The sequence below is a fragment of the Acinetobacter pseudolwoffii genome (assembly GCF_002803605.1).
Lineage (GTDB): Bacteria > Pseudomonadota > Gammaproteobacteria > Pseudomonadales > Moraxellaceae > Acinetobacter > Acinetobacter pseudolwoffii.
The window spans coordinates 173,015-230,236 of record NZ_PHRG01000003.1; the positions used below are offsets into that span (position 1 = coordinate 173,015).

Genomic DNA, 57,222 nt, shown 5'->3' on the forward strand with positions numbered 1-57,222 from the left:
AATCTGGCAGGGTCAGAGCATTATTCTGGTATTCGGTATGCGCCCGTAGACGACCTGCCACCAGTAACCAGTTTAGCCACGCTCCGATAATCAGGCCGATGGCAATCCAGGCTTCTGACAGGCCAGACAGGTAAATTGCGCCCGGAAGACCCATCAGCAGCCAGCCACTCATATCTGATGCACCTGCGGAAAGAGCTGTGACGACACTGCCCAGACTACGTCCACCTAAAATATATTCATCAAAATTGGAGGTTGCACGGTAAGCATATAAACCGATGGCAATCATGGCGATAATATAAAACATGAAGGTAATCAGGGTCGGATTTAAATAAGTCATAGGCAGGGCATCCTGTAAATATGGAAACCATCGTTCCAGATGATTTTTTGTACGGAGATCACAAGGCAGTGATTCAAGCACGGTTTAAAAATTACACTCTGTAACATTTACACAGCTTTTATGTATGTTTATTGTAAATACCAATTTAACTAGATGGAACTTAAGGAAAGTTAAGCCACTTAACACAGAGAGATAAAGTATTGGATTGAGGCAAAAGAAGCTAATTTAGAATAAGCAATTAAAATATTTAAATTTTAGCTTTTTATTTACATGATCTTACAAAACTCACAGCTTTACTGTATTGGTAATAAATATTAGCAAATTTAGGTTAAAGTCCTCCTATTCGCTCTGTATTTGTTTGCTCATATTGAGACCACACCAAATACGGTGCATCGCCAAGGTATTTTTTAGTGGACAATATGCTGCAAATCGAACCGACCCGCATTGAACGTGACTTATTGGGGGAAAAACAGATCCCATTACACAGCTATTATGGGATTCACACTTTACGTGCCATCGAAAATTTCCAGATTTCAGGATTGGCGATAGGGCAACAATCACATTTTATTCGTGCATTGGCTCAGGTCAAAAAAGCTTCGGCACAGACCAACCTGCATTTTCAAAAAATATCCGAGCAGACGAGTACTGCTATTCAAAGAGCCTGTAATGAATTGATTCAGCATCCTGAAAACTGGCAAGCGGCCTTTCCACTTGATCCTTATCAGGGCGGTGCTGGTACGTCAATTAATATGAATGCCAATGAAGTCATTGCCAATATCGCCTTAGAGATCTTGGGGCATCATAAAGGTGAGTATCACATCCTGCATCCGAATGATCATGTGAATACTTCGCAATCGACCAATGATGTCTATCCAACCGCTTTACGTTTGGCAACTTATAGCAGCCTGAATGAATTATTGGCAGTGCTGAAAGCACTGATTGACTGTTTATATACGAAGGCAGCCGAATTTCAGTATGTGATCAAGATGGGGCGTACCCAGTTGCAAGATGCCGTCCCGATGACCATGGAGCAGGAATTCCGGGCTTTTGCGACTTTATTAAAGGAAGATTTAAAACTGATTGAGCAGATGCGCCAGTTATTGCTGGAAGTGAATTTAGGTGCAACGGCGATCGGGACTGGGGTAAACACACCGCCAGGTTATGCGACGCGAGTCGTCGAAACTTTGGCGCACCTGACGGGGCTGCCTTTAAAAGGTGCAGAAGATTATGTGGAGGCCACCAGTGATTGTGGTGTCTTTATTATCTTGTCGAGCAGTTTAAAACGCCTGGCAGTGAAACTGTCCAAAATCTGTAATGACTTGCGCTTGCTTAGCTCGGGACCACGTACAGGTCTGGCTGAAATTCGCTTACCGGAATTACAGGCAGGCTCATCGATTATGCCGGCAAAAATCAATCCGGTCATTCCGGAAGTGGTCAATCAGATTGCCTTCCGGGTCATCGGTAATGATTTGACCATTACTATGGCAGCGGAAGCTGGGCAGTTACAACTGAATGTGATGGAACCTGTGATTGCCCTGACCATGAATGAGTCGATTCAATTGTTGACTCAAGGCATGCAAACCCTGAATCAGAAATGTATTGCTGGCATTCAGGCCAATGAAGAAATCTGTTTAAGTTCGGTCATGCGCAGTGTCGGGATTGTGACCTTACTTGAGCCGATTCTGGGGCATGCCAAATGTGATGAAATTGGTAAACAATGTATGCGTGAAAATAAAACCGTGCCGCAAGTGGTATTGGAACTCGGTTTATTAAGCGCAACGCAATTAGAAGAAATCTTTGCATTTGAAAATCTGGTGTCTGAAATACCTGTAGCAGAGAGTCAGCTCGAACAGGTTTCTTGATAGCATAAATTGTCTTGAAACAGCTCAAATCAACTGATCGTTGTGATTTTGACAATTTGCCTCAAGTTCGATATGTGGATTTGAGGCATTTTCATCTAGACTAGGGTCTGAACTTTATTTGGCTGGGTAAATGGCGATGTTTGATAAAATCAGTGCATTATTTAAAACTAATAAACCGACTGCTGCACAGTTATATTTAGACGAGCAGAATATCCAGCATGTCGAAGGCACAGGTTATATCGTGGATGGCATTGATTTAAATCAGGAACTGGCCGCACGCTTAGAATATTTGTCCAATCGCCGTCTAAAACAGTTTGATGATTTAAAAGCTTTATACGACACCGCGATGCTGATCAATGAAAAGATTGATCTGGAAATTGCCCATCAGCGTTTTAATGTGACTTTGGGAAATACCGAAGAGAACCTGCTGCAATTTAAAATGATCCTCAAGAAGTTAAATGATTATTATCGTAACTTTCTGCGAGAGAAAAAATAAGTGTTAAAAGTGGCTTGAAATCGAAGCGTATGGATGTGGCAAGACTGCATAAAAATAACAAAATATCCTGAGATCATCGTGCTAGTATAAGCCTCAGGTTATTTAGACTTTAAAGCTATATCCATGTTCCAACAAGAAATTTCCCAACTCAATTTACCACAACTCAAAGCAGGCGAGAAACGCTGGTTAGGCAATCTGCAAGGTTCCTCGACGGCATTGTTGCTCAAAGAAATCGTGCAGCAGCAATCGCGTTTATTTATTGTGATTGCACGCAATAACCAGCATTTGGGTCAACTGGAAAGTGAACTGGAATTTTATGGGATTAAACCCACGATTTTTCCAGATTGGGAAATTTTGCCTTATGACCGCCTGTCTCCGCACCAGGATATTGTCTCGGAACGTCTGGCGATTTTATCCAATATGCCAAAAACTGGCGTGCTGTTACTTTCTGCCTCAACCTTGGCCCAGCGTGTCGCACCGACTTCATGGATTTTGGGTGAACATTTTGATATTCACGTCGGACAGAAATTCGATTTGGAACAACAGAAGAAAAAGCTGATTCAGGCCGGTTATTATCTGGTCGATACGGTTTATGATCCGGGTGAATTTGCGGTACGCGGCAGTATCATGGATATTTATGCCTCGGGACAGGAAGCACCGATTCGGATTGACCTGTTTGATGATGAAATTGAAAGCCTGAAATTTTTCGATTCCGAAACTCAGCGCACCACGCAAAGTTTGCAGCAGTTTACCGTATTGCCCGCACAGGAATTTCCGCTCAAGGAAGGTCGTGCGACGTTCCGTGACCGCTATGCCGAATTTTTCCCGACCGCCAATTCGAAGAAAAATCCGATTTATCTGGACGTGATGGATGGCATAGTCTCGCCGGGAATCGAGTTTTATTTACCCTTGTTTTTCAGTGCTGAAGCCATGCAAGGCCAAAGTTCACTGATTTCGTACCTACCAAGGAATGGCATTGTCATTACAGATAAAGCTCTGGACGAAAGTCTGAGCCAGTTTTGGCAAGATGTAGTACGCCGTTATGAAGACCGTCGCCACAATGTTGACCAGCCGATCCTGCCGCCTGAAAGCCTGTTTTTTCAGACCAATCAGGTGCTGGAGCAGCTGAATCAGTTTGCGCGGATTATTGCTGCACAAACGCCTTTTGATCAAAAAGCTGGCGTATTGAATCTTGATACCCAGTTGCCACCGCGTCTACCCGTAGACCCGAAACGTGAAAAACCGTTTCATGAAGTCAAAAAATATATTGATCAGGCCAATCATCCGGTACTGCTGGTGGCTGAGAGTGCGGGACGCCGTGAAAGTCTTAAAGATGCCTTAAGGCCAAGTCTGGGTGATATTCCGACGGTTGATAACTTTGAGAGCTTTATCACCTCCCTGTATGCGATTGCGATTACCAATGCGCCTTTAGAGCGCGGTCTGGTACTGAGCGATCGTATCAGCGTGATTTCTGAAAATCAGCTCTATGAACACCGGGTGGTACAGCGCCGTCGCAAACGTCAACAGGAAGTTTCAGAAGAGTTTCTGATCCGCAGTCTGACTGAACTGACCATGGGTGCACCTGTGGTGCATATCGATTATGGAGTCGGGCGTTATGCCGGTCTGGTCACCTTAAGTATTGATGATCAGGATCATGAATTCCTGCAGCTGGATTATGCTGATGCCGCCAAAGTCTATGTACCAGTCACCAATCTGCATTTAATCAGCCGATATAGTGGAGGTGATCCGGATCTGGCACCTTTGCATAAACTGGGTACAGATGCATGGAATAAAGCCAAACGTAAGGCGCTGGAACAGATTCACGATGTTGCTGCCGAGTTGCTGCATATTCAGGCCCGTCGTTCTTCCAAGCCCGGAATCAGTTTTGAAATCGATCAAAGTCTGTATATGCAGTTTGCCAGTGGTTTTGCCTATGAAGAAACCCTGGATCAGGCCAATGCCATTGAAGCGACGCTGCATGATATGCAACTGGCCAAACCGATGGATCGTCTGGTCTGTGGTGATGTTGGCTTTGGTAAAACGGAAGTGGCGATGCGTGCTGCATTTGTCGCGGTGCAGAATAACCGGCAGGTGGCGATTCTGGTGCCAACCACCTTGCTGGCACAACAGCATTATGATTCATTCAAAGACCGCTTTGCCGATTGGCCAGTTCGGATTGAAGTGCTGTCACGTTTCGGTTCTTCCAAAGCACATACCAAGACCATTGACGACCTGATTGAAGGCAAAGTGGATATCGTGATTGGTACGCATAAAATTTTACAGGAAAATGTCCAGTTTAAAAATCTTGGCCTGATGATTGTCGATGAAGAACATCGCTTCGGAGTACGTGACAAGGAGCGGATCAAGGCGATGCGTGCCGATGTCGATATGTTGACCCTGACAGCCACTCCAATTCCGCGTACGCTAAATATGGCCTTTAGTGGCATGCGTGATCTGTCGATTATCGCCACACCGCCGGCACGCCGTCTTGCGGTGAAAACCTTTGTGCAAGAACATACCGATGACACCATTAAAGAGGCAATCCTGCGTGAATTGCTGCGTGGTGGTCAGGTCTATTTCCTGCACAATGAAGTCGATACGATTGACCGTGCCGCAGCGCATATTCGTACATTGGTGCCGGAAGCCCGGGTGATTGTGGCACATGGCCAGATGCGTGAACGTGAACTGGAGCAGGTGATGCAACAGTTCTATCACAAGGAATACAATGTTCTGGTGTGTTCGACCATTATTGAAACCGGGATTGATGTCCCAAATGCCAATACCATTTTGATTGAACGTGCTGACAAACTGGGCCTGGCACAATTACATCAGCTCCGTGGCCGAGTCGGGCGCTCGCATCATCAGGCCTATGCCTATTTAATGGTGCCGTCTTTAAAAGCCTTAAAAGGCGATGCCGAAAAACGTCTGGATGCGATCCAGCGTGCTTCGACCTTGGGAGCCGGATTTATGCTGGCCACCGAAGATCTGGAAATTCGCGGGGCAGGTGAATTACTCGGTGAACAGCAGAGCGGTTCAATGCAGGCGATTGGTTATAGCCTGTATATGGAAATGCTGGAAAAAGCCACCAAAGCCATTCAAAAAGGCAAAACTCCAAATTTCGATGCACCCTTGTCACTGACTGCAGAAATTACCCTGCATATGCCAGCGCTCATTCCGGATGATTATCTCGGAGATGTGCATCAGCGTCTGTTGTTCTATAAGCGTATCAGTAATACTGATACTCAGGAGAAGCTGGACAATATCCGGATGGAATTGATCGACCGTTTTGGCATACCGCCACAACCGGTCAAACAGCTCTTTGCCGTGCATCAGATTCGTCTCAAAGCCGAGCAGCTTGGCATCACCAAAATTGATATTAGTGCTCAAGGTGGGCATGTGGAATTCGCGCCAGATACCCCGGTTCAGGCCATGACCATTATCCAGATGATGCAGAAACATCCAACCTATTTCCGGATGAATAGCGGGCAACGTCTTAAGGTCATGGTCATGCTGGAAGATTACCAAAAGCGGATTCAGTTTATTCAGGATTTGCTGGACAGTCTATTGAAAGAAGTGGGCTAATTTGATTTAGACTAAATCAGTTTGAAAGTTCATGATACATTTCATTTTCATTGAAATTTTCAGGAATGATAAACCAGCTTTTTTTAATGAAATGTTCGAACAAATTCTCGTGATGCGCCTTGCAACAAATCATGAGAATTTGTCTTTAAACCCATTGCTTTCAATATTCAGCTTCGGTTGGATATGTTAGTATTAGCCATCATTCTAATTTTGCATCATTTATAAAGATATGTTTAGTTTGCATCCACAACTTGCTCAAGATACTTTTTTTGTAGGCGACTTTCCTTTGTCAACATGTCGTTTGATGAATGATATGCAATTTCCCTGGCTGATCCTGATTCCACGTGTGCCGGGTGTCTCTGAATTATATGAATTGAGCCAAGCTGACCAAGAGCAGTTTTTACGTGAATCAAGCTGGTTATCAAGCCAGCTGGCACGTGTTTTCCGTGCGGATAAAATGAATGTCGCGGCATTGGGCAATATGGTTCCGCAATTGCATTTTCATCATGTGGTTCGTTATCAGAACGATGTAGCATGGCCGAAGCCTGTTTGGGGTACACCAGCTGTTCCTTATAGCAGTGAAGTATTAGCACATATGCGTCAAACACTCATGCTGGCGCTACGTGGTCAAGGCGATATGCCATTTGACTGGCGTATGGACTGATTAGCCCCAAGTATTCCGAGATCTATGAACGATTGCGGATTTCAGGGAGTGACTGAATGCAATTAGACGACTGGATTCAAAAAGAACCACAACAGTTTGAATATTTTCATCGCTTGATGGGCTATATCATGCTGTCTCTGGTTTTGGTCGTCTTTCATTACACTGAACCGGATACTCAGTATCAGCTCTTTGTTCCTGTGTTTTTATTCCTGATTTTATTGATTAGCTCGAAACTGTCGCGCTGGTTGATCTATCGCCATGATTATCGTATTCGGCGCAATGTTCTTTTTCTGATTGATGTTATTGTCATTGTAGTGGTTTTAGCCGCAGTACAGCTGGATTTGGTATTGTCCTTGCTGGGTTTGGTGGCAATACTCTATACCGCGATCAGTAATAAAATTTCATTGATGATGGCTTCTCTGGCCAGTCTGGTCGGGATCACCGTTTTTTATCTGGCCAATATTCTGGTCTTTGGTTTTGGGACTTATTTTGAACCGACAAGCAGTGAACTAACGGTTTTAGGCTTCATCTGCCTGACTACCTATTTTGGTGTCGGAAGTTTTTATCAGAGTGGTCGTGTGCAGTATATGACCCAGAAGAAAAATCATTATTTTGAACAGATGAACCGTTATATGGAATTTGCCAATCAGCTGAGTCGTTATGCGCCTGTGCAGTTGTGGCAATCCATCATGAAAGGTGAATCTGAAGCGAAAATTGAATATAAACGTAAAAAGTTAACAATTTTCTTCTCGGATATTCAAGGCTTTACAGAACTGTCTGAAACGCTTATTCCAGATGATTTAGCATTCTTGCTCAATGATTATTTGCGGCATATGACCGAAATCGCCAAAAATTATGAAGCGACTGTTGATAAATTCATGGGGGATGCCATCCTGATTTTCTTTGGTGATCCAAACTCTGAAGGCGTAGAGCAGGATGCCAAGAACTGTATGGAAATGGCGATTGCCATGCGTCAGCAAATGAAACTGCTGCGTGAGCGCTGGATTAAAATGGGTTATCCGCCACTGCATATCCGTATGGGTATTTCGACCGGTTATTGCCACGTCGGGAATTATGGTGCGACGCATCGGATGGCCTATACCATTGTAGGACGAGATGCCAACTTGGCAGCGCGCTTACAGAGTGCAGCTGAAGTGGATGAAATCCTGATTTCAGAAGATACTCATAATCTGATCAAAAATGATTATTTATGTGCGCCGAAGAAACCAATTTTCTTGAAAGGCATTAAAGCACCGGTAAGAACCTGGCAGCTAATGGAAAAATATGCATCGCAGAAAGTTGAGTATCAACGTTGGTTCGACTATGAATATAAAGGCTTTCATTTACTGCTCAATCTGGACGAAGTACAAAACTTTGAATATCCAGAATTGATTCATGTACTGGAAAAAATGATTAAACGCATTGAAACTCAGCAGAAATTGACCAACTCTCAGGGCATCGTCAAGCTTAAACTTGAAGATGAAGTGATTGAGCATCTCCAGCCACAAGACGAATTTGAATCACTCAAAGACTCCAAAGTAATCTAATCATTCTCATAAATATAAAAAACCACGTCTAAGCGTGGTTTTTTATATGATCTTTCAAGAAAAATCTTAATGATTTTCCGAAGCGTGATTGATGGTGTATTTTGGAATTTCAATTTCCAGATCTTCATCGACCAGTGTGACCTGACAAGAAAGGCGTGAATCAGGTTCCAGACCCCAAGCGCGATCCAGTAAATCTGCTTCTACATCATCCATTTCTTCGAGGCTGTCGAAGCCTTGACGTACCACAACGTGGCACGTTGTACATGCAGCTGACATATCGCAGGCATGTTCGATTTTAATGCCATTTTTGAGCAGGCTTTCGCACAGGTTGGCATTGTGTTCGACTTCAAACTCAGCACCTTCGGGGCAAATCTGCGCATGTGGAAGAACTTTAATACGTGGCATAGTCGTTACCTTAAATTAGTTTGAGTTTGACCAGTCGTCGAGTTTAGTGCCCTTAAGAGCGGCATCAATATGTTGATTCATACGTGCTGCTGCAAAAGCATCACTATGTATTTTAAGCTGTTCAACTGCAGATTCAATCGCTTTGATGTCTGAACCTTGAAGCTCGGTTTCAAGTTGTGCCTGTGCAGTTTGCAGTGCTGCCAGTTGCTCTTCAGTCAACAGAGCGGCATCTACTTTTAGTGCCTGAACCAGTGCTTCCAGCTCACGCTGGGCTTCAACTTTGGTTTCATTCAAATGACGCAGATTTTTATCTTCCTCGGCAAATTTATAACCGTCAAGTAATAGGCGCTCAGTATCTTCACCGGATAAGCCATAAGATGGCTTAATATCAATTTGCGCATGCACGCCAGATGTTGTTTCTTTGGCAGATACCGTCAACAAACCATCAGCATCGACCTGGAAAGTTACTTCGATACGTGCCTGACCGGCTGTCATTGGTGGAATGCCATGCAAGACAAAACGACCCAGACTACGACAATGTTCAACCAGATCACGTTCACCTTGAACCACATGGATCAACATGGCAGTCTGGCCATCTTGATAGGTAGTAAATTCCTGACGACGTGCTACAGGAATGGCAGTATTACGTGAAATCAGACGTTCCACCAGTCCGCCCATGGTTTCTAAACCTAAAGACAGTGGGGTAACATCCAGTAATAAGGAACCATCAGTCGAGTTGCCAATCAGTTGGTTTGCTGTAATCGATGCGCCAATGGCAACCACTTCATCCGGGTTAATCGTGCACAGCGGTTCTTGGCTAAATACGTCACCAACTGCTTTTTGTACGGCATAAGAACGGGTTGAGCCACCCACCAGAACCACATTTTGAATGTCATCCAGTTCAAGCTTGGCATCACGCATCACACGTTTACATACGCTGATGGTTTTGTCCAAAGCAACTTTAATGATTTCTTCAAAGGTTGGACGGTCAAGGTTTAAAACTTGATCGAGTAATTTGAGTTGAACTGAATCTGCATCAGACAAAGCTTCTTTGGCCTTACGCGCTGCCACAATAAAATGTGCATATTCAGCATCATCTAAGGTTTCGATGTTTAGCTGTTTCTTGGCCCATTTCAGAATTAAACGGTCCAGATCATCACCACCGAGGGCAGTGTGGCCGCCAGTCGCCAGCACTTCAAACACGCCTTGAGAGAAGCGCAGAATCGAAACGTCGAAAGTACCGCCACCCAAGTCATAAATCACATAGTTGCGATCTGTACTCAAGTTGCTTTCCTGATCGAGGCCATAAGCCACAGCAGCAGCGGTGGGCTCATTCAATAAACGTAAAACATTCAAACCGGCAAGCTGGGCAGCATCTCGGGTTGCCTGACGCTGTGCTTCATCAAAATACGCTGGAACGGTAATCACTGCAGCATTCACCGGATTTTTCAGACTTGCTTCAGCACGATCTTTGAGCTGCTTTAAAATTTCTGCAGAAATTTCAACCGGAGTTTTACGACCTTGTGCGGTTTCAAAAGCCGGCATTTCATTCGCTTCGCCGACCAAGGCATAAGGATGCTGGAATTTGATATCCGCTTGAGAGCGCCCCATGAAACGCTTGACTGAAACGATGGTATTTTTAGGATCGCTGGTAATAAAAGGCGCGGCTTCATTACCATATTGAGTCTGCTGTTCTGCATAATGCACGATAGAAGGAAGTAGCACACGACCTTGTTCGTCATTCAGCACTTTGGCTTTACCTGAAAGAACCGTGGCAACCAAAGAGTGGGTGGTGCCTAAATCGATACCAATCGCAATGCGGTGTTCATGTGGTGCACTTGATTGACCTGGTTCTGCAATTTGCAAGAGAGCCATAGTGTTACATCCTTTGCACGTTAAATATTAAAAATTAGAAATCATCATCAAGGTCAAAGCTGTCATCGTCCAGGAAGCGGTCTTCCGCCTTGTCGATATCTGCCATGACTTTAACAAAGAAGCGTAGTTTACGCACTGTATCGCGTGCTTCAGCCCAGTCTTCATCGGTATAGTCAATTTTAAACTCACGAACCAGACCGTCAATCCATTGCTGTACTTCAACTTTCAGTGAAGTTAAATCTTCAGCAGAGGTGGCATCGTCGAGTTGTTCACGAATTTCCAGAGCGTCCTGCAAGAATTCAAAATCACTGATCGATTGATCTAAGTGATAATCCTGTTTCTTGAGGGACAATAAATACGCTGCACGGCTATCGACCGCTGACAAAACTTTAAAAGCCTGATTGATATCGCTTGATTTAATCAGGGCCTGATCTTTGTCTTCAGCTTTATCGGGATGATATTGTTGCTGTAACTTTAAAAATTCAGTTTTTAAAGTTGCCAAATCAATATCGAGTGCTACTGGAAGATTGAACAGCTCAAAATGATTCATGGGAGATGGGGTCCGCGATTAATGTGCAAAAATAACTGTATAAATGCAATTAAAACAGTGTGAAACACACTGTTTTAATGTCAAAAGAGAATAACTGCCGGGTTTATACAGTGAAGGATTCACCACAACCGCATTCGCCTTTTTTGTTGGGGTTGTTAAATTCAAAGCCTTCGTTCAAGCCGTTTTTAACATAGTCCATCTCCATACCTTCAAGATAAACCAGACTTTTCGGATCAATGAATACTTTAACCCCAAACTGCTCAAATGCTTGGTCATGTGTATCGACTTCGTCAACGAACTCGAGTACATAAGCCAGACCAGAACAGCCTGAAGTTTTCACACCAACGCGAATGCCTTCACCCTTACCGCGATTTTTTAAATAATTGCTGATATGAGTTGCAGCATTTTCAGTTAAATGGATCATGAAAACTCCGTTAAAATTTAAAAACGTGGAACAATTAAGCTTTAACTTTCTTGTTACGGTAGTCTTCTACAGCTGCTTTGATTGCATCTTCTGCAAGAACAGAGCAGTGTACTTTTACTGGTGGAAGTGCCAGTTCAGTTGCAATATCGATATTCTTGATTGCTTGAGCTTGATCCAAAGTTTTACCTTTGAGCCATTCAGTCACCAAAGAACTTGATGCGATTGCTGAACCACAACCATAGGTTTTAAAACGTGCTTCTTCAATCACGCCTGCATCGTTGACTTGAATCTGTAAACGCATCACGTCACCACATGCGGGTGCACCAACCATACCGGTACCAACGTTTTCAGCATTTTTATCTAAAACGCCAACATTACGAGGGTTTTCGTAATGATCAATTACTTTTTCGCTATAAGCCATGTTGCTTCTCCAAACCTCGGGGTCAGCCTTAGTATTATTAAATATGGGGGTTAAAAAACTTTTCTCAATGAGATAGTAACCGATTGGTCACTATCTCAGAATGAAGATTAGTGCTCAGCCCATTCAACTTTAGAAAGGTCGATACCTTCTTTAAACATATCCCAAAGCGGAGAAAGTTCACGTAACTTCTCAACAGCAGCTTTAGTGATACTCAATACATGATCGATATCTTCTTCAGTGGTGTATTTACCAAAGCTGAAGCGGATCGAACTGTGTGCAAGCTCGTCTGAAAGACCCAATGCACGAAGTACATAAGAGGGTTCAAGTGTTGCAGAGGTACATGCTGAACCTGAAGATACCGCAGCATCTTTCAAGGCCATCATCAGTGATTCACCTTCAACAAAGTTGAAGCTGACATTCAAGTAGTTTGCTACGTTTTGTGTAGGATGACCATTCAAGAACACCTGTTCAAGGTCTTGTACGCCATTCCAAAGCTTGTCGCGAAGTACACGTAAGCGGGTTTGTTCAGCTTCCAGATTCTTGCCTGCAAGTTCGAATGCTTCACCCATCCCCACGATTTGATGCGTTGCCAGCGTACCTGAACGCATACCACGTTCATGACCGCCACCATGCATTTCAGCTTTAAGGCGTACACGTGGGCTACGACGTACAAACAGGGCACCAATACCTTTAGGGCCGTAGATCTTGTGCGCAGAGAAGCTCATCAGGTCTACTTTTAAAGTTGAAAGATCAATTTCAACTTTACCTGCCGCTTGTGCTGCATCGACATGGAAGAAAATTTTGTTGGCACGAGTGATTTCACCAATCGCTGCAACATCAGTAATCGTACCGATTTCGTTGTTCACCATCATCAGTGAAACCAGAATCGTATCTGGACGAATTTCTGCTTGAACCATTTCCGGAGTAATTAAACCGGTTTGAGGTTGTGGTTCAATATAGGTAATCTCAAAACCTTCAGACTCTAACTCACGGCACGTATCTAAAATTGCCTTGTGTTCGATTTTAGAGGTAATGATATGTTTACCTTTCGATGCATAGAAATGAGCCACACCTTTAAGCGCAAGGTTGTCTGATTCGGTTGCACCTGAAGTCCATACGATTTCACGTGGATCAGCTTTAATTAAATTAGCGACCTGTTCACGTGCATATTCAACTTTTTCTTCTGCTTGCCAGCCATAAGCATGTGAACGAGATGCAGCATTACCGAAGGTACCTTCGAATGTTAAACATTCCATCATACGTTCAGCAACCTGAGGATCTACCGGAGTCGTAGCTGCATAATCAAGATAAATCGGACGTTTCATGTCAAATACCTGTAACCGATAAAAGGGCTGAATCAAAGGGTGCTGAATTTTGGCGTAATGACACTGTTTGTACATTGTCACGTGCAACCAGATCAGCAAGCGAGATTTTTGCTAAATAATCGGCAATGTGGTGGGAGAGTTCCTGCCATAAATCATGAGTCAAGCACATCGCACCATTCTGGCAGTTGCCTTTATGGTCACAGCGAGTCGCATCAACTGTTTCGTTTACAGCTTCGATAATTGCTAACACAGTAATTTCATCTGCATTACGTGCTAAATGGTATCCACCATTTGCTCCACGAACACTTGAAACTAAGCCATGGCGCTTGAGTTTCGCAAATAACTGCTCAAGATACGCAACAGAAATAGTTTGACGTGCCGCAATTTCGGCGAGCGTAATCGTTTTTTCAGAAGGCTGCAAAGCTAGATCAAGTAGAGCAGTCACAGCGTAGCGACCGCGAGTGGTTAGGCGCATGATTCGATACACATGGTTAGACTAGATGTGTCGATTTTAAGAATCCCGACTAAATTAGTCAAGTTATTTTTAGTAGACCTTAGTGGGATTTAATTTTTTCATAATGAAAGATTTACATAGTGAGCCAATTATACACTAATAACGTAATCAAAAGTATGCTACTCAGGCCAAAAACAATATTAATGCGCTTTTGACGGCGTTCGATCCGTTTCAGGCGGTTTTTATACTGTTTGACTTCTACCTGCAAGGTATTGATCTTGGAACGCTGCTCTTCAATTTTCTTTAAGAGTGGTGCTATACGCTTTTTGGACGCAATAATTTCCGTTTCATCAGTGGGTGTTTCAGACAGCCAGTGTTTCCAGTCGGCTAATACTTTTGGCAAGCTGAATACTGTTAATAAATCACGAAATTCGTCTTTCAAAACCTGATGACCATCAATGCGCATACTACGAATGCTACGACGATTGCCAAAAATAAAAATTTTGATCAGATCGGGAAGTGTGGTACGCACATCCAGATCTACAATGCGACCCGGTGCTTTATGGTCAAATAAAAGACCATTTGTGGTGAATTGCACATAAAAGTCGAAATATGGAATATAGCTATTGATTTTAATCGAGATATTTTCATCTACAAACTTCTTGGCTTGTAATGCAACGACACGATCATGCTTGAGAATGAAGGTAAATATTGTTTCTAAAACAATTAACGTCATCGTAAGCAACAAATGCGGTTGATTTTGACTTTGTTGCGATTCGCTCATATACAACCAATCCTTACCTGAAATATAAAGTGAAAAAGCTTCCTGCCTGTGAAGAGATTTCAGGGTTAAATCAAATTAGACTTGAAATAAATTGCTTTGTAGAACAGTTTAGCAAATCTATCAAGTACTAAATTTGCTATTATGCAGTGATTTTGTAGAATAATTTATAATAATTGCGCAGAAAACAAACAGGAGCCGTGCACATGGACGAGTCAAAAACAGCACAAGACTCAGCTGAAGCTTTAAACCAGAAAACAATGAAAGCCAAGTCCAAATCTGCCTCGGAGCGCAAATCGGCTCTTGATTTTCGTAAATACACCAAACAGATCTGGCTGGCTGGACTGGGAGCATTTTCACGTGCCGAAGAAGAAGGCAATAAACTGTTTGACTCACTGGTCAAGGTTGGAGAAGAACTGGAGTCTAAAACTGCAGATATTGCAGATCAAACTGTAGAAAAGGTCTCAGAAAAGGCCAAAGAGTCGGTCACAGAGACCAAAGATAAAGTGGAAAAGCTGATCGACAACTCTGTTCATCACTCATTGAATCGTATAGGATTAGTCACACTCAAGGATGTACAACATTTAGAACGTTTAATCCTTCAGTTACATGCCAAAGTTGATCAGTTGACTGCGGAACAAGAAAAAATGCAGGAAGAATTGTCGAAAAAAACACAAATAAAATGACTTTATTTATTATTCAATGTTTTTTTCGCATATTTTTTGAAAAAAAAGAGGTTCTTAAGTATTGCGTTTATACCTAAAGCATTGCTATAAAGGCGTTATGGCATGTTAAACAAATTCTTGAACCTTAAATAAACGATATTAAGAGGACGTAATCTTCATGAATAAATCAGAATTAATTGATGCAATTGCAGAGAAAGGGGGATTATCTAAGGCTGACGCAGGTAAAGCTTTAGATGCTACAATTGCTTCTGTTACTGAAGCTTTAAAAGCGGGTGATACAGTTACTTTGGTCGGTTTTGGTACTTTCGGTGTAAAAGAACGTGCTGCACGTACTGGCCGTAACCCACAGACTGGCGCTACTCTTGAGATCAAAGCAAGCAAAGTGCCTAGCTTCAAAGCGGGTAAAGGCTTAAAAGACGCTGTAGCTTAAGCTTACCCAGCGATGAAACGCGCCTTCTTTGGCGCGTTTTTTATTGATAAAATAAATTGTGATGATTAACACATTCATTCAATGGGTATTTTCGGTTAAAATCCTTTGCAAATAAAATATTGGAATACTTATGGAAGCTTTTCGTAAAGTTATTAAGGGTTGGTTGGGTAAAGTTTTACTCGTTCTGTTTTTGACCCCGTTAGCGCTTGTAGGTATTGAAGGATATTTTAGCGGCGGGAGCTCTGATGCGGCAAAATCCGTGAACGGAACTGAAATATCTCAAAAAGAATTAGAGTCACTGACGAAATCATTTAAAGAACAATATCTCAGTTATGCCAATGGCGATGAAACCTTGCTGAATCAAAGCTTCATTGACCAGAAAGCCATGGATACTTTGGTTTCACGTACCTTATTGCTACAACAGGCAGAAGAATTAGGCATCAGCCTGAGTGACCAGCAAATTGTACAGATGATTGCCCAGCAGCCGACTTTCCAGCAAGATGGTAAGTTCTCTGATGCTTTATATGAGAACTATCTTAAATCAATTGGCATGACCAATCGTGCTTTAGTCGAAAGTTTGCGTAAAGATCATGCGCTGAAAATGCTGTCTTCGACATTCCTGGACTATCCACTGGTGAGTCCGGTCGAAATGCAGCAAATTGCCGATTTACAGACTGAACAACGTCATATTCATATTTCCAGTATTAATCTGGACAGTTATAAAAAAGATGTCAAAGTCAGCGATGCTGAAGTCGCTGCCTATTATGAACAGCACAAGGCATCGTTTACACAGCCGACCAGTGTAGATATAGACTATGTGGTGTTGAAGCCAAGTGATATTCAAGCACAGGGTTTGGCAGTGACAGATGCTGAACTTCAGGAAGCGTATACAGCCTTTGTTGCGACACAAAAACAGGCAGTTAAACCAGAGGTGAAGCATATTTTGATTACGGCGGACAGTCGTAGTGATGCTGAAGCACAAAAACTGGCTGCAGAAGTGGCAGCGAAAATTAAAGCCGGTAACACTTTTGCACAGGCTGCAGCACAATATTCTGAAGATCCTGAATCCAAGTCTAAAGGCGGAGCAATTGCAGTTTATGAAACTGGCGTATTTGGTAGCACATTTGACCAGACTGTTAGCTCTTTAAAATCAGGTCAGGTCTCTGCTCCTGTGAAAACAGATTATGGCTATCATATTATTTCTGTGCAATCACCTGATGTGGCTGTGCCATCTTTTGAGTCACAAAAAGCACGTTTATCTGAAGAGGTTTTGACTGCTAAAAAATCCAATGCATTCTCCGATACGGTGAATAGCTTGAATGATATGGTGGTGGGAAGTGATTCTCTGGAGGTTGTTACACAAGAAGTGAAAGGCGTGCAGGTTCAGAAAGCCCAAGGAGTAAAACTTTCAACCCGTGACCCAGTGTTGAGCGATGCCAACCTTAAAGTCAAACTGTTTAATGATGATGTCAAAAATGGTGATCGTAATGCTTCATCAAGCATTCAGTTGGCCAATGGTGATGTGGCCTGGATCAAGGTGCGTGACTATCATGCAGCTGGTGAACAAACACTGGCAGAAGCGAAACCGCGTGTTCAGGCTCAATTGATTGAAGACAAAGCCGCTGCTTTGGCAAAAGCAAAAATTCAGAAAGCTCTGGATGAGTTCAAAACCAAACCTGCTGCATCAGTCGCCAAAGGTGCTTTGATTTTTGAAGATGCTGGCGTGTATACCCGTGCTGAAGGTTTGCTAAAACGTGATGTACAACGTGCCGCTTTTAGTCTTCCGACACCAAAAGCAGGCCATTGGTCAGTGACCACAGCGAAAATGCCAAATGAGCTGGTCGTGGTTGCGGTATCAGAAGTAAAGAAAAACCCGGTGGATGTATTGAGTGCAGAGCAACGTAGTGAGTTGGTGAAGTTGTATCAGCAACTTCGTGGTCAGCAAGAATTTGATGACTATACGCGCTACCTGAAATCTCAGGCAAAAATCAAATAAGACGATCTTGAATAAAAAAACCAGCCTGCGGGCTGGTTTTTTTATGCTCTAGCCAAATGAGGGTTTAAGCACGAATAATCAGTTCATAACCGGTATATTTACGCATATTGATTACACCGGTATCCAGAATTAAATACTGACCTTTAATACCCTGTAATTTGCCACGAATCACCGGAGTTTTATCCAGATTATGTGATTTAATCTTTTCTGGATATTGCTCGACCGGATAAATAAACTCGCGTGCCAATTCCTGCTCAAGCACTTCAATATTTTCATTAAACTCAAGATTCTGATTAAATTCTTCACGAATGCTTTGAATTTTAGGTGCAAATTCTTCTAACAGCTGTTCACGGACTTCAATCAGATTCAGTGGTTCTGCTTCACCTTTGAGCAGCTTGCGCCAGTCTGTTTTGTCTGCGACCTGCGTACCAAACATGACTTCCAATTTGCCAGAGAGGCGACGTGAGCCAACTTTCATAATCGGCAGGGCTTGGGTTGCGCCCTGATCCAGCCAGCGGGTCGGCATTTGGCTGGTACGGGTAATCCCGACCTTCAATGCACTGGAATTGGCTAGATAGACAATATGCGGTTGAAAGCAGACATTCTGGGCAAATTCATCTTCGCGGCAAGTGCCTAAATGATAATGACAGGTTTCTGGCTTCATGATGCACATATCACATGAAGCATTGGTCTTAAAACATTTAAAACAGTGACCTTGCGAGAAAGATTTTGAGGTTTTATTGCCACAAGATACGCAATAAATCTTCCCCGTCCATTCAATCTCGATGTCTTGGCCTAAATTAAACGGAAGATCGATTTCTGCACGATCCAGAATTAATTTATACTCAACATTTGCCCGCTGTATCTGTTGATCAGTTACACTAAGGTCTTTGAGGCCGACATGCATTTTATGGCAAATGCCCTGAAGTTCCATAAAGATTACTCACTTAAATCATAAGGATGCAGTTATGGCTGAGCAGAATGTCATTACTTCAATGCTAGACGATTTCGCACAGGAACAGCCAATTCATACTGCTATTTGTATTGGGCAGGACTTAAGGCAAGTCCAGTTTCAGCCATCTATTCAATGGCACTATTTTAGCGTATCTGGCTTTTTAAATCTGCCTTTTCAGCAACGTTATGACCTAGCTGTGGTAATGCTGGATACGATAGAAACCGAACATTTGTCTGAACAGATCATGAGTCGAATCTTGGTGAAATTGCGTGATTTATTTGCTAAACGTCTGGTGGTGATCAGTCGGCTGCAAGATGAAAAACTATTGAGAGCTTTGGGATTTACCCAGCTGATTGACAAGACCACGCACGGGGCGGATTTTGCGCTGTGGCAGTTTAATATTTTAACCTATAAGCATGTGCCCGACTGGTTTAATTCCAAGTTCTGGGCCAATCCGGAAAACTGGGATAAATTTCGCTGGTAAGCCTATGCCTGCTTAATTGCAAATATTAACACAATCCTGCCTAGACAATATGAGGACAGACCGTATTCTGTAACTATGATGCATACAGGATATAGAGCATGACGAATCTGAGTAATATCGTGGAAATATTAGCCAAGCAGGCATTGGGTGGCGGGCAGTCTCAAAAGCAATCTTCACAGCAGGGTGGTCTGGCAGATATCCTGGGATCGGTACTAGGTCATTTGAATAAATCTCAGACTCAACAAGATCAGAGTCAACACAATCAGAATCAGCAGAATCAAGCCGGCCAGCAGACCCGACAAAATGGTTTGGGTGCAATTTTAGGTTCAGTTCTCAGTCAGTTAGGTGGGGTAAATCGTCAAAGTACTGCTCAACCCCGTTCAGGATTGGGAGGAGGTTCGACTGGCAAAACCTTATTGATTGCGGTGCTACCTCTGGTACTGGCCTGGATTCAAAAACAGGGTGGTTTACAGGGTGCATTGGATAAGCTTAAAGGACAGGGGTTGAATAGTCAGGTTGATGACTGGGTGTCGACTGGCCCGGGTGAAAATGCCAATGTCGATCCGCAGCAGGTACAAAATCTGTTTGATGATCAGGAAATTGAAGAAGTTGCACAGCAAACTCATGCGCCTAAACAGGATGTGTATAGTGCAATTTCACAAGTTTTGCCGCAGATTATTGACTCACTTACGCCACAGGGTGAACAGACCAGTAAGCAGGAAGCCAATAATGATATTCAAAATGTCTTGAATATGGTCTCAGGGCTTCTCAAAAAATAAATTCCATCATGTAAAAATCCCGATTTGAGTCGGGATTTTTTAATGCTATGCAGACTTTAAAATCGCTAATCTAGGTTCAGGCTAAACAGCTGGTTAGAGTCGCAGATTTTTTTGGCAATATAATGAGATTTTCGGGTGCGAATTAAAATAATTTGCGATTGAAAACCCAGTTCACCAAATTCCGGTTCTACCTGTACATAATGCAGTTGTCCATATTCATCTCGAACCCGCGCTTGAGCAGAAAATCCAGGGCGGGCATTGCCACTTGAAATCGTTGCCAGACGGCCGAGCAAATTGACATTATTCTTTTTATATTTGGGTGGAATGACCTGATCCAGGCAATGAATCATGAAAATCGTAAAAAAAGTGGCAATAATTAAAGCTGGAATAATCAGATAATAAGCCGGCAGAAACTCAAACTCCTGAGAATAGATCAGGAATTGTAAAACATAGCCAGCAAAGCTGAAATTCATCAGAAAGAAAAATACAATTAGGGTTTTGGAGAATTTGACATTCAACAGGTCTAATTGTTGAAAATTATAAGGTGAAATTTTTTGCAAAAATTTGCTGGATCTGAGTCCAAAATAGAAACCAATGGTTTTCACCACGCCAAACAAAATAATCGCCAATAAACTGAGATGAAAAGGCATCAGATTATAGTCTAGAAAAAATGCAGGCATGGTGAAGTCCGTTTTAGGTCTTATTCTGTGAGGTAAATTCCACCATCAGAATGCACGGTAATTTCTACTTTTTCAAGTGACTGACCTTGGCAAGGCCCGGAAATACATTCACCGCTTTCTACCAAAAATAGTGCACCATGCGTTGAACATTCAATAAATTCCTGATCACGATCCAAAAACTGGTTTTCCAGAAATTCCAGCTCGACTTGCAAATGCGGACACAGGTTTTGATAGGCATAAAAAGCTCCATCGCGCTGGGTAATAAAAATAATATCCCCATTCTCCAGTTCAAAAGCTCGGGCTTCACGCTCTGGAATATCTTCGGTCATACAAATTTTAAACATTAAGCACATTCCTTCTGAAAGTCTTGTAATAATGCCGCATAGTCTTCAATCGCTAAACGTGGGCCAAATTGCGAAACCACCTGACTGGAAATTAAAATCGCCAGTTCAGCCGCAGTTTTAAGGCCTAGGTTGGCATTCAAGGCATACAAGAAAGCCCCGGCAAATGCATCACCGGCACCATTCGCATCTACTGCAGTAACTTTGCGGCCAGGAACTTTAAATGTATTGTCGTGATCCGAAATAAGTGCACCCTCGGCTGACAATGTAATGACAACGTGTTGACTGAGTGTTTTTAATTTAACTAGAGCCGCGTCAATATTATCGGTCTCTGTATACATCAGGGCTTCTTGCTGGTTACACAGCAACAGGTCGACACCTTCTGCAATCATTTCATCCAGACCGGCACGCGCATATTGCACCATGGCAGGATCCGATAAAGTTAAAGCAATTTTAACTCCGTTAGCGCGGGCAATTTCACGTGCCTGTTTGACGGCATGGCGTGCTGTTTCAGAAGTCGATAAATAACCTTCGATATATAGCCATTTCGCAGTATTTAGCGCACTAAAATCAATTTGTTGATCCGTGAGTTCAGCAGTAATACCTAGATAAGTATGCATGGTACGTTCAGAATCAGGACTCACCAGAACCATACAAGTTCCCGTTACACCTTCGCTGATCGACTGGATTGTGGTCTGAATGCCTGCATCATTTAAACCTTTCAGATAGATTTGCCCCAGTTCATCATTACCAACACGGCAACCATAAAATGCAGAACCGCCAAGTGCAGAAAATGCCACGGTAGTGTTGGCGGCTGAACCGCCTGAAGCCTGACCCTTATAAACTTGAGTCGCTTGAAGGTTTTGATAAAGTCTGGCCTGAGTATCACCATCTGTAAGTTGCATGGTGCCTTTTTGCAAGTGATGTGCAGTTAAAAAGTCGTCAGACACTTTAAATTCTTGGTCAATCAGCGCATTACCAATTGCAAAAAGATCAACATTTGCCATGTTCAAATATCACATTAAAAATGAAAGTGCCAAGTTTACACGATTGCTTGGGATTGCTGTAGTTTGCTGAATCATTTTCAAATATTTTCCAAAAATACTGTATTTTGTTCAGTGACTATCTTTGGTCTAAGATTTGACTTATTTTTATGCACTACGTTGCTGTAGCATTGATTTAAGCATCAAATTTTATTTATAAGGATATATCGCGTTCGACATGATACTTTAAAGTCGTTCTGCGAAGATCATTCTTCACAATCATTTCAAATAGTGTGCGTATATGGATATTAAAATTGTAAAAGTTGAACAACTTCCTGACCAGGTCGAAACGCTAGCGACCCTTGCGCGTAAAGAAGGCTTAGATGTGATGGATAAGTTAATTGAAGAATATCGCACCGGTAAAAACTGCTTTGCTCAAGCCAATGAACATTTACTGGTCGCGCATGATGGCAAAAAACTGATTGCCTGTGGTGGCCTAAACCAGCAATGGGGCGATAATGGCATTGAAGAGCGGATTGGTCGTGTGCGCCGTTTCTATGTCCATCCAAAATATCGGCTGCATGGGGTCGGTAAACAGCTTCTGGCTTATCTGGAACAGTTGGCAGCTCCGCATTATTCGGCCTTATGTCTGCAAACAGATACCCGACTGGCTGCCAGCTTCTATCAAAAACAGAATTATGTATTTGTGGAAAATAATCCAAGTTATAACTACTTCAAATATTTGATTTCGTGATCTTGCGGCTGTTGAGCCAGACTTAGCCAGTAAATTTGATGATTTAATTTTCAAATGATCAAGTTTACTTAATTCGATCAAAATCCTCGGTTTTCAACGTGAATAATTTAGATAACTAAAGCTATAATGTCCTTAGTTATTTTAATTAAAGCATTAGGAGATCGCATGACTGTAGATGTCACTGAAACCATTTCTCAAACTGTACATCCTGCGTTTCAGTTGTTACGTCAACAACATGTTGAAGCTTTAGACATTTTTGTGTCTGAATATAAACATAAAGTGACTGGTGCCACACATTATCACCTGGCGACCAATCACGATGAAAATGTCTTTCTGGTGGCGTTTCGTACCCAGCCGATGGATTCTAAAGGCGAAGCACATATTCTGGAACATACTGCATTATGCGGTTCAGAAAAGTTCCCGGTGCGCGATCCATTCTTCCTGATGATCCGCCGTTCATTGAACACCTTCATGAATGCTTTTACTGCGGCAGACTGGACGGCTTATCCATTTGCAACGCAAAACAGCAAAGATTTTCAAAACCTGCTTGAAGTGTATATGGACGCGGCATTTGCAGCGAACCTGAATCCACTGGATTTTGCTCAGGAAGGCATTCGCATTGAACTGGAAAATGGCGAGCCAGTCTATAAAGGCGTGGTCTTTAATGAAATGAAAGGGGCGATGAGTTCTCCTTCAGACCAGCTTTATCACACGCTGGCGCATCATTTATATCCGCATACCACTTATCATTATAATTCTGGCGGTGATCCTAAAGATATTCCTGACTTAACTTACCAAGAGTTAGTCGATTTCTATAAGTCACATTATCATCCAAGTAATGCAGTCTTCATGACTTTTGGTAATCAATCTACATTTGAACTGCAAGAACAGTTTGAAAAACTGGCATTGTCCAAATTTGAGCAAGGTCAGACCTTATATCCAACGCCTGAAACCCGTTTGACTGCACCATTGACTGTGACAGACAGCTATGCGGTCGATGCTGAAGATTTGCAGGACAAAACCTATCATGTGCTGTCATGGTTATTGCCAGAAGCCAGCGATATTAAACTGCGTTTGGGTATGCGTTTAGTCGAAGGGATTTTGCTGGAAGATTCAGCATCACCACTGCGTCATTATCTGGAAACCTGTGATTATGCACAGTCTAGTGGTCCATTTATGGGTGTGGATGATTCTAATTTTGAAATGACCTTCTACTGTGCGGTGCAGGGTTCAAATCCTGAACATGCGGAAGAATTTAAAAATGGCGTGTTTAAAGTTTTAGAAGATGTTGCCTCTAAACCGGTCGATCAGAATATGGTCGATGCAATTTTGCATCAAATTGAATTGCATCAGCGTGAAATCAATGGGGATGGCACGCCTTATGGTCTGAGCCTGATTCTGAGCGGTTTGGGCAGTGCGATTCATCACCGTGATCCGGTGGAAGTCTGGGATGTGGATTCCGCGATTGCTGCGGTGAAAGAAGAACTACAAGATCCAATGTGGTTATCCAACCTGATTCAAGAGCATCTGCTGGATAATCCGCATCGTGTACAACTGACGCTGGTTCCGGATGCGACCAAATCTGCCAAAGAAGCGGCCGATGAAAAAGCCCGTCTGGCTGAAATTGGCAAGAATCTGACCGAAGAGCAGAAAGCAGACATTATTGCCCAGACTGAAGCATTGAATGTGCGTCAGGATACACCGGATGACTTGAATTTATTGCCAAAAGTCGGTCTGGAAGATGTACCTGCGGAATTACAGATTGTTCAGGGCCAGTTACGCGAGATTATCTGTAATCAGGTCGATACGCCGTTGAACCTGTATCATGCCGGTACCAATGGTATTTATTATCAACAGGTTTTAGTGAATATTCCAGATGACGTGGTGCAGTCGCCATACTTCAACCTGCTTTCGATCCTGATGGGCGAAGTCGGTGCGGGTGAATATGATTATCTGGAATTCCAGCAACTGCAAACTGCAGTAAGTGGCGGTCTGGGTATGGGCGCATCGCTGCGCTCTAAAGTCGATGACAAAAACAAGATCACGGCTTGGCTGACGCTGACCACCAAATCACTGGTGAATCATTTAGATGCCATTCGTCTGTTGAAAATCGGTTTTGAACAGCTACGTTTTGATGAAAAAGACCGTATTATTGAACTGTTACAACAGCGTAAAACACGTTGGCAGTCACGTGTTTCCGGTTCGGGGCATAGCTATGCGATGCAATCTGCATCTCGTCAGCACAGTGCCTTGGCATTGCGTGATTATCACAATACTGGTCTGGGTGCATTAAACTGGCTGATCGAGCTGGTCTCTAAAATTGAAAAAGATCCGGCTGAATATGATCTGTTGATTGACGAGTTAAAACGAATTCATCGTGTCCTGTTGCAAGCACCGAAGCAGTTCCTGCTGGTGTGTGAAGAGCCACAATCTGATAGCTTGATTGAAGAAATCCAGAATGTCTGGGACAAACTGGCGGTTGATCCTGCACCGGTTGCATTGACTCAAATCGAAAAAGTGACGCATGATCAGCATGAAGCCTGGTTAATTCAGGCCAATGTCCAGTTCTGCGCGGCTGCTTATCCGGCGGTCGAAGTGGCGCATCCTGATGCTGCTGCCTTGATGGTGCTGGCAGGATATTTACGTAATGGCTTCCTGCACAGTGCAATCCGTGAAAAAGGTGGTGCTTATGGCGGTGGTGCCAGCTATGACGGCAATGCCTGTTCATTCCGTTTCTACAGCTACCGTGACCCGCGTCTGGCAGAAACTTTCCAGGACTTTGATGCCAGTATTCAGTGGTTACTCAATGCGCCGCAACAGCCACATCAACTGGAAGAAGCGATTCTGGGTCTGATTGCCAGTATGGATAAACCGGGTTCACCAGCGGGCGAGGCAATCACTGCATGTTATGCCTATCTGCATCAGCGTACACCAGCATTCCGTAAGAAATTACGTGAACGTCTGTTAAATGTCACACTGGATGACTTAAAGCGTGTTGCACAAACTTATCTGCTTGAGCAGCAGGCCACTAAGGCAGTCGTGGCGCCAGTGGCAAAACGTGAAACGCTGGAGCAGCTTGGTTTTGTAATTCAACAAGTTCTATAAATAAAAAAATGAGGATAAGGGATGGCGCTTAATTCGTTTAAGCGCTCAACTCTGCAGCTGAGCGTTGTGCTGGGCTGTACAGTTGGGACGCAAGTGAATGCGGAAGAAAAAATAGTGGTGAATAGTCCCATGCCGGCAACGGCTGAAGCTTGTGCAGCACTGGAAATCAGTGCAGAACGTCTGGCCTGTTATGATAGCTTGTTTAAAATAGTGGTTACCGATAAGCCGGTGATCGTTTCTGAACGTCGTGCAGCAGCAGAAATTGCGCCTGAACCGGATAATTTAAAAGCCAAAATTGGACAAACCGTTTCCAATATTTATGCTTCTGAAGGATCAAAGCTGACACCAAATCTGTCTTTGCTGGATAGCCGCTGGGAATTGTCTCCGGAAAGTAAACTGGGTACCTGGAACATCCGTTCTTATCAGCCAATTTACCTGATGCCCGGTTTTTGGACTTCAAAGAAAAATGAATTACCCGAGAGTGAAAATCCCAACAATATAGAGACAGAGAAACAGAATCTCACCTCAACTGAAGCTAAGTTTCAACTGTCTTTAAAGACCAAGGCGGTTGAAAATATTCTGGGGAATAATGGGGATCTCTGGCTCGGTTATACTCAGTCTTCACGTTGGCAGGTCTATAACTCGGAAGAGTCACGTCCGTTTCGTGAAACCAATTATGAACCCGAAGCAAGTTTTGTTTTGCGTACCAATTATGACCTTTTTGGTCTTAACTGGCGTATGTTGGGACTAACCATTAATCATCAGTCCAATGGCCGTTCTGACCCGTTGTCGCGTAGCTGGAACCGCGTCATGCTGAATCTGGGCTTTGAAAAAGACAATTTTGCCCTGATGGTTCGCCCTTGGTATCGCTTTGAAGAGAATCGTGACGACGATAACAATCCCGAGATCAAGAACTATATTGGACGCGGCGACATGACGGCTTTTTATCGTCATAACGAGCATGATTTTTCCTTGATGCTGCGTCATACCTTAAAAGGCGGTGATGACAATCGTGGTGCAATCCAGTTTGACTGGTCATTCCCGATCAGTGGCCGTTTACGTGGTCAATTCCAGCTTTTTGATGGCTATGGCGAAAGTCTGATTGATTATAACCATCGTGCCACTTATGTGGGCTTGGGTGTTTCCTTAATGAACTGGTTCTAAGTTTCCAGGCTTCATCATTTTAGAATTAATATAAAAAAACCATGCTGTAGCATGGTTTTTTTATTGGGTGGTTTAACCAATCTGGATTTCTGAAGGCGGATGTTTGATTCGGCTCTTTTTCGGGGTAGCAATGAAATAAGCTAAAGTCAGTGGCCCTAAACGTCCTGCAAACATTAACAGCATCAAAATAATCAAACTGGCAGGTTGCAGTTCTTCGGTTATTCCTCGGGTCAAGCCGACCGTACAGGCTGCTGACACGGCTTCAAATAACAGATCGAGAAATTCATGTTCAGGTTCCAGAATTAATAAACTCATAAAACCCATCACAATTAAGGCTGCCGTAATACAGACCACAGCCAGTGCCTTAAACGTAGTTTTTTCGGGAATAGAATGATTAAACAGACGGATTTCATCTTCACGTCTTAAAAAACTGATTACGCTAATCAATACAATAATAAACGTGCCGACTTTAATTCCGCCCGCCGTACTTAAGGAGCCGCCGCCAATAAACATCAGAAACATGGTGACGAGGGTCGATGCATCACTCATTTGCTCCATCGGTAAGCTATTAAAGCCTGAAGAGCGGGGAACAGTGGCATGGAACCAGGCATTCACGGCTTGATCGCCTAGACTCATCAGGCCCAAAGTTTGCGGATTAGAGGCTTCGAGCAGCCATAGCACAATAAACGCACTTAAGTTAAGACCCAGAATCGTCGAAAGAATGAGCTTGCTATTGGTACTTAACTTGCGCCAGCGTCTATGTTGCTTGACATCCATCAGCACCAGAAAGCCGATACCACCAATGATATACAGCATACTGATGGTAAAGGTGATCAGATACTGCCCTGAAAAGCTCATCAAGCTATTTGGAAAAAGCGAAAATCCACCATTATTGAACGCTGACACACTATAAAAGGCAGCATAAAAGAGTGCTTCACTGAACGGATATTCTCTGAGCCAGGACAAGGTCAGAATCAGCGTACCGATAGCTTCAAAAAACAGGGAATATAAAAATACCGCTTTAATGGTAAAACTGACTTTTTTCAGGCTGGTCTGGCCAATCGATTCCTGTGCCATGACTTGCTGTTTGAGCCCCATCTTGGGTGCCAGACTCATCACTGCCAGAATGGCAAAGGTCATAAAACCCAGTCCACCGCATTGCAGCAGAAACATAATGACAATCTGGCCAAATACCGTATAGGCTTCACCGACATTCACTACGGACAGTCCGGTAATGGTCACCGCAGAAGTAGCCGTGAAAATGGCTTGCAACCAGCTGATATCACCCTGATGGGCAATAGGTAACATCAGTAGCAGTGAACCGATCAGGATTAATCCGAGAAAACCCAAGGCCAATAAACTCGGCGGGCTGAGATTAATGGTTCTATGTTGCTTTAAGTCAGAACTTCTCATAGCGCTTTAAAATATCTGGCGAGATGGCGTAAAGGCTCCAGTAATCCTTCAACCACAAGAATATCGCCTTCCTGCAGAATCAGGTCGGATGCGACCTGGTATTGCACCACTGATCCGCGCTTATGTAATAAGGTGGTGATTTCAGGGGCGTGCTTCATCAGTTGGTTGAGCGGCGTAGCATGATGATCGGCATGAATCTCAATTTTGACAATATAATGATCATCTTCCAGTGCCATATAACGACTGACCATCGGGTAGCTTAAAGACTGAGCCACACGCACGCCCATATCTTCTTCAGGATGAATGATTTTCTCGACATTGAGATGGGTCAGAATCATGTGATGGGATTTGGATTTGGCTTTTACCCAGATTTTTTTGACGCCCATATTTTTCAGGTGCAATACACACAAAATACTGGCTTCAATATCTTCTCCGATCGCCACGACTACGGCATCACAACGCTGCACATTCAGTTCATCCAGCACATGCTCATCGGTTGCATCGGCAATTACAGCATGGGTCAGTTGATCAGAAATATTTTCTACATATTTTTTATTCAGATCGATTCCGATCACTTCATGATTCAGACTGATCAGTTGCGTGGCCACAGTCGCACCAAAACTACCCAGCCCAATCACTGCAAATAATGCCATGAATATTGTCCTAACTATTTTTATTACATCTCAACTTTAGTGTAAGAGAATTTCGTAAAAATTGCGCTGCTATTCAGCAAGCTATGCCGAGATAAATAGTATGATCATGATTTTGAGTTGCACATAAAAAACCGCCTCGAAAGGCGGTCTATATTTTAACAATTACTTCAGGAAGCGCTGATAGCCCAGATTATTGGTAATTTCCTGATATGGATATGTAATGGTTTCAAGGGTTTCAATCAAGCCATCCGGATTCTGCTGCGCATCGGTCGCCTCCAGACCCACCAGAACACGCCCTTCCGCAGCGCCGTGGTTACGGTAATGGAACAGGGTAATGTTATGCGTTGGGCCAAGACGTTCCAGGAACATTAATAAAGCACCAGGACGTTCTGGAAATTCCACCCGGAACAGGCGTTCATTTTCAATATCGGCATGACCACCGATCAGGTAACGAATATGCAGTTTTGCCACTTCATCATCAGACAGGTCATCGACGTCATACTGGAATTTTAGCGTTTCATAAATTTCCTGACGTTCTTTTTCACCATTTTTTAAGCTGATCCCAACAAATACTTGAGCAGCAGAGACATCACTGGCACGGTAATTAAATTCGGTAATATTGCGACCTTGCAAAGCGCGACAGAAGTTGAGGAATGAACCTTTCTGTTCCGGAATCGTCACGGCAAAAATCGCTTCTTTACGTTCACCGAGTTCGGTACGTTCGGCGATATAACGCAAACGGTCGAAGTTCATGTTAGCACCGCATACAATCGACACCATATTTTTGCCTTCGATTTTATGTTCTTCGACATATTTTTTAATGCCGGCCAATGCCATAGCACCTGAGGGTTCGACAATGCTGCGGCATTCGTCATAAGTATCTTTAATGGCTGCACAAATTTCGTCGGTATTGACCAGTACCACATGTGGTTCTACGATCGGGCCAGAATTATCTGACTTTTGCAGGCGAATCACTTCAAATGGTTTTTCACCAATTTGTGCAACGGCTGTACCGTCAGCGAATAAACCCACAGAAGGTAAAATGACACGTTCATTGGCCTCTAAAGCTGCTTTTAAGCATGCCGATTCGTCATATTCCACCGGAATGACTTTGACATGCGGGGCAACATCACCTAGGTAGGCTGCCACACCTGCGATCAGGCCACCGCCACCTACCGCTACAAATACATAATCGACATCACGCCATTGACGCAGAATTTCATTGGCAATGGTACCTTGACCCGCCATCACCAGCTCATCATCATAAGGCGGAATAAAAGTCATGCCATCTTCTTGAGCACGTTGAATTGCATATTTGTTGGCAACGTCGAATGAGTCACCATGTAAAACAACTTCACCCCCAAGGCGTTTTACCGCTTGGACTTTAATATCTGGTGTTGTTTTTGGCATTACGATAATGGCGCGAATACCCAATTTTTTACCCGATAATGCCACGCCTTGCGCATGGTTGCCTGCTGAAGCTGTGATGACACCACGTTCCAGTTGAGATTTCGGCAATTGACTAATGCGGTTATAAGCACCACGTAATTTGAATGAAAAAACGGGTTGTAAATCTTCACGTTTAAAGCGGATGTTATTATTGAGTCGTTCGCTAATTCGTGGTGCTGCTTCGAGTGGAGTTTCGATTGCAACATCGTAGACCGTTGCTTGTAATATTTGTCGAACCAAACGAGACAGCATGTTAATTTTCCATCTAACAGTTTAAAATAGGCGCTTATTGTAACAAACCATACGGCTTTGCGGTTCGAAAATACTGCAAAAGTCCAAAATAGTTGAGTGAAGCCATGAGTCTATATGCAACCCAAGATGAGAAAAAACAAGCAGCGGCCCGTGCTGCTCTGAAACACTTACCAAAAGGCGGCATTTTAGGCGTAGGTACCGGAAGTACGGTTAACTTTTTAATCGATTTATTGCCAGAACTTCAGTTAGAAGCGGCTGTGGCAAGTTCTGAAGCAACGGCGCAACGTCTTAAGAAGTTAGGCATTGAAGTGGTCGATATGAACTCTGTCGGCGGACTAGATGCTTATGTCGACGGCGCAGATGAAATTGATCGTCATTTGCATATGATCAAAGGTGGTGGTGCAGCACTGACACGTGAAAAAATTGTGGCATCGATTGCGAAAAAATTTGTGTGTATCGTGGATGATTCAAAATGGGTCGGACAATTGGGACACGATTTCCCACTGCCAGTTGAAGTAATTCCTATGGCACGTTCTGCGGTTGCACGTAAAATTGTCTCTTTGGGCGGTGATCCTGCATATCGTGAAGGTGTCGTGACTGACAATGGTAATGTGATTTTAGATGTGCATAATCTGAATATCTTAAATGCACTTGAGCTTGAAAAAACGCTCAACAACATTCCTGGCGTGGTCTGTAACGGAATTTTTGCGATTAATAAAGCGGACATCGCAATTGTGGCAACCAATGACGGTATTGAAGAACGTACTGCGGTTTAATCCTTTAATTTTATAAATTAAATTCCCCTAAATCTCCCTGAGCGAAGTTTTAAAGCACTGCTTTAAAACAAGTGCAAGAAGGGAGACTTTTAAAAGCCCCTCTTTGAAAAAGGAGGGTTAGGGAGGATTAAAAATAAAATCAATAAAATATGACCCCAAACCTCCCTGAAATCCAAATCACTCGAAAATTACGCGCAACACGCTTGAGACTGCGTGTAGAGCCGACGCAAATTAAATTAACTGTGCCGCAGTTTTGTACACAGCGCCAAGTTCAAGAGTTTTTAAAACAATCAGAACAATGGCTGATTAAAACCTGGCAATCGCAGCAGGAAAAAGTCCAAAAAATAGACCGAACGCTACCAACTGAGCTGCAGTTGTTTAATTTAAACGTGCCAGTTCAGATTCATTATCAAAGCCAGAAACATAACTTTGTTTTCGATTCTGAGAAGTTCCAGCTCTGTGTCAGTGATCGACATTCTGAAGAATATTTAACAGCTTTTGTCATCAGCTATGCCAAAGACCAGCTTCCCCTATATTTAAATCTTGTCTCACAGCAATGTAATCTGCCTTTTAAGAAGTGCAATATTCGACAGCCCAAAACCCGCTGGGGCAGTTGCTCTGCTCAGCATGACATTATGCTGAATAGTGCTTTGGTGTTATTTCCCGAAGAAATTACCCGTTATGTCGTGGTACATGAACTGGCACATACCCAATATTTTGATCATAGTCCAAGGTTTTGGGCGGAAGTTCAGAAATATGATGCAAATTTTCAACAGCATCGGAAAATGCTAAAAAATACGCCGTTGCCATATTGGTGGGAAGCTTAAATTGAACTGAATAGAGAATGAGAGGGAAATAAAGGCTTAAAATAGCCTAAGCAATATAGATATTACTTTTCCATCTCTCTTTAATTTTAAAATTGTCTTCAGTGCTTATAAAAAACCAGTAATCCCCGCTGAAACAGTTTAGAAAACCTCAACTTCCTGTCATACTACGCAGTTATGAAATGGAAACTTTGATTTGAGGTAGTGATCGTGATTACTGTTGGTATTGTCGGTGGTACAGGTTATACAGGCGTTGAATTGTTGCGTCTTTTGCTACGACACCCAAATGTACAGGTGAATGTACTAACATCACGTACCGAAAATGGTCGCCGTGTAGATGATATGTTCCCAAGCTTACGCGGACATACCGATCTTCAATATTCAGATTTAAATATCGATGAACTTAAAAAATGTGATGTCGTGTTCTTTGCAACGCCGCATGGTGTCGCAATGAAACATGCCGAAGCGCTTGTGGCTGCAAAGACCAAAGTCATTGACCTGGCTGCAGATTTCCGTTTACAAGATCTGCAACAGTTTGAAAAATGGTATGGCATGCAACATGCTTGCCCAGAACTGTTGAAAGACTCTATTTACGGTTTATCTGAATTGAATCGTGAACAAATTAAACAGGCCAATGTAGTTGGAAACCCGGGTTGTTATCCAACCACGGTTCAGTTGGGGCTGGCGCCAGTATTAACATCAAGTGACGCATTAGTGAAACCTGAAAGCATTATTATTGATGCGAAATCAGGTGTGTCGGGTGCAGGTCGTAAAGCAAGCTTGGGCGGCATCTATACTGAAAATGCCGATAACTTTAAAGCCTATGGCGTAGCAGGTCACCGCCATCACCCTGAAATTGTCGAAGCCCTGGAAAATATCTCAGGTCAAAAAGATGTGTTTGATCACATTTTATTTGTTCCGCATTTGGTGCCAATGATCCGTGGTATGTTGTCGACCATCTACATCGATCTCACTGAAGCAGGACAAGCAGCAGATTTACAGGCATTGTATGAACAGTTCTATGCCAATGAAACTTTTGTCGATGTCATGCCAGCAGGCAGCTCACCAGAAACCCGTTCAGTGCGTGGTGCCAATCAGTTGCGTATAGCCTTGTACAAGCCGCAACCGACCAAGCTGGTAGTCCTGGTTGTACAGGATAACTTGGTGAAAGGTGCAGCAGGTCAGGCCGTACAAAACATGAACCTGATGTTCGGATTTGCCGAAGATGCTGGCTTAAATAATATTGGTTTATTACCATAAGAAACGTATTAGAACTTCACACACATTTAGATTTGGATTTAAATGTGTGTCTTGAATAAAGCAAACAAGAGATCAAAATGCCGAATAACGAGTCAAATACGACCATTCCTCAGGAACCAGCTGCAAAAAAATCTTTGATGAAAGGCAATACGCCCTTGGTCATTGGTGCGGCTGTATTGATCTTGAGTAGTGGTGTGCTCGGATATACCGTAGGACACCGTCAGGGTTTGACTGCGGCGGGTTATGATGCAGATGCAGAGCAACTGGTCGATGTGGTACAGACACAAAAAGCCAGTCTGGAAACATTAAATAAGAATCTGAATACTGCGGTTCAGGAGCGTGATCTGGCGGTGAGTAATGCCAATGATCTCTATCTGGCCATGACCAAGGCGCGTGATGAACAGGTGCAGGCTGAAAGTGTCGGAACCATTTATCGCGAGGTCTTACGTCAGCGTGGCGGTTTGGCTTTGGCCGTGCAAAACCTGTCGATTAAGCCTTTGCCTGAAAATGCCTTTGAATATCAGATTGATCTGGTTCAAGTTAGTCCGGGCAAAAGTCGTGCCTCAGGGAGTATTGAATTACGCTTGATTAAAGGGACTGAAATTCTGGTGGTGCCACTGGAAGACAAAAACTTTAATTTTGAAAATTATGAGCGTTTAACCGGTCGCTGGAGCATGCCAAAAGGCTTTAAGCCAGAATTTATTGAGATACGTCTCAGCGGTGCCAAACCGGTGATCCGTCGTTTTAGCTGGGAACAGGGCAAAGCAGTTGAAAATCAATCTGCCGCCTTGTCAGAAATTCCGAAAACCGAAGCAAATGCAAATTAAGTGTGAAATATAAATCTTATGCCAAGCAATAAACGTCAAATGTGTTTAAGTGATATCAAAAATTCTTTTTATGAATCTGGAATTGTTGATTGGCATATCAGCCCGCATTTAGCAAATGAACCTCTGGAAGGTGATGATTCTGACCTTGCTGTGCAGACTGCACCGCCAGAACTGAAACGTCCGCCCTTATATGCTGTCGTTTTAATGAACGACGACTATACCCCGATGGAATTTGTAATTGAAATTTTACAACAATACTTTGCAATGAATCTTGACCAAGCTACACAAGTAATGCTAACTGTACATTATGAAGGAAAGGGTGTAGCTGGGGTCTATCCTCGAGACATTGCGGAAACCAAAGCGAACCAAGTCAATAATTATGCTCGATCACAAGGTCATCCATTACTTTGCCAAATAGAGCCTAAAGATTAAGGGGGTTACATGCTCAGTCGTCAATTAGAAGTATCACTACGTTTGGCTGTCAGCATGGCTCGTCAAAAGAGACATGAGTTCCTGACCGTAGAACATTTATTATTAGCCTTACTTGACAATGACTCTGCCGTAAATGCGCTTAAAGCATGTGGCGCAGACATTATCGTGTTGCGCAAGGAATTAGAAGAATACGTAGAACAGCATACCCCTAAGCTTGGTGAAAATAGTGATCAGGCACCACACCCAACAGAAAGTTTTGACCGGATCTTGCAGCGCGCGATTTTTCACGTGCAATCTAGCGGTGGTGATCGGACTGTAGAAGGTGCTGATATTCTGGTTGCGATGTATTCTGAGCGTGACTCATTTGCCGTCTATCTATTGAAACGTCATCAAATTAATCGCCTTACGCTAACTCAGTACCTGTCTCATGGTACGCGTAAAGAAGAAGTACAGGGTGAAGAAGAAATTGAAGACCTCGATGGTGAGTCTGCATCTTCAGCCAGTTCAGGTCCGCTTGAACTGTATACGACGAATCTCAATATCGAAGCGCAAAAAGGCAAGACCGATCCACTGATTGGTCGTGAAAAAGAAATTGAACGTGCCGCTCAAATTCTGTGCCGCCGCCGTAAAAACAACCCACTTCTTGTCGGTGATCCGGGGGTCGGTAAAACCTCGATTGCAGAAGGTTTGGCATGGTTGATCGTTAATGGTAAAGCGCCAAAACCACTCGAAAATGCTGAAATTTTCAGTCTGGATATTGGAGCATTGGTTGCCGGAACAAAATACCGTGGTGACTTTGAAAAACGCCTGAAACAGCTTTTAAATGCGCTGAAAAAGAAACCTGAAGCTGTGCTGTTTATTGATGAAATTCACATGATTATTGGTGCAGGCTCCAGTATGGGCAGCACCATGGATGCATCGAATCTGATCAAGCCTGCATTGGCCAATGGCACTTTACGTTGCATTGGTTCAACCACTTTTCAGGAATACCGTCAGGTTTTTGAGAAAGATCATGCTTTGTCACGCCGTTTCCAGAAAATCGATGTGAATGAGCCATCTATTTCTGAAACCATTGATATCCTACGTGGCCTGAAATCGAAGTTTGAAGATTTCCATCATGTGCAATATGACGATCAGGCATTGGTATCTGCGGTTGAACTTTCTGCGAAGTTCATCAATGACCGTTTCTTGCCAGATAAAGCCATTGACGTGATTGATGAAGCAGGTGCGCAGCGCCGTTTAAAAGCTGAACAAGATGACAGTTTGATCACGGTAGAAAACATCGAAGATATCGTGTCGAAAATTGCGCGTATACCACCAAAAACGGTCTCTAAAGATGACAAGAGCGTACTGGAAAATCTTGAGCGCGATCTGAAACGGGTGGTCTTTGGTCAGGATGAAGCGATCGAAGCTTTAGCGTCGGCCATTAAACTGTCTCGTGCCGGTTTGAAATCACCCGATAAACCTGTGGGCAGCTTTGTTTTTGCTGGCCCAACCGGTGTCGGTAAAACTGAAGTGACCAAGCAGCTGGCTAAGCAGATGGGCGTAGAGCTGGTTCGCTTTGATATGTCCGAGTACATGGAACGCCACGCGGTGTCGCGTTTAATCGGTGCACCTCCGGGCTATGTCGGTTTTGATCAGGGTGGTTTGTTGACTGATGCGATTCACAAAAATCCACATTGCGTGCTATTGCTTGATGAGATCGAAAAAGCGCATCCAGATGTCTTTAACCTGTTATTGCAGATTATGGATCATGGTTCCTTGACTGACAATAACGGACGTAAATCGGATTTCCGTAATGTTGTCCTAGTCCTCACCACCAATATTGGTGCTGAAAGTATTTCACGTATTAGCATTGGCTTTATGGAACAGGACAATAGCAACGATAACCAGGAAGCGATGAAGAAAGCCTTCTCTCCGGAATTCCGTAACCGTCTTGACGGCGTGATTCAGTTCAAGGCATTGCCAAGCAGCATCATTGAAAATGTCGTGGATAAATTCCTGACCGAACTTCAAGCGCAACTTGATGATAAGAAAGTCATGCTGGAAGTGGATCAGAGTGCGCGTGAATGGATGTCAGAGCAAGGCTATGACCGTTTAATGGGCGCACGCCCAATGCAGCGTCTGATTCAGGAACACCTGAAAAAACCATTGGCAGAAATGATCCTGTTTGGTGAACTGGCTGAAAATGGCGGTAATGTTGCAGTGTCGGTGAAGAAAGAAAATGGTAAAGCTGTTGGCTTAAAACTTGAAGTCTTTGAAGACCAGACTGCTGAACCTGCTTAATCAATATGAAAAAATAAAACCCGTGCAAGCACGGGTTTTTTCATGCACTCATATTTTAAATCATCAAATTCATTCATACAGTTCAAAAGACAAATCATGGATATTCAAATTACCAAGCTGCTCACCACTTTTTGCCTGTTTCTGGTCACGGCATTGATGGAAATTTTAGGCTGTTATTTTCCCTACCTGATTTTAAATCAGGGAAGAAGTCACTGGTTGTGGATTCCGACAGCTCTGGCTTTGGCGGCTTTCGTTTGGCTACTCACCTTGCATCCGGCTGCTTCTGGACGGATTTATGCCGCTTATGGTGGCATCTATATTTTTTCGGCGCTAATGTGGTTGCGCTTCGTTGATCAAGTCACACTGTCACGTTGGGATTTGCTTGGCGGGATGGTAGTAATACTGGGGGCACTGATTATAATTCTACAGCCGCAAGGTTTGGTGCGTTAGCAGGATATAACAGCAAACCTCATCAAAAAGAGGCAGCTATAGCGACCTCTTTGTTTTCTTGATGTTTTAATCCTGAATAAAAGCCAATATCTTATTTCTTTAGACTATTTCAATTTGCAATCTTTCTGGGAAATATCAGTTTTATAGGTTTGTGTTTGCGAGCTCAGGCTGAGCTCGACCTTGTATGGGTTTTCAATCTGATAGCGATGCTCAAAGAAAATCTCGCAATTATTGAGCAGATTATTACGGATCATTTTCATCACTTCTTTGCGGCCCAGATCTTTTTCAAATTGGCTAAAATCCGGTGTGGTGATTAAACCTTTTAATGTGGTTTTATTGGCACTTAACTGTAATTGTTCAATAATTGTATTCTGGTCGATCTGTAAAGGTAAAGTTCTGGAATCTTCTGCACTGAGTACCGCGAGTAATTCATTCAGTTCAGCTTTTTTCTGAATTTTAAATTTGCTGTCAATAATATTTTTTTCCTGAAGATATTGATCAAATTCAGAAGCATGAACGGAGAAGGTCGCACTGCTAAAACCTGCCAATAGTGCCAAGGCCCAATATTTATTTTGCATTGTATAACATCACTTTTTATTCCATTTCAATCATGATTATAAGAGCTGAGACAAAAAAAGCACCAGAGATTGGTGCTTAATTTGTGAAGATTCAGCTTTTAATTTAGTCTTTTTTCAGATTTTCATTAATCAGGAATTCAACCAGAGCTTTTTGCGCGTGCAAGCGATTTTCAGCTTCATCCCAAACCACGGCATTTTTATGGTCAAGCAAGTTTTCTGAAATTTCTTCGCCGCGGTGCGCAGGTAAGCAGTGCATAAACAAACAATCCGGATGCGCAAGATCCATCAGGCGTTCATTCACTTGATAGTCTGCAAATGCTTTCTCACGGATTTTTTGTTCTTCTTCTTGGCCCATGCTTGCCCAAACGTCAGTCACAATCAGGTCAGCATTCACGGCTGCATCTTCAGCGGTATCGACCAGTTCAACACAATGCGCAAATTCAGACAGGAATTTTTCTTGTGGTTCATAACCTTTTGGCGCTGCAATTTTCAGATTAAAGCCCCACATGTGTGCTGCTTCAATATATGAATTACACATGTTGTTGCCATCACCGATCCAGGCAACAGTTTTACCTTCGATTGAGCCGCGTTGCTCTACATAGGTCTGCATGTCAGCAAGTAACTGGCAAGGATGGTGATCATCTGTTAAAGCATTAATCACAGGAACTTTTGAGTAAGATGCAAAACGTTCCACGATATCATGACCGAAAGTACGGATCATCACGATATCCAGCATGCTTGAGATCACGCGTGCAGAATCTTCAATCGGTTCACCGCGGCCTAACTGGGTATCGCGAGAAGACAGGAAAATTGCGCTACCACCAAATTGGCTCATGCCAGCTTCAAACGAAACACGCGTACGGGTACTCGATTTCTCAAAAATCATGCCCATCACTTTACCAACAAATGGTTGGAACACTTCATTGTTATGCTGTTTGCGCTTAAGCTCAATTGCGCGTTGCAAAATCTGGTTAAGTTCTAAAGTTGATAAATCGCGTAAGGTGAGAAAGTGACGGAGAGCCATTCGTTACTCCACAATAATTGCCGAAAAACTCGATCAACAATCAGTTGTTGGTTAGTTTAAGAAAAAATACGGAATCGGCTAATATACTATAAGCAATGAAAAATGCAAAAAAACTAGACTTTTTGATGACCGTCTAAAAAGCGATCCACACAATAACTGATGTATTTGTCGATTTCCTGATCATCTTCTTGTATGGAAATTCCCATCAGGATGCGCCATTCCAGATTGCGCAAAATACCAAAATACAGCTGTGCAGAATATTGCGGATTTTCGCAATGCAGTAAACCTTGCGCATCTGCCTGTTCTAAAGCCGTGGCAATGGCACTTTGCACATGCACCGGGCCTCGCTCATGAATATGTTGAGCAAGTTCCGGATTGCGCTGACTTTGTTCCAGCACCAGACGCATAAAGGCCGAGTTTTCAGGTTGCATAATCTGGTGATAAAAATTGAGCAACGTGTGTACTAAATAACTACGAAAATCCAGTGCCATCAGTTCGATCGGAATACTGATATCTTCAAAAAACTTGATACGACGATAATCGCAAATGGCTTTAAACAAGCCTTCTTTATTGCCAAAGTATTTATAGATCGAAGCTTTGGAGCCTCCGGCATGCTGGACGATATCATCCAGAGACACAGCATCATAACCCCGTTCCAGAAACAGCTCGGTTGCACTGATCAGCAGCGCAATACAACGCTCATGACCACGTTTGGTCTGTGGCAGATCTTTGGCGAGCGGTTCTAGGGCGAGGTCTTGCATAGGAGATAATACATCAACATGTCAATAAAGATTGAAACGCCATCATAGCAAATATATGTACATATTTCATAATTGCACCGCATAAGCGCAGTATTTGCCGGATTAGGTAAAGTAAAACTTAAAAATTTGACTAAAGTTTTAGAGTATTTGTTCTATCAGATTGTGGAATGAGCAAGCCAAATGAGTATACTCGAGTTTCAATAATTATAGCCAAGACTGTGGAAAAGGAAGATGACAGAACAAATGTCTGCAGGTCTAAGATTTAGACAAGCACTTGAAGTCGAGAAACCATTGCAAATTATGGGTACGGTAAATGCCTATGCTGCCATGATGGCCAAACAAGTCGGTTATAAAGCCATTTATTTATCAGGTGCGGGTGTCGCGAATTATTCTTATGGTTTGCCTGACCTGGGCATGACCAGTCTGGATAATGTTCTGGAAGATGTACGCAGGATTACAGAACGTGTTGATACACCTTTATTGGTCGACATCGATACCGGTTGGGGCGGCGCATTAAATATTGCCCGCACGATCAAACAGATGATTGCAGCTGGTGCAGCCGCGGTGCATATTGAAGATCAGGTGGCACAAAAGCGTTGTGGTCATCGTCCAAATAAAGAAATTGTGTCACAGCAGGAAATGGTCGATCGTATTAAAGCGGCGGTCGATGCGAAAACCGATGCAAACTTTGTGGTCATGGCGCGTACCGATGCGCTACAAAAAGAAGGCCTGCAAGCGGTGATTGATCGTGCTTGTGCCTGTGTTGAAGCGGGTGCAGATGCAATTTTTGCCGAAGCGATGACCGATATCACTATGTATCGCACCGTATGCGATGCAGTTGGTGTGCCAGTCTTGGCAAATATTACCGAATTTGGTGATACACCGTATTATACGGTAAATGAGTTGGCAGAGCAGGGTATTGGCATGGTGCTGTATCCATTATCAGCGACACGTGCCATGCAAAAGGCAGCCCTTGAAGTGATGCGTTCGGTGCGTGAACACGGCACTCAGGTGAATGTGCTGGATATTATGCAGCAACGCAAAGAACTCTACGAATTTTTAGATTATCACAGCTTCGAAGACACATTAGATAAACTGTTTAAACAGGAGAATTAAAAAAATGGCTGAAGGAAAAGTACTCACCGGCGCAGGATTGCGTGGACAAGTGGCAGGGAAAACTTCACTCTCAACTGTAGGCAAAAGTGGCGCAGGTCTGACCTATCGCGGTTATGACGTGCAGGATCTGGCTGAACATTGCCAGTTTGAAGAAGTGGCTTATCTGATTTTCTTTGGCGAACTGCCAACTTCAGAGCAGTTAGTTGCCTATAAAGCCAAATTAAAATCTTTGCGCACGCTACCTCAAGCCTTAAAAGAAGTGCTAGAGCGTATTCCTGCCGATTCTCATCCGATGGATGTGATGCGTACTGGCGTGTCGATGCTGGGCAATCTTGAAACTGAACTGTCTTTTGAACAGCAACAGGATATTGCAGACCGTATTCTTGCCACTTTACCGGCAATTATCTGTTACTGGTATCGTTATAGTCATGACGGTGTACGTATTGAAGAAAATACCGATGATGATTCAATCGGTGCACAGTTCCTGCATTTATTACGTGGCGAAAAGCCAAATGAACTGCATGAACAGGTGATGAATGTTTCCTTGATTCTATATGCAGAGCATGAATTTAATGCTTCGACCTTTACGGCGCGTGTATGTGCATCGACTTTATCTGACATGCATTCTTGTATTACCGGCGCAATCGGTTCCTTGCGTGGCCCTCTACATGGCGGTGCCAACGAAGCTGCGATGGACATGATCGAAAACTGGACCTCGCCTGAAGAAGCTGAACGTGAAATGCTGGGCATGCTGGAACGTAAAGAAAAAATTATGGGCTTCGGTCATGCGATTTATAAAGACAATGATCCGCGTAATGGCATCATCAAAATCTGGTCTGAGCGTTTAGCCAAAGATGTCGGTGATACGGTACTTTATCCGGTCTCAGTGCGCTGCGAAGAAGTGATGTGGCGTGAGAAGAAATTATTCTGTAATGCCGATTTCTTCCATGCTTCGGCTTATCACTTTATGGGCATTCCAACCAAGCTGTTTACCCCGATTTTTGTCATGTCACGTGTCACAGGTTGGGCAGCACATGTGATGGAACAGCGTGCAGACAACCGTATTATCCGTCCAAGCGCGGATTATACTGGGCCGGAACTGCGTAAAGTAGTACCGATCGCCGAGCGTTCTACAGCGGCTTAATATTTATTAATATCTTGAATAAAAAATAAGGTCTCAATCGAGACCTTATTTTTTATCGACTTAACAGGACTGGATCTTCAATGCTATAGCCTGTTTCAAAAGGAATCCCCAGATACTTGACTGTCACCAGCGTTTTATTCTGTTTAGGAACTTTATAGGCCTGACTAATTTTTAGACCTTGCTGATAACTGACCGCTTGATGGGTCGGACTTTTTTGTGAGCCAGATTTGACTTGATATTGATAAGTCCATTTTGGCACTTTTTCTTGTGGATCGTACCAGGCAGCTGCCGTCCCTGTTGTGGTTTTTAACATTTTAAGTTGTGGCTTTGAACTTTGAATCGGACTCAGTGGAACTAAACGTTTTTTGATTTTGGCAATGTCCTGATCAAACTTGCGACTGTCTTGGTCATAATCAATACGTTTGGTTTTTGGATTGATATATAAGGAGTTGACCTGAATCAACTGATTCGGTTTTGCGGATTTAAAATTATAATAATACAGCTGTGGCAAGCGCCCACGACCATCAAGGTAATGACGCATGACATAGAGCTTTTGCTCTTTGACTTCATAGCCTAGAATTTCAATATTTTGTGGGCCACCGACCGTAGCAAAAGCCAGACTGGGCAAGCCAAGAGGGAGCAGAAACAGCGCAGTTTTAATATTCATGGTTATTCTACCCGCAAAAAATAGATTAGCATTTGATCATGCTAATCTATCTTAAAATACAGTAGAAATAATGAAGCTTGTTGCGGCGTAATTATAAAACTAGATTAATGATTGAGTAGATTAATCATATCGTGTGCAACCACGGCAGACAGTTTATTCAGACGTTCGAGTGGAGTACCTTTCAAATAATACTGGAATTGATGCACTTGAGTACCATCATTAATTGCTACAAAAAAAGTCCCTTCCGGTTTCTCTGGTGTCGCACTACCACCGGGTTTAAGCAAACCTGTACAGGCAATAATCCAGTCTGCATCCCGGAACATCTTTTTACCCGCTTCTGCCAAGGCAACAGTAACTGGCATGGATTCGGCAGTGTAACTATTGATCAAAGTCTGGGGAATGTTTAATACCGAAGTTTTTACACCAACATCGTAGCAGACCAATCCGCCAGCCAGAATTTCGGCGCCGTCACTTTTACAGATGGAAAACTGGCTACATAGATATCCAGAGCTCGCACTTTCAATAAAGGCAATTTTTATATTTTTCTCTTCGAGTAAGTTGCAACAGGTCTTTATCATAGTCTCTATATTTTCTTTATGATCCGAGTGGTTTTAGCTTAATTTAGACAGATTTTTTCTGTCGTTCAACTCCGAGTATATTTATATTTTTATGAAAGTTAAAATTTTTCATGGATTAGTACAATTTGATACTGATTTGATCACAAAACCTGAGTGGTTAAAGCTTAGACTATTTTTTCAAATAGAGGTTTCTTCTCAAGCTGAACAGTGGTAAAAATAAAAATAAAGTGCTTAGTGAAAGTAGGGCGTTAGAATGAAAACCACAGTAAAATATGTAGTCTTAAAAAGTCTTGACTACCAATTGGGTACACCATTATTTCAGGAAGAAATTGATGCTGATGGTCAATATTTTGATCAGATTCCAAGCACGATTTCTTATCAGAATTTACAGTTCAAAGTAAAAAGCAAAGAGCTTAAACGTTTACATCTGGCTGAAGAGCAGGAAGATACCCAAACGATTATTGTTAAAGTTGTGAATATCTAAGATAAACCTTAAAGTGAATAAGCCTCTTTTTTTAAGAGGCTTATTATTTGGCTAACATTAAGTTAATAAAAGCTTTTTAAAAATAAAAAATTACCAAAATTAATGTCAGTCTGATTGATAAATATCTTTTATTAAAGTCAAGATAAATTGGAAACAACTTAGTAGTTATACGTGATTCAATGTTACGTATCGTATATTCGTTTATTAAAAAACTGTTTAGAACAATTACCTTTTGCATGTTTTATTCCATTTTTAAAAATATTAATACTTAGGCTGAGTTATTGAATTTAATCATAAATATCATGAGCATAGGTTTTTAATATATTTTACTTGATAATATATTGTTATTTTTTAAAATATTTTAAATGTCTTTTTTATATATTTTACTCAGGTTAAGTTATTCCTTTTATTGAATAATAAAAATTTCGAAACATATTATCTTTCATCATGTGTCTATTTTATTGGATAAAGTAATTTATGTTGCTTATTAATCTTGATTTCAACTACTTGGCTTGCCATTTTTTACATTGAATTAATCTGTAACAGGTTATAGGTTGGAGAATTCTGAAAAATGCGTAGAGTAGATATTAAGTCGAAACTCTATCGGCTTTTAATTAATTTAAAGCAAATAGTAAGGAGTTACACCATGGCTAATAATCAACAGCAAGACCAACAGAAACAGCAACAACAGCAAAACCAACAAGGCACGCAAGATCAACAGCGTCAGCAAAACAACCAGCAAAACCCAAACCAGCAACAAAATAACCAGCAGCAACAACAGCCGCAGGGACAAAATAACCAACAACAGCGCGATCAGCAGCAACAACAGCAGCCACAGCGTAATCAGCAAAAAAACCAGCAATCTCAACAAGATCTGGAATAATCAACAGAACTAGCAGCCATAATAGAATTAACTAGCAGCGTGGGTATGATTCATAAGATCTGCCAAAACTGTAGCGTTAATTCTGTTTAAGCTGTACGTTCATAAAAAAACCGCCTGAATCAGGCAGTTTTTTAGGGTAAAAATTTGGTTATAGACGTTAATCAGTATGAATTAACACTGGATATTGGCTTTCTGCTTATAAAAGCTTAAGGCATTGTCTAAATCTGTAAGCAGTCCTTTTTCTGTATATTCCTGAGGCATAAGTTTTAATAAAGCTGGCATATAACGAGTTTTATATTCTTTAGGATATTGTTCACAGAGTATGCGTGTTCTTTCTTCTGGACTAATACTGGAAGAATCTAGTTTGTCCAGATAAGCACTGAGTTGATTATCTGATTGTTCAAATTGGGCTTTGAGGGCTTGATCAGGTTCCGCTGAACTGTCGGCTTGCTGCTTTTGGCAGCCACTTATTGTCAGACTTATCAATAAAGTAATCAGTATACGATTTATCATGATGTCAAAATCTTGTTATTTGTCATATCAAAAATTATAGAGAGAAATAGCCAAAAAGAAAGCAGTCATCTACCAACTTTAGAAGAAGTCAAAAATTCCTGATATTCACATACAGTACAGCAACAGGGAATTTTATCCTAAAAAATGAACAAATTTATTGTTATGCATATTGATCTAAAGTGTCCATCTGTTTTCTCTTAAGCATAAAATTTAACGAATAAAATATATTTTGCCTAAATTAAAGCCATTCAATTAAGAAAAGTAACGCTTATTGCACATTTAGAAACATAGCCTCTATATATCACACACAGATTGACTGCTGGGCCAGTGATATCTTGGCTTCATTCCAAGAACTTAATGAAAATAATTAGAAAATCAGCACATTATAAAGCCTGCTTAATTTAGGAGAGTTAAGCAGGCTTTTTCTTGTTTATAAACACGGATTGCTCAATGAGAGCTTTTTACTTTAATTATTCTCTTTCACATAAGTTTTCATATACAACATAAAGCCTGAAAATTCTCTCAAGAGTGAAACATGAATAGATGGTATTTATATATCTCTTTTTATAAAAAGACAGGGCAAAGCTATGATGAGATGTATATGTGCATTTGGCATGGGCGTGATGGTAGGTTGTTGTTTTAAATCTTGCAAAGAAAAAATGTGTCATATGATGGGCAATGATCATTGTAAGAAGGATCAAAAGACTAAAAGTGAAGAGCCTGCACGAACTTAAATGCCAAAAACTTAACTTTGCTTGAATTGTGAAATGTATTCAGGCGGTTAAGTTATTACTCAGGTCGTGATCCGATTATTCCGTATCGAGTTATTGAGTCTTAAAATCAATACAAGCTTAATCACTGATTAAGCTTGTTACATTCAGGAGAAAAGCATGATCCAGTTTATATTTTGTTTATTTGGCCTTCATGGTGCGACTGAAATCAATTACACCTGTGATCATGAAGAGGTGAAAGAGTGTCGTGATTGCTTGAAAGATATTGAATAATGTTCCAATTCACCGGATGTATTAATGAAGCTCAATCCCCGTTCAATCATCACTTGGCGGGGGTTTTGTTTGTGGGTGAAATTTTTATAATAAAAATCCAAGATAACGATTGAACTCAACTGGATTTAAATGATACGGGTCACAATCTATACTTTATAAGATTATGATTTAAATAGGATTACATGACGATAAATGATTAAAATTGAGAACTAAAATAGCCGGATAAGAATATATTGCAAAATGCGATAATTTATATATACTAGAAATATAGCAAAATGCGATAAAATATATGCATGTGATCACCCACGCTCGAATTCTTGAAGCAACGCAAAAGTGGCCACAGGCTGGAACGGCATTAGATGGTTGGTATCGACTGATGAAGGCCAATCATCCTAAGGATTTTGCTGAAATGAAGAGACTCTTTCCAGCAGTAGATAAGGTTGGAAAGTTTCATGTATTCGATATCGGTGGAAACAAGATTCGGCTGATTGCTGTGGTGATGTATCAGGCAAAACGCGTTTATATTCGCCATGTCTTGTCTCACCATGAATATGATAAAGGTCATTGGAAGGAAGGTTAGAATGAATGCAATGATTAAACAGGCCGTTGATCACTGGCGTTATGTTGCACCATTGCTCAGCAAGCCGGAAAATGAGGATGACTTTCATACACTAACTGAAGCCCTAGATGAGCTTTTGGACATTGTCGGTGATGATGAATCACATCCTTTAATGGGGCTTATTCATCAACTGGGTGATCTGGTTTCGGCGTATGAGCATGAACATCTACCCATGCCAGAAGGTGATGGACGAACGGCCTTGGCCTTGTTGATGGAGCAACACGGGCTTAGTCAAGCAGACTTGTCTGATGTCGCGACACAATCAGTAATTTCAGAAATATTGAATGGCAAACGTCAGCTGAATATCCGTCATATCAAGGCCTTGTCTGAGCGCTTTGATGTATCGGCAGATACTTTCTTTTAATCGATGCCCGCCTAAGCTGATATTTCCATGCTGTGCTGTCTAATCAGGTAGCGCTGCTCATTTGATTATTTAAATTTCAAGTGTCGTGAAAGGTGAGAGCGCCTCCAGAAAAGTTTGCTTTTCTAAAAAGTGAATGTGAAACATAAATAATATTGATGTTTAGGATCAGATGTCATATTTATTTCTTAATGGATCGATAAAGGAGATACACATGACCAATAAATCAGAGCAAGAATCAAATCCGCAAAAAGAATCTAATGATGATAAAGGCAATCAGGATTCGTATAAGGGCGTGAAGCCAGAGAAAAAACCCAATGCAGAACCGGAAAATCCATTGAGAGAACAAAAATAGCTCTTTCACATTTTAAAAGCCCTAACTTGCTTTAGGGCTTTTAGTTTTTCGACAACCGGTGATCTCTGGGTTTCGCTCTAAACTCATCTCTCATTTCAAAGAAAAACTCATGAGCTTGTTCATGATCGCAGCATAACCAATCATGGCGTGATTCTTCAGGAATCACAATAATCGAGCGCTTCTCGTCATCTGGATGGTGGAACTGTTTCATCAATAGGTGTTGATCGGAATTTATAGTCAGCATCGAAAATGATCTGATTTTTTCACCCTCAATGAGCACATGATCATAAATGGCTGCAACGGTAAAAGGGTTGCCATCTTCACGTGAAATACCAAACCAGTGCGGTTTTCCATCGATATATTTAGGTTCATAGAAAGTATCCACGGGCACTAAAGCAAACTGGTTATTTTTCCAGGCATGTCGAAAACTTGGCTTGGACGCTATTGTTTCAGTTCGGGCATTGTAAGTATGTCGACCATATTTTAATTCTTTCGCCCAAAAGGGAATCAGTCCGAAACGTGCAATATCTAACTCAAACCCCTCAGCACCTCGCATCATGATAGGAGCAGGTGCTAAGGGGTAAACATGTGATTTCATGTTCAATTCAAGTTGTTCTGCATGAAGATCTAATAAAGAGAGCTGACTTTTTGAGGGGAATTCATAGTTTGAACACATGACCGACCTCTTTGCTTAGCATTCTGATCTGCGATAACAATTAAACTATAAGAATGATGACCTCAAAACAATTCGAAATCGTAAATGTAGTTGGGTCTGGAAACGGAATTTTTATGGTGAATATGAATGTAATTTTTCGCCAATGGATGAAAAATAATCTTCGATAAAATGAGCGCCCAGATTCCATTGCTATAGTTTTATTTCCAGTTTTGCCTCCTTTGCCTGAAGGAGCTATCTTTTGTGCAGAAAGGTCATGCTGCATTTTATCTTTTGTTTATTCGGTCTTCATGGTGTCACAGAAATCGAATGCCAAGCGGATGGTAAAGAAGTGAAAGTATGTCGTGACTGCTTGAAAGAAGAAAGAGTTACATAAACGGTAAGAAAAGCTTAAAAATTCTTATCACTATTAATTCAGAATAGGCATTCACAATAAAACTCATAATTTTAGAGAATATAGAATGCCTAGAAATAATTATTTACCCGCTCTAGAACAAGTTTATGAGTTTTTAAAAGAACGTCCTGGCTTTAAAGAGAAAAGTGAGTTTGATAAGTCAGTAGAGTATTTTAGAACGCTGCACGAAGGAGAGCCTCAGGAATTTAGAGTCCAAGCATTCCATAACATTAGTGGTAAATTTGGAAATAAAGAAATACTGAGCATAAGTTCTGCACCTAAATTTACGGATAAAAACAGCTTCCTTAATTGGGTTGATATGCACATCAACAATTAGGCTTTGACGTTAGAACAGCTTATCTAATGGTCAGCTTTGTTATTTTCTACCCATACATTAATTAACATGGAGTACAAAAAACACTCTAAATTAAGTTGGAAAGCTACACATTTGAATGCTAATTTTTGTATTCAAATCTGACAGTTAATGAGGTGAGCAATGAAGTTGTTGACTTTGTTTGGTGTAGGCGTAGCCGCAAGCTATTGTTATAAATCTATGAAAAATGGCAAGCTCGCTCTTTCCAGACCAAATTTTGATGAAAGTGTAAAACAATTTGTACTGCAAGAATTCGCAGCTTGTAAGAATTAGATCTATTGGATTAAAGAGCTCATCATAGGATGGGCTTTTTTATTTCTCAGGCTTTTATGGAAAATGTTTATCTTTTGAATGCAAAAAGCCTATCAGGGAGATAGGCTTCTTTTATTAATTCAACATAATATTATGAGTTTTTCTTATCCGCCTGATTTTTTTGATCATTTTGCTCTTTGGTTATAGGAGCTGGCTCTCCTTGATTCGGTTTTTGCTCTTGCTCATTTGGCTTAGGTTTGTTCTCAGTCGCATTATTAGAAAATTGATTGAAAGACGCTTTTTGAGCAGTATTTGTATTAACTAACATAAGTTTCTCAATTTTAATTGTCGAAGATTCGACCTGCCTAGAGTGGCATATTAAAAGCACTTACAATGAGATGATTTAGAGATGCGAGTGTAGCGATATGTAGGATTTCGAGATTTATATCTTATTTATATTTCGGCATATTTTTGAATTATGGTGCAGGTAGATGATTTGTCTACTAAAGTGCGAAGTCAGTGGAATTATCGGATATTGCTTCGATACCTAAACTCCACAATGAGTATTTTAGTTCTAAAAATAGGCCTCTTAAATAGAGGATTGAAGATTTTAAATCAGTGGCTTAGCTATTTGGAGAGAAGATTTAAAGCGTGTTTTTATTTCAAAAGTATTCAATATTCCCGTAACTTTGCTTTATTAAGTATCAAAGGTGAATTGAAATAACTCCTTCTTAAAAATATTCCCATTTTTATCCGAGGTTGCTCTATAAAAATAGATTCATGTTTTACGCATTGTAAATGCCTTTCAATATTGATTTTTTACTTTAGCCACATTTAGCCATAAACTTACGAAAATTTCGTGCCTTAGGGTGCAGTCTACAAATTTTTTTAAAATATATTTTCTGTGGATTTGTAGACCTTTGAACAGCAAGTAAGGGCAATTCAATGCAATATGACGCAACTATTAGTATTTATAAGCCATTGAAGATGCAAGGGAATACAATCTAATGCAAGCACTTGCAATCAGTACCAGACTGGGAGGATTCTATTTTTTCTACTATGCGATTGTGGGCGCATTCATGCCGTTCTGGAGTCTGTATCTGGAAGATCAAGGCTTTAACTATCAGGAAATCGGTGTTTTATCTTCTATTGCGATTCTCACTCGGTTTTTTGCGCCTTTTATTTGGGGCTGGATTGCAGATAAATCTGGTAAGCGCATGTTGCTGGTACGGATTGCCACCTGGATGGAAGCCTGTATCTGGTTGATGATATTTATCATTCCTAACAGCTTTCAGTCAGTGGCTTTACTGATGCTGATTTTCAGCTTTTTTCAAAATGCGATTTTGGCACAATTTGAAGGCGTAACTCTATTCTGGCTCGGGGAAAAAAGAGCAGAACTTTATGGCAAAGTCCGGAAATGGGGTTCGGTTGGATTTATTATCGGTGTATTCGGCTTGGGCACCATCTTTGAAATTATCAGCATTAGCATGCTTCCAGTTTTATTGCTGTGTATTTCATTTCTGGCTTTTCTCTGGTCTTTTAGCATTAAAGAACCCACGGCGGCGCCTATTGCACAGAAAAAGCTGGAAGCCCTGTGGCCGATTTTCAAGCGCCCGGTTGTATACAGTTTTTTTCTGATTGAACTGATCATGCTGTTTTCACATGCGCCGTTTTATAGTTTTTATAGTAATTATCTTAGTCAGGCGGGATTTAGTAGCAGTCAGATCGGATTGCTTTGGTCCATTGGGGTTATTGCCGAAATTATTATGTTTGCTTATGCTACCTTCTTTCTGACACGCTGGTCATGGCGTCATTTGGTGATACTTTGCCTGTTGATGACTGGCTTAAGATGGCTGATTGTAGGCGTATTTCCATCTGCATTTGTGGCACAATTTTTTGCCCAAACGATTCATGCCTTGAGTTTTGGTTTATTTCACATGATCGCCATGCGGGTTATTTTCCAGAATTTCTCTGCTGCACAGCAAGGCCGTGGACAGGCTTTATATAGCACCATGTGGGGCTTAGGCGTAGCAAGTGGCAGCATTCTGGCGGGCTATTATTGGGATAAAATTGGCGGAGAAACCATCTTTATGTTTGCCGCCGCATCGACTTTGTTTGGTTTGTTATTGATTTTTGGGTTGCCCAATACAGTTGAGCAATCAAAGATATCTTCATGATGTCTCTGATGCTTAAAATTTAGATCCGAATTTTGGCGTACTGATGAACCCAAGGCTGTGCCTGTTCCAGTTGAGCAGCTAATTGCAATAGCAGGTCTTCACGGGCAAAGGGTGCAATAAACTGCGAACCGAGCGGCAGGTTTTGTTCATTCCAGTACAAGGGTACTGACATGGCTGGAAGCCCGGTAATATTGGCAAGTTGAGTAAAAGGTACCCATTTCAGGTTTTCTTTGACAATCTGATCGACCAGTTTACCTTGTGCCAGCAGATGGGCCTTACCTACACCCAATAAAGCCTTTAAAATTGGCTTCTGCCATGCAGGTGTTTTGACTTCGCCATTTTTCGGTGCGACGGTTGCGGTTGCAGGCGTCAGATACAGATCATAATCATCAAAGAAATGATTCATCTGGGTCACGTACTGGCCCCAGTTATTCAGGTTCTGGATATAATCAAGTGCGCTGGTTTTAGCTCCAAAAGCCGCCAGTGCTAAAGAGTCCAGTTCAAAATCCTTCGCTTTAGACGGGTAGCCTTTCTGGATTTCATCCAGCATAAATGAAAACTGGCTAAACCAGGTGGTAATAAAATCCTTGGCCAGTTGCATGCCATCGATGGCCGGACGGTCTTCAACCACCTCATGTCCCAAAGATTCCAGCAGTTTGGCCGTCTGTTCGATGGCTTTCACAGCATCCGGAGAGACAGGCGTGCCAATGGTAGAATGGGGATTAAAGGCAATTTTCAGTTTTTTCGGTGGTTGCTGAATCACATCCAGATAATGATGCTGTGGACGCTGAATCTTAAATAGCGAGCTGTGATCTTCACCATGCGTGGCATCCAGCATTGCAGCACTGTCCCGCACTGTTTTGGTCAGGACATGCTGAATCGCTGCACCATGCATGGCCTCACTCATTTGCGGCCCCCAGGGGGTACGGCCTCGACTCGGTTTCAGGCCGAAAAGGCCACAATAGGAGGCAGGGATACGAATCGAGCCACCACCATCGCCAGCACCCGCAATTGGCACAATTCCGGCTGCCACAGCAGAAGCCGAACCACCTGAAGAGCCGCCACTATTATGCTGTAAATTCCACGGATTTTTACAGATGCCCCAAGCATCTGGTTCAGTAATACCTTTAATGCCAAATTCAGGCGTATTGGTGCGTCCAAAGGTCACAATTCCGGCTTTTTCCCAACGATTGACAATCTCGGCATTGGTTTCGGCAATATAACCGATCCGTTTTAAGCCCTGACAGCCATAAGAGGTTGGATAACCTGAATATTCCTGAAACAGGTCTTTGACCAGAAAAGGCACACCGGCAAAAGGTCCGGATAAATTCTGCTGGGTCCGTTTTAATGCATGCTCATGCATGGGAATAATAATAGCATTCAGTTCGGGATTGGCAATTGAGCTACGCTCTAAGGCAGCGGATAAAAGTTCACTGGAATGTACCTGTTTATTGGCGACCAGTTCAGCCAATCCTAAACCGTCATATTGTAGATATTCTTCTAATTTCATTGCCATTCCCTAGCGTTAATGCTGTTCAAGGTTGTAGATGATTTTAGTTTAAGATGCAAGCACCACCTGATTACGTCCACGATGTTTGGCCTGATATAAGGCCTGATCTGCAATATTGATCAGGTGTTGCAGGTCTTGTGATTGTGGTTCATTTTGATGGGTAATCCCTACACTCACGGTAATGTAGAGATCTGAACCATCTGATTGATGCATCGGGGTTTTTTCTACACGTTTACGTATGCGTTCTGCAATATCCTGAGCTTCAAAAGGCTCGGTATTCCAGAGTAAGAGTACAAATTCTTCTCCGCCAATGCGTGCAAATAGATCTTGGGCACGTAAGTTGTTACGTACAATTTGTGCAAAGTGTTGCAGGACTTTATCACCGACATGATGGCCAAAATGATCGTTCAGGCGTTTGAAATAATCAATATCCAGCATGATCACTGAAAATTCCATCGTCTTGGCATATTGCAGTAAATATTCGCCTTTCTTAAAGAAGAAATGACGATTCATGGTTCGCGTTAGACTATCGTGATTAGCCAGATATAGAACCCGTTTAAACAGTTCATTGCGGTTTTGGCTGATAATACACAGGATGAGCGGCGATAAGGCCAGCATAAACAGCCCGATCCGGAGCGAAATATAAATCGTAGAATCTGCCAAGGTGTCATGCGTTGTGGCATAAAACTGCGTCAGGCTGTAATAGGTTAAAATAGTCACAAACGCATTAATCAGTGTCATGCTAAACAGGCGATAGGTTAATGCGGCCCAGATCAGCGCAGCCAAAGGATAGAGCAGGGCGCCCGGACCTGAAAAAATATTGGTGATGATGACACAGAGTACGACTGTAGCTGCGGGCAGAAAATAACTGAAATGATGACGCTTTTGACGGCGGTTTTTAAACAGATACTGCATATCCTTGATTCTGGGAAAGGCCAGAACCAAAGGTAATACCACGATATAATTGACCATCTCGCCCGTCCACCATAGACCAAAATCAATCCATAAGTTTTCTTTGGTCATGAATGTATTGGGTAAGTTTGGCAGGGTGGCAACTGCAAAAGCAGCGCTGGCCAGACAGCCGGCAAATGCGAAGATGCCAAATAAATGAATAAAGGTATAACCGGTATTGTAGTATTTATAATTAATCTTGAAATAACGAATAAAAAATATCGAGACAATGGTACTAATCAGATTGGAAAGTGTAAGAAACAGGCTTTGCAGCAGACTGTTGCCTGTGACCAGATCTGCAAACATAAAAGCACTGAATGCACCCAGCCAGCCGCCCAGATGATTTAAATGTGGAAAACGCAGGAATATGGCCAGTAAGGCAGCATTGGCTGGCCAGATCAGGGCGAGATAGCCGAGTGGCCTGGTTGCGATCCCAATAAAACAACATACTAAAACAGCGAACACAATGACAAAATAAGCATAGGTTTCATGATTTAATTGTTGTTCTGTTATTCGAGCCAATTGCAAATTTAAAATCCTATATTTAAATTTTTAAGTGTGAATGATCACTTTGTTTAGCAAGTAAGTCTGATTTTATATATACAGTTATTTTTTGATTAATCTGTTATTAATACATGATGTTAAGATTGTTATATACGAAATATATACAAAATAAACTGGAAAAGAAATCCATGTTTTTAAACAATATGATAAAAACTTTATGGACTCAGATTTAAACTGCTCCAGAGTGGGATACGATTCTGAAAAAATATGCTAACTTAGAATCAATTGTTAAAACGATGCCGGTAAATATGAAAAAAATATGTCTTAGCCTTATCTTACTCATGAGCTCACCTTGGCTAATGGCGACAGAAAATAAAAAACCAGCGGAAGTTTCTGCTAAAGCTGCTGAAATCCCAAATACATTTACCGTGAAAACCCGTCCTGAAATTGTGGGGTTGTGGGGGATGGAAATTCCGGATAATAAAAAATGTATCGAATATTATAATTTTAAAAGCAATAATAATGTCGTAATTAAAAGTGGTGAAGAGTGGACTTCAGGATTATATGATTATCAGCCTGCACAGGATCCGACCGTTCAGATTCCAGCACTGATTCTTCAGGTTAAATATGATAATAATGAAAAAGACTGCTCAGGCAATCAGGTTGATCAATCCGGTGAAATTTCCCAGTATTTTGTGAAATGGCAAAATCCGTACACGATTAATTTCTGTGCCAATGACAAGGCCGAGCAATGCTTTGCGGTACTCAGACGTGTATTACCATAAATGAGTCATCAACATAAAAAAACCGCTGAATTTCAGCGGTTTTTTTATAAGCTTAAAGCTTATTGAGCTTTGTCTTCAGCACCTTCTAGCTGTTTCAACAAATGTTTTTCCAGATAATGAATGTCCATCGCCTGTTTGCAGAAGTTTTTATCCTGAAGGATTAAATCTTTGTGCAAAGGAATGTTGGTTTTAACACCAGTCAAAATCATTTCTTCCAAGGCATTTCTCATGCGAGAAATAGACGTCTCACGGTCCTTGCCATGCGAAATCAGTTTGGCGATCATCGAGTCATAATACGGCGGAATGCTATAGCCTGGGTAGATGTGCGAGTCTAAGCGGATACCTGCGCCGCCTGGTGCATAGAAGCTCTCAATCTTGCCGGGTGAAGGCAAGAAGGTTGATGGATCTTCTGCGTTAATACGGCATTCAATCGCATGTCCTAAAACCTTGACATCTTCTTGCTGAATATCGAGACCTAAGCCACCAGCAATACGCAATTGCTGTTCGATAATATCAATACCGGTTACCATTTCAGTTACCGGATGTTCAACCTGAACACGCGTATTCATTTCAATGAAGAAGAATCCATCATCTTCAAACAGGAATTCGAATGTACCTGCACCACGATATTGCATCAGTTTACAGGCATTGACACAGGCTTCTAGAATATCGGCACGTGCTTGCTCTGGTAAGTTCGGTGCTGGCGCTTCTTCCAGTACTTTTTGATGGCGACGCTGTAGCGAGCAGTCACGATCATAGAGATGAATCGCATGGCCATTACCATCAGCCAGTACCTGTACTTCAACATGACGTGGCTTTTGCAGGAAACGTTCCATATAGACCGTATCATCACCAAACCACATTTCTGCATCACGCTGTGCAGCCTGAACAGATTCCAGCAGGGTGTCGACATTTTCGACGATACGCATACCACGACCACCACCACCAGAAGCAGCTTTGACAATCAGCGGGAAACCGATCTCTTTCGCTTCAGCGAGTGCATTGTGAATGGTTACGGCATGGTCGCAGCCCGGTACAGTTGGTACACCCGCTTTTTTCATGGCAATAATGGCAGAAACCTTGTTCCCCATTAAGCGAATATGTTCTGGACGTGGACCGATAAAGATAAAACCAGAATTTTCTACGATTTCAGCAAATTCAGCATTTTCAGCGAGAAAACCATAACCAGGATGGATGGCATCTGCGCCAGTAATTTCAGCAGCTGTAATAATCGCAGGAATATTCAGGTAGCTGTCACTGCTCGCACCCGGACCGATACAAACCGCTTCATCACAGAAACGCAAATGCATCAGGTCTTTGTCTGCGTCAGAATAGACACCTACGGTTTTGATCCCTAAAGTTCTGCAAGCCCGGGTGATGCGTAAAGCAATTTCACCACGGTTTGCAATTAAAACTTTTTGCAACATTATAAATCCCCGGGGTGATTAAGCGCGGTAGCGGAAAAGTGGTTGGCCGAATTGAATCACTTCACCATTTTTCACTAGAATTTCTTCGATCACACCACTTTGAGTTGCTTCAATCGGGTTCATGATTTTCATGGCTTCGATAATACCTAAGGTATCACCAGCAGAAACGGTTTGACCCACTTTGACAAATGTCGCTTCGCCTGGGCTTGGTGCAGAGTAAAACACCCCAACCATTGGAGAGGTTTCAACAGCACCGCGCGGAGACTTCGCCGCAGGTACTTCAGCTGCAGGTGCAGGCATTGCAGGAACAGCCGCTGCAACCACTGGATTACGACGAGTTAATGCAATCGATTGATCGCCTTCTTTAACTTCGATCGCCTGTAAGTC

At 42.2% G+C, this 57,222-nt stretch carries 58 protein-coding genes (2 of these 58 only partly in view); 30 read left to right on the top strand and 28 right to left on the bottom strand.

Translation table 11 applies throughout. The features are described 5' to 3' along the window. A protein-coding gene (gene putP, locus CWI32_RS07665) for a sodium/proline symporter PutP (RefSeq protein WP_074383168.1) crosses the window boundary here: on the bottom strand, nt 1-337 show its start. It extends 1,172 nt beyond the left edge of the window; the window shows 337 of its 1,509 coding nt (coding positions 1-337); its start codon is at nt 335-337; the stop codon falls past the left edge of the window. 419 nt (nt 338-756) lie between these two features. On the opposite strand from putP, the gene aspA reads away from it, so the two are divergent. From aspA to CWI32_RS07690, 5 genes are all read left to right on the top strand, one after another. Continuing rightward, a complete protein-coding gene (aspA, locus tag CWI32_RS07670) occupies nt 757-2,199 on the top strand; it encodes an aspartate ammonia-lyase (RefSeq protein ID WP_167381273.1) in 1,443 nt (480 codons plus the stop codon). Nucleotides 2,200-2,329: 130 nt separating this feature from the next. Further along, on the top strand, nt 2,330-2,695 hold the full coding sequence (locus CWI32_RS07675; protein WP_005171129.1) for a hypothetical protein: 366 nt from the start codon (nt 2,330-2,332) through the stop codon (nt 2,693-2,695). Nucleotides 2,696-2,818: 123 nt separating this feature from the next. Next, nucleotides 2,819-6,277: a transcription-repair coupling factor gene (gene mfd, locus CWI32_RS07680; RefSeq protein WP_100535013.1), complete on the top strand. Its 3,459-nt coding sequence runs from the start codon at nt 2,819-2,821 to the stop codon at nt 6,275-6,277. A 229-nt stretch (nt 6,278-6,506) separates the two neighbouring features. Continuing rightward, complete coding sequence (locus CWI32_RS07685; protein ID WP_004646760.1) at nt 6,507-6,941, top strand: HIT domain-containing protein; 435 nt, start codon at nt 6,507-6,509, stop codon at nt 6,939-6,941. Nucleotides 6,942-6,997: 56 nt separating this feature from the next. After that, nucleotides 6,998-8,488: an adenylate/guanylate cyclase domain-containing protein gene (locus tag CWI32_RS07690; protein WP_100535014.1), complete on the top strand. Its 1,491-nt coding sequence runs from the start codon at nt 6,998-7,000 to the stop codon at nt 8,486-8,488. 66 nt (nt 8,489-8,554) lie between these two features. Here CWI32_RS07690 and fdx read toward each other — a convergent pair whose 3' ends face one another. The 8 genes from fdx to CWI32_RS07730 form a co-directional block, all read right to left on the bottom strand. Continuing rightward, nucleotides 8,555-8,893: an ISC system 2Fe-2S type ferredoxin gene (fdx, locus tag CWI32_RS07695; protein WP_005171126.1), complete on the bottom strand. Its 339-nt coding sequence runs from the start codon at nt 8,891-8,893 to the stop codon at nt 8,555-8,557. A gap of 15 nt (nt 8,894-8,908) precedes the next feature. After that, nucleotides 8,909-10,768 (bottom strand): Fe-S protein assembly chaperone HscA, encoded by a 1,860-nt coding sequence (hscA, locus tag CWI32_RS07700; protein ID WP_100535015.1) that lies wholly within the window; start codon nt 10,766-10,768, stop codon nt 8,909-8,911. A gap of 34 nt (nt 10,769-10,802) precedes the next feature. Then, nucleotides 10,803-11,318, bottom strand: coding sequence for a Fe-S protein assembly co-chaperone HscB (gene hscB / locus CWI32_RS07705; RefSeq protein WP_005096765.1), 516 nt, complete (start codon nt 11,316-11,318; stop codon nt 10,803-10,805). Nucleotides 11,319-11,421: 103 nt separating this feature from the next. Beyond that, nucleotides 11,422-11,742 carry an iron-sulfur cluster assembly protein IscA gene (gene iscA / locus CWI32_RS07710; protein WP_005096766.1) on the bottom strand — a complete coding sequence of 107 codons (321 nt, stop codon included), beginning with the start codon at nt 11,740-11,742 and terminating at the stop codon, nt 11,422-11,424. 34 nt (nt 11,743-11,776) lie between these two features. After that, on the bottom strand, nt 11,777-12,163 hold the full coding sequence (gene iscU / locus CWI32_RS07715) for a Fe-S cluster assembly scaffold IscU (protein WP_005171124.1): 387 nt from the start codon (nt 12,161-12,163) through the stop codon (nt 11,777-11,779). A gap of 107 nt (nt 12,164-12,270) precedes the next feature. Next, complete coding sequence (locus CWI32_RS07720; RefSeq protein WP_100535016.1) at nt 12,271-13,488, bottom strand: IscS subfamily cysteine desulfurase; 1,218 nt, start codon at nt 13,486-13,488, stop codon at nt 12,271-12,273. Nucleotide 13,489: 1 nt separating this feature from the next. Continuing rightward, nucleotides 13,490-13,963, bottom strand: a complete 474-nt coding sequence (locus CWI32_RS07725; protein ID WP_005096769.1) for an Rrf2 family transcriptional regulator — start codon at nt 13,961-13,963, stop codon at nt 13,490-13,492. A 112-nt stretch (nt 13,964-14,075) separates the two neighbouring features. After that, a complete protein-coding gene (locus tag CWI32_RS07730; RefSeq protein WP_100535017.1) occupies nt 14,076-14,726 on the bottom strand; it encodes a hypothetical protein in 651 nt (216 codons plus the stop codon). 203 nt (nt 14,727-14,929) lie between these two features. On the opposite strand from CWI32_RS07730, the gene CWI32_RS07735 reads away from it, so the two are divergent. The 3 genes from CWI32_RS07735 (at nt 14,930) to CWI32_RS07745 (ending at nt 17,835) form a co-directional block, all read left to right on the top strand. Further along, nucleotides 14,930-15,409, top strand: a complete 480-nt coding sequence (locus tag CWI32_RS07735) for a phasin family protein (protein ID WP_100535018.1) — start codon at nt 14,930-14,932, stop codon at nt 15,407-15,409. Nucleotides 15,410-15,566: 157 nt separating this feature from the next. After that, the gene (locus tag CWI32_RS07740; RefSeq protein ID WP_004786051.1) at nt 15,567-15,839 is read left to right on the top strand and encodes an HU family DNA-binding protein; all 273 of its coding nucleotides are present in this window, start codon (nt 15,567-15,569) and stop codon (nt 15,837-15,839) included. A 130-nt stretch (nt 15,840-15,969) separates the two neighbouring features. Beyond that, complete coding sequence (locus CWI32_RS07745; RefSeq protein ID WP_100535019.1) at nt 15,970-17,835, top strand: SurA N-terminal domain-containing protein; 1,866 nt, start codon at nt 15,970-15,972, stop codon at nt 17,833-17,835. Between the two features lie 64 nt (nt 17,836-17,899). Here CWI32_RS07745 and CWI32_RS07750 read toward each other — a convergent pair whose 3' ends face one another. Beyond that, complete coding sequence (locus CWI32_RS07750; protein WP_005096774.1) at nt 17,900-18,769, bottom strand: DUF2797 domain-containing protein; 870 nt, start codon at nt 18,767-18,769, stop codon at nt 17,900-17,902. A gap of 34 nt (nt 18,770-18,803) precedes the next feature. Here CWI32_RS07750 and CWI32_RS07755 point away from each other — a divergent pair, with 34 nt between their 5' ends. Beyond that, nucleotides 18,804-19,274: a DUF6231 family protein gene (locus CWI32_RS07755; protein ID WP_005096775.1), complete on the top strand. Its 471-nt coding sequence runs from the start codon at nt 18,804-18,806 to the stop codon at nt 19,272-19,274. Nucleotides 19,275-19,372: 98 nt separating this feature from the next. Next, a complete protein-coding gene (locus tag CWI32_RS07760) occupies nt 19,373-20,053 on the top strand; it encodes a YidB family protein (protein ID WP_100535020.1) in 681 nt (226 codons plus the stop codon). Between the two features lie 65 nt (nt 20,054-20,118). Here the strand turns inward: CWI32_RS07760 and CWI32_RS07765 are convergent, their stop codons facing one another. The 3 genes from CWI32_RS07765 to CWI32_RS07775 are packed head-to-tail and all read right to left on the bottom strand — an operon-like array spanning nt 20,119 to nt 22,081. Next, nucleotides 20,119-20,733 (bottom strand): OB-fold-containig protein, encoded by a 615-nt coding sequence (locus tag CWI32_RS07765; RefSeq protein WP_005096777.1) that lies wholly within the window; start codon nt 20,731-20,733, stop codon nt 20,119-20,121. Nucleotides 20,734-20,753: 20 nt separating this feature from the next. Next, nucleotides 20,754-21,062, bottom strand: a complete 309-nt coding sequence (locus CWI32_RS07770) for a Rieske (2Fe-2S) protein (RefSeq protein WP_171304337.1) — start codon at nt 21,060-21,062, stop codon at nt 20,754-20,756. A gap of 14 nt (nt 21,063-21,076) precedes the next feature. After that, entirely contained in the window at nt 21,077-22,081 is a 1,005-nt protein-coding gene (locus tag CWI32_RS07775; RefSeq protein WP_100535022.1) for an adenosine kinase, read from the bottom strand. Between the two features lie 277 nt (nt 22,082-22,358). Between CWI32_RS07775 and CWI32_RS07780 the strand changes: the two genes are divergently transcribed. From CWI32_RS07780 to CWI32_RS07790, 3 genes are all read left to right on the top strand, one after another. Further along, nucleotides 22,359-22,811, top strand: a complete 453-nt coding sequence (locus CWI32_RS07780; RefSeq protein WP_100535023.1) for a GNAT family N-acetyltransferase — start codon at nt 22,359-22,361, stop codon at nt 22,809-22,811. Nucleotides 22,812-22,976: 165 nt separating this feature from the next. After that, nucleotides 22,977-25,916: an insulinase family protein gene (locus CWI32_RS07785; protein ID WP_100535024.1), complete on the top strand. Its 2,940-nt coding sequence runs from the start codon at nt 22,977-22,979 to the stop codon at nt 25,914-25,916. A gap of 21 nt (nt 25,917-25,937) precedes the next feature. After that, nucleotides 25,938-27,080 carry a phospholipase A gene (locus tag CWI32_RS07790; RefSeq protein WP_100535025.1) on the top strand — a complete coding sequence of 381 codons (1,143 nt, stop codon included), beginning with the start codon at nt 25,938-25,940 and terminating at the stop codon, nt 27,078-27,080. A 72-nt stretch (nt 27,081-27,152) separates the two neighbouring features. Here CWI32_RS07790 and CWI32_RS07795 read toward each other — a convergent pair whose 3' ends face one another. From CWI32_RS07795 to ilvA, 3 genes are all read right to left on the bottom strand, one after another. Beyond that, complete coding sequence (locus tag CWI32_RS07795; RefSeq protein WP_074382832.1) at nt 27,153-28,493, bottom strand: TrkH family potassium uptake protein; 1,341 nt, start codon at nt 28,491-28,493, stop codon at nt 27,153-27,155. Then, complete coding sequence (locus tag CWI32_RS07800; protein ID WP_005171105.1) at nt 28,490-29,146, bottom strand: potassium channel family protein; 657 nt, start codon at nt 29,144-29,146, stop codon at nt 28,490-28,492. The genes CWI32_RS07795 and CWI32_RS07800 overlap by 4 nt, the downstream gene beginning before the upstream one ends. 162 nt (nt 29,147-29,308) lie before the next feature. Next, nucleotides 29,309-30,847 carry a threonine ammonia-lyase, biosynthetic gene (ilvA, locus tag CWI32_RS07805; RefSeq protein ID WP_005171103.1) on the bottom strand — a complete coding sequence of 513 codons (1,539 nt, stop codon included), beginning with the start codon at nt 30,845-30,847 and terminating at the stop codon, nt 29,309-29,311. A 104-nt stretch (nt 30,848-30,951) separates the two neighbouring features. Between ilvA and rpiA the strand changes: the two genes are divergently transcribed. The 7 genes from rpiA to CWI32_RS07840 all read left to right on the top strand — a co-directional run bounded on the left by rpiA (nt 30,952) and on the right by CWI32_RS07840 (nt 37,702). Beyond that, nucleotides 30,952-31,623 carry a ribose-5-phosphate isomerase RpiA gene (gene rpiA / locus CWI32_RS07810; protein WP_005096791.1) on the top strand — a complete coding sequence of 224 codons (672 nt, stop codon included), beginning with the start codon at nt 30,952-30,954 and terminating at the stop codon, nt 31,621-31,623. Nucleotides 31,624-31,772: 149 nt separating this feature from the next. Next, nucleotides 31,773-32,450 (top strand): M48 family metallopeptidase, encoded by a 678-nt coding sequence (locus CWI32_RS07815; RefSeq protein WP_100535026.1) that lies wholly within the window; start codon nt 31,773-31,775, stop codon nt 32,448-32,450. Nucleotides 32,451-32,651: 201 nt separating this feature from the next. After that, entirely contained in the window at nt 32,652-33,707 is a 1,056-nt protein-coding gene (argC, locus tag CWI32_RS07820; protein ID WP_171304333.1) for an N-acetyl-gamma-glutamyl-phosphate reductase, read from the top strand. A 77-nt stretch (nt 33,708-33,784) separates the two neighbouring features. Next, a complete protein-coding gene (locus CWI32_RS07825) occupies nt 33,785-34,534 on the top strand; it encodes a DUF6776 family protein (protein ID WP_074382830.1) in 750 nt (249 codons plus the stop codon). An 18-nt stretch (nt 34,535-34,552) separates the two neighbouring features. Further along, complete coding sequence (gene clpS / locus CWI32_RS07830) at nt 34,553-34,966, top strand: ATP-dependent Clp protease adapter ClpS (RefSeq protein WP_100535028.1); 414 nt, start codon at nt 34,553-34,555, stop codon at nt 34,964-34,966. A gap of 9 nt (nt 34,967-34,975) precedes the next feature. After that, nucleotides 34,976-37,252, top strand: coding sequence for an ATP-dependent Clp protease ATP-binding subunit ClpA (clpA, locus tag CWI32_RS07835; RefSeq protein ID WP_005171089.1), 2,277 nt, complete (start codon nt 34,976-34,978; stop codon nt 37,250-37,252). A 96-nt stretch (nt 37,253-37,348) separates the two neighbouring features. After that, nucleotides 37,349-37,702, top strand: a complete 354-nt coding sequence (locus CWI32_RS07840) for a YnfA family protein (protein WP_005096798.1) — start codon at nt 37,349-37,351, stop codon at nt 37,700-37,702. Nucleotides 37,703-37,806: 104 nt separating this feature from the next. On the opposite strand, the gene CWI32_RS07845 is transcribed toward CWI32_RS07840, so the two are convergent. From CWI32_RS07845 to CWI32_RS07855, 3 genes are all read right to left on the bottom strand, one after another. Then, on the bottom strand, nt 37,807-38,280 hold the full coding sequence (locus tag CWI32_RS07845) for a hypothetical protein (protein WP_005171087.1): 474 nt from the start codon (nt 38,278-38,280) through the stop codon (nt 37,807-37,809). 103 nt (nt 38,281-38,383) lie between these two features. Next, nucleotides 38,384-39,304: an ornithine carbamoyltransferase gene (gene argF / locus CWI32_RS07850; protein ID WP_005171086.1), complete on the bottom strand. Its 921-nt coding sequence runs from the start codon at nt 39,302-39,304 to the stop codon at nt 38,384-38,386. A 113-nt stretch (nt 39,305-39,417) separates the two neighbouring features. Further along, nucleotides 39,418-40,065, bottom strand: coding sequence for a TetR/AcrR family transcriptional regulator (locus CWI32_RS07855; RefSeq protein WP_100535029.1), 648 nt, complete (start codon nt 40,063-40,065; stop codon nt 39,418-39,420). Nucleotides 40,066-40,296: 231 nt separating this feature from the next. Between CWI32_RS07855 and prpB the strand changes: the two genes are divergently transcribed. Together prpB and prpC are read left to right on the top strand one after the other, a co-directional pair. Beyond that, nucleotides 40,297-41,181 (top strand): methylisocitrate lyase, encoded by an 885-nt coding sequence (gene prpB, locus CWI32_RS07860; protein ID WP_005096803.1) that lies wholly within the window; start codon nt 40,297-40,299, stop codon nt 41,179-41,181. 4 nt (nt 41,182-41,185) lie between these two features. Next, nucleotides 41,186-42,325 (top strand): bifunctional 2-methylcitrate synthase/citrate synthase, encoded by a 1,140-nt coding sequence (gene prpC, locus CWI32_RS07865; protein WP_005096804.1) that lies wholly within the window; start codon nt 41,186-41,188, stop codon nt 42,323-42,325. A gap of 52 nt (nt 42,326-42,377) precedes the next feature. On the opposite strand, the gene CWI32_RS07870 is transcribed toward prpC, so the two are convergent. Beyond that, nucleotides 42,378-42,998 (bottom strand): aminotransferase, encoded by a 621-nt coding sequence (locus CWI32_RS07870; protein ID WP_213064370.1) that lies wholly within the window; start codon nt 42,996-42,998, stop codon nt 42,378-42,380. Nucleotides 42,999-43,096: 98 nt separating this feature from the next. After that, nucleotides 43,097-43,570 carry a CinA family protein gene (locus tag CWI32_RS07875; protein ID WP_005171076.1) on the bottom strand — a complete coding sequence of 158 codons (474 nt, stop codon included), beginning with the start codon at nt 43,568-43,570 and terminating at the stop codon, nt 43,097-43,099. Nucleotides 43,571-43,823: 253 nt separating this feature from the next. On the opposite strand from CWI32_RS07875, the gene CWI32_RS07880 reads away from it, so the two are divergent. Together CWI32_RS07880 and CWI32_RS07885 are read left to right on the top strand one after the other, a co-directional pair. Beyond that, nucleotides 43,824-44,054: a hypothetical protein gene (locus tag CWI32_RS07880; RefSeq protein ID WP_004280185.1), complete on the top strand. Its 231-nt coding sequence runs from the start codon at nt 43,824-43,826 to the stop codon at nt 44,052-44,054. 646 nt (nt 44,055-44,700) lie between these two features. After that, complete coding sequence (locus tag CWI32_RS07885) at nt 44,701-44,937, top strand: hypothetical protein (protein ID WP_005096808.1); 237 nt, start codon at nt 44,701-44,703, stop codon at nt 44,935-44,937. A gap of 171 nt (nt 44,938-45,108) precedes the next feature. Here CWI32_RS07885 and CWI32_RS07890 read toward each other — a convergent pair whose 3' ends face one another. Continuing rightward, the gene (locus CWI32_RS07890) at nt 45,109-45,450 is read right to left on the bottom strand and encodes a hypothetical protein (RefSeq protein ID WP_005096809.1); all 342 of its coding nucleotides are present in this window, start codon (nt 45,448-45,450) and stop codon (nt 45,109-45,111) included. Between the two features lie 1,293 nt (nt 45,451-46,743). Here CWI32_RS07890 and CWI32_RS07895 point away from each other — a divergent pair. From CWI32_RS07895 to CWI32_RS15190, 3 genes are all read left to right on the top strand, one after another. Further along, nucleotides 46,744-47,034, top strand: coding sequence for a type II toxin-antitoxin system HigB family toxin (locus CWI32_RS07895; protein ID WP_005096812.1), 291 nt, complete (start codon nt 46,744-46,746; stop codon nt 47,032-47,034). A 1-nt stretch (nt 47,035) separates the two neighbouring features. Further along, the gene (locus CWI32_RS07900; RefSeq protein WP_005096813.1) at nt 47,036-47,437 is read left to right on the top strand and encodes a helix-turn-helix domain-containing protein; all 402 of its coding nucleotides are present in this window, start codon (nt 47,036-47,038) and stop codon (nt 47,435-47,437) included. A 211-nt stretch (nt 47,438-47,648) separates the two neighbouring features. Then, nucleotides 47,649-47,789, top strand: a complete 141-nt coding sequence (locus CWI32_RS15190) for a hypothetical protein (RefSeq protein WP_005096816.1) — start codon at nt 47,649-47,651, stop codon at nt 47,787-47,789. A gap of 40 nt (nt 47,790-47,829) precedes the next feature. Here the strand turns inward: CWI32_RS15190 and CWI32_RS07905 are convergent, their stop codons facing one another. Further along, complete coding sequence (locus CWI32_RS07905) at nt 47,830-48,465, bottom strand: SOS response-associated peptidase (RefSeq protein WP_100535030.1); 636 nt, start codon at nt 48,463-48,465, stop codon at nt 47,830-47,832. A gap of 458 nt (nt 48,466-48,923) precedes the next feature. Here CWI32_RS07905 and CWI32_RS07910 point away from each other — a divergent pair, with 458 nt between their 5' ends. Next, complete coding sequence (locus tag CWI32_RS07910; protein ID WP_005096819.1) at nt 48,924-49,193, top strand: hypothetical protein; 270 nt, start codon at nt 48,924-48,926, stop codon at nt 49,191-49,193. Nucleotides 49,194-49,632: 439 nt separating this feature from the next. Here CWI32_RS07910 and CWI32_RS15195 read toward each other — a convergent pair whose 3' ends face one another. Continuing rightward, nucleotides 49,633-49,809: a hypothetical protein gene (locus tag CWI32_RS15195; protein ID WP_005096822.1), complete on the bottom strand. Its 177-nt coding sequence runs from the start codon at nt 49,807-49,809 to the stop codon at nt 49,633-49,635. 679 nt (nt 49,810-50,488) lie between these two features. Between CWI32_RS15195 and CWI32_RS07915 the strand changes: the two genes are divergently transcribed. Next, nucleotides 50,489-51,658, top strand: coding sequence for an MFS transporter (locus tag CWI32_RS07915; protein WP_100535031.1), 1,170 nt, complete (start codon nt 50,489-50,491; stop codon nt 51,656-51,658). Nucleotides 51,659-51,677: 19 nt separating this feature from the next. On the opposite strand, the gene CWI32_RS07920 is transcribed toward CWI32_RS07915, so the two are convergent. Beyond that, the gene (locus tag CWI32_RS07920; RefSeq protein ID WP_100535161.1) at nt 51,678-53,168 is read right to left on the bottom strand and encodes an amidase; all 1,491 of its coding nucleotides are present in this window, start codon (nt 53,166-53,168) and stop codon (nt 51,678-51,680) included. Nucleotides 53,169-53,216: 48 nt separating this feature from the next. Continuing rightward, nucleotides 53,217-54,647: a sensor domain-containing diguanylate cyclase gene (locus CWI32_RS07925; RefSeq protein WP_100535032.1), complete on the bottom strand. Its 1,431-nt coding sequence runs from the start codon at nt 54,645-54,647 to the stop codon at nt 53,217-53,219. Nucleotides 54,648-54,964: 317 nt separating this feature from the next. Between CWI32_RS07925 and CWI32_RS07930 the strand changes: the two genes are divergently transcribed. Next, complete coding sequence (locus tag CWI32_RS07930) at nt 54,965-55,408, top strand: hypothetical protein (protein WP_005096827.1); 444 nt, start codon at nt 54,965-54,967, stop codon at nt 55,406-55,408. Nucleotides 55,409-55,467: 59 nt separating this feature from the next. Here the strand turns inward: CWI32_RS07930 and accC are convergent, their stop codons facing one another. Continuing rightward, the gene (gene accC, locus CWI32_RS07935; RefSeq protein ID WP_100535033.1) at nt 55,468-56,835 is read right to left on the bottom strand and encodes an acetyl-CoA carboxylase biotin carboxylase subunit; all 1,368 of its coding nucleotides are present in this window, start codon (nt 56,833-56,835) and stop codon (nt 55,468-55,470) included. Nucleotides 56,836-56,853: 18 nt separating this feature from the next. After that, a protein-coding gene (gene accB, locus CWI32_RS07940; RefSeq protein WP_005096830.1) for an acetyl-CoA carboxylase biotin carboxyl carrier protein crosses the window boundary here: on the bottom strand, nt 56,854-57,222 show its 3' portion. 48 nt of this gene lie beyond the right edge of the window; 369 of the gene's 417 nt are visible here — the last part of the coding sequence; its start codon lies off the right edge, out of view; the stop codon is at nt 56,854-56,856.

Bases quoted from the DNA above. Each gene is read 5' to 3' on its own strand.
- iscU (WP_005171124.1), bottom strand. From the start codon at position 12,163: ATGGCTTATAGCGAAAAAGTAATTGATCATTACGAAAACCCTCGTAAT.
- CWI32_RS07910 (WP_005096819.1), top strand. From the start codon at position 48,924: ATGCCTAGAAATAATTATTTACCCGCTCTAGAACAAGTTTATGAGTTT.
- CWI32_RS07905 (WP_100535030.1), bottom strand. From the start codon at position 48,465: ATGTGTTCAAACTATGAATTCCCCTCAAAAAGTCAGCTCTCTTTATTA.
- CWI32_RS07770 (WP_171304337.1), bottom strand. From the start codon at position 21,062: ATGACCGAAGATATTCCAGAGCGTGAAGCCCGAGCTTTTGAACTGGAG.
- clpA (WP_005171089.1), top strand. From the start codon at position 34,976: ATGCTCAGTCGTCAATTAGAAGTATCACTACGTTTGGCTGTCAGCATG.
- prpB (WP_005096803.1), top strand. From the start codon at position 40,297: ATGACAGAACAAATGTCTGCAGGTCTAAGATTTAGACAAGCACTTGAA.
- CWI32_RS07875 (WP_005171076.1), bottom strand. From the start codon at position 43,570: ATGATAAAGACCTGTTGCAACTTACTCGAAGAGAAAAATATAAAAATT.
- argF (WP_005171086.1), bottom strand. From the start codon at position 39,304: ATGGCTCTCCGTCACTTTCTCACCTTACGCGATTTATCAACTTTAGAA.
- CWI32_RS07725 (WP_005096769.1), bottom strand. From the start codon at position 13,963: ATGCGCCTAACCACTCGCGGTCGCTACGCTGTGACTGCTCTACTTGAT.
- accC (WP_100535033.1), bottom strand. From the start codon at position 56,835: ATGTTGCAAAAAGTTTTAATTGCAAACCGTGGTGAAATTGCTTTACGC.
- mfd (WP_100535013.1), top strand. From the start codon at position 2,819: ATGTTCCAACAAGAAATTTCCCAACTCAATTTACCACAACTCAAAGCA.
- CWI32_RS07845 (WP_005171087.1), bottom strand. From the start codon at position 38,280: ATGCAAAATAAATATTGGGCCTTGGCACTATTGGCAGGTTTTAGCAGT.
- clpS (WP_100535028.1), top strand. From the start codon at position 34,553: ATGCCAAGCAATAAACGTCAAATGTGTTTAAGTGATATCAAAAATTCT.
- iscA (WP_005096766.1), bottom strand. From the start codon at position 11,742: ATGATCCATTTAACTGAAAATGCTGCAACTCATATCAGCAATTATTTA.
- CWI32_RS07720 (WP_100535016.1), bottom strand. From the start codon at position 13,488: ATGAAACGTCCGATTTATCTTGATTATGCAGCTACGACTCCGGTAGAT.
- CWI32_RS07755 (WP_005096775.1), top strand. From the start codon at position 18,804: ATGGCTGAGCAGAATGTCATTACTTCAATGCTAGACGATTTCGCACAG.
- prpC (WP_005096804.1), top strand. From the start codon at position 41,186: ATGGCTGAAGGAAAAGTACTCACCGGCGCAGGATTGCGTGGACAAGTG.
- CWI32_RS07685 (WP_004646760.1), top strand. From the start codon at position 6,507: ATGTTTAGTTTGCATCCACAACTTGCTCAAGATACTTTTTTTGTAGGC.
- CWI32_RS15190 (WP_005096816.1), top strand. From the start codon at position 47,649: ATGACCAATAAATCAGAGCAAGAATCAAATCCGCAAAAAGAATCTAAT.
- CWI32_RS07785 (WP_100535024.1), top strand. From the start codon at position 22,977: ATGACTGTAGATGTCACTGAAACCATTTCTCAAACTGTACATCCTGCG.
- CWI32_RS07895 (WP_005096812.1), top strand. From the start codon at position 46,744: ATGCATGTGATCACCCACGCTCGAATTCTTGAAGCAACGCAAAAGTGG.
- hscA (WP_100535015.1), bottom strand. From the start codon at position 10,768: ATGGCTCTCTTGCAAATTGCAGAACCAGGTCAATCAAGTGCACCACAT.
- CWI32_RS15195 (WP_005096822.1), bottom strand. From the start codon at position 49,809: ATGTTAGTTAATACAAATACTGCTCAAAAAGCGTCTTTCAATCAATTT.
- CWI32_RS07920 (WP_100535161.1), bottom strand. From the start codon at position 53,168: ATGAAATTAGAAGAATATCTACAATATGACGGTTTAGGATTGGCTGAA.
- CWI32_RS07765 (WP_005096777.1), bottom strand. From the start codon at position 20,733: ATGCCTGCATTTTTTCTAGACTATAATCTGATGCCTTTTCATCTCAGT.
- CWI32_RS07760 (WP_100535020.1), top strand. From the start codon at position 19,373: ATGACGAATCTGAGTAATATCGTGGAAATATTAGCCAAGCAGGCATTG.
- aspA (WP_167381273.1), top strand. From the start codon at position 757: ATGCTGCAAATCGAACCGACCCGCATTGAACGTGACTTATTGGGGGAA.
- CWI32_RS07915 (WP_100535031.1), top strand. From the start codon at position 50,489: ATGCAAGCACTTGCAATCAGTACCAGACTGGGAGGATTCTATTTTTTC.
- CWI32_RS07855 (WP_100535029.1), bottom strand. From the start codon at position 40,065: ATGCAAGACCTCGCCCTAGAACCGCTCGCCAAAGATCTGCCACAGACC.
- CWI32_RS07825 (WP_074382830.1), top strand. From the start codon at position 33,785: ATGCCGAATAACGAGTCAAATACGACCATTCCTCAGGAACCAGCTGCA.
- CWI32_RS07900 (WP_005096813.1), top strand. From the start codon at position 47,036: ATGAATGCAATGATTAAACAGGCCGTTGATCACTGGCGTTATGTTGCA.
- CWI32_RS07730 (WP_100535017.1), bottom strand. From the start codon at position 14,726: ATGAGCGAATCGCAACAAAGTCAAAATCAACCGCATTTGTTGCTTACG.
- CWI32_RS07840 (WP_005096798.1), top strand. From the start codon at position 37,349: ATGGATATTCAAATTACCAAGCTGCTCACCACTTTTTGCCTGTTTCTG.
- CWI32_RS07735 (WP_100535018.1), top strand. From the start codon at position 14,930: ATGGACGAGTCAAAAACAGCACAAGACTCAGCTGAAGCTTTAAACCAG.
- CWI32_RS07815 (WP_100535026.1), top strand. From the start codon at position 31,773: ATGACCCCAAACCTCCCTGAAATCCAAATCACTCGAAAATTACGCGCA.
- ilvA (WP_005171103.1), bottom strand. From the start codon at position 30,847: ATGCTGTCTCGTTTGGTTCGACAAATATTACAAGCAACGGTCTACGAT.
- CWI32_RS07775 (WP_100535022.1), bottom strand. From the start codon at position 22,081: ATGGCAAATGTTGATCTTTTTGCAATTGGTAATGCGCTGATTGACCAA.
- CWI32_RS07745 (WP_100535019.1), top strand. From the start codon at position 15,970: ATGGAAGCTTTTCGTAAAGTTATTAAGGGTTGGTTGGGTAAAGTTTTA.
- CWI32_RS07800 (WP_005171105.1), bottom strand. From the start codon at position 29,146: ATGGCATTATTTGCAGTGATTGGGCTGGGTAGTTTTGGTGCGACTGTG.
- CWI32_RS07930 (WP_005096827.1), top strand. From the start codon at position 54,965: ATGAGCTCACCTTGGCTAATGGCGACAGAAAATAAAAAACCAGCGGAA.
- fdx (WP_005171126.1), bottom strand. From the start codon at position 8,893: ATGCCACGTATTAAAGTTCTTCCACATGCGCAGATTTGCCCCGAAGGT.
- CWI32_RS07780 (WP_100535023.1), top strand. From the start codon at position 22,359: ATGGATATTAAAATTGTAAAAGTTGAACAACTTCCTGACCAGGTCGAA.
- CWI32_RS07880 (WP_004280185.1), top strand. From the start codon at position 43,824: ATGAAAACCACAGTAAAATATGTAGTCTTAAAAAGTCTTGACTACCAA.
- CWI32_RS07740 (WP_004786051.1), top strand. From the start codon at position 15,567: ATGAATAAATCAGAATTAATTGATGCAATTGCAGAGAAAGGGGGATTA.
- rpiA (WP_005096791.1), top strand. From the start codon at position 30,952: ATGAGTCTATATGCAACCCAAGATGAGAAAAAACAAGCAGCGGCCCGT.
- CWI32_RS07885 (WP_005096808.1), top strand. From the start codon at position 44,701: ATGGCTAATAATCAACAGCAAGACCAACAGAAACAGCAACAACAGCAA.
- CWI32_RS07795 (WP_074382832.1), bottom strand. From the start codon at position 28,493: ATGAGAAGTTCTGACTTAAAGCAACATAGAACCATTAATCTCAGCCCG.
- CWI32_RS07675 (WP_005171129.1), top strand. From the start codon at position 2,330: ATGGCGATGTTTGATAAAATCAGTGCATTATTTAAAACTAATAAACCG.
- CWI32_RS07890 (WP_005096809.1), bottom strand. From the start codon at position 45,450: ATGATAAATCGTATACTGATTACTTTATTGATAAGTCTGACAATAAGT.
- CWI32_RS07790 (WP_100535025.1), top strand. From the start codon at position 25,938: ATGGCGCTTAATTCGTTTAAGCGCTCAACTCTGCAGCTGAGCGTTGTG.
- CWI32_RS07750 (WP_005096774.1), bottom strand. From the start codon at position 18,769: ATGGAACTTCAGGGCATTTGCCATAAAATGCATGTCGGCCTCAAAGAC.
- hscB (WP_005096765.1), bottom strand. From the start codon at position 11,318: ATGAATCATTTTGAGCTGTTCAATCTTCCAGTAGCACTCGATATTGAT.
- CWI32_RS07690 (WP_100535014.1), top strand. From the start codon at position 6,998: ATGCAATTAGACGACTGGATTCAAAAAGAACCACAACAGTTTGAATAT.